The organism is Shewanella sp. KCT, from assembly GCF_007636505.1.
Classification (GTDB): domain Bacteria; phylum Pseudomonadota; class Gammaproteobacteria; order Enterobacterales; family Shewanellaceae; genus Shewanella; species Shewanella halotolerans.
The window spans coordinates 393,270-450,940 of record NZ_LVDJ01000002.1; the positions used below are offsets into that span (position 1 = coordinate 393,270).

Here is a 57,671-nt window from a genome sequence, read left to right on the forward strand (position 1 = left end):
TGCGCCACGCGCCCTGGCACCTTAGAGGAGATGTTGTACTCTCTGGCCTCGATCTGCCCCTGCAGTCGCTCGGCCTTGGGCGTATGGGCCAGCATCAGGCCGTAGGCCAGGATGGCCACCAAGGCGATTAGGGCGACAATGGCTAGGATTCTGTTAGTGCGCATCAGCTCTCTCCTGGGCGGTGCGTGAACGACCGATAAATTCATCTAACTGGCCACTGATGGCCATCAATCTGGCGTAGGCCTGTACGTAGCGGTACTGGGCCGCCAACTGCTGGGTCTGCACGCCGCTCAGCTTAAGCTCGGCATCTACCTTCTCGATAGAGGTCGACAGCCCCTGGCTGAAGGCGAGATCCCTTAGGCGTTTGTTTTCTTTGGCAAGCGACAGCGACAGGTCGAGAGACTCAGTCTCCTCTCTGGCCTGCTGCAGCTGGCGATAGCTCTGATCCAGCAGCAGGCTGAGATCCTGCTGGGTCTGCGCCTTGGTGTAGCGTGCCTGCAACAGGGCGCTGCGGGCGGCCTCGACCTTGCCACTACGACCGTCGCGGCTAATAAGCGGGATCTTCACCCCGACGCCGACCATCCAGTCCGGCTCCATCTTGGCCAGCAGGCTATCGTCTTCATATAGTGTGTAGTTGCCGTAGAGAAAGACTGTGGGGTAATAACTGCCCTTCTCCACATCGATAAGGCCGTTGGCCTGGGTCTCCTTGGCCTCCAGCAGCTTGAGCGCCGGATGGCTAGTCAGGGTCAGCTGACTGAGTTGGCCGAGGGAGGGCGGATTATCGAGGAGAAACAGCTTAGAGGCGGTATCGACATCACTCTGATGCAACATGCGTGACAGGGCGATCTGGCTCATCTCCAGCTGACGCTTGGCGCTGGCATAATCCACCCGGGCATTTTCCAGGGCTACCTGGGCATTGAGTCGCTCCACCTTGGCGATCTGTCCCTGCTGCTCAAGCTTGACCGCATGCTCGGCGTGCTCAGTGAGAGCCTCCACCAGCTGACCTCGAGTCGCCATCAGGGCATGGCTCACCGCCACGCCATAGTATCTGTCCACCAGCTGGACGAAGAGATCCCGGGTAGACAGCTGATGCTGCTGCTCCTTCTCGGCCACCTGGGCCTCATGGATCCCCTGGGCGGCGCTGATCCGGCCGCCGGTATAGATGGGCCACATCGCCTGCAGGCTGGAGCGGAAGACATCCTGCTCGGTAAAAGGGGTGACAAACAGCGACCCCGGAATGGCGCCCAAGGCACCGCCGAGTGCCGGCGGCAAGGTAGCGGGGTCGAGACTGGCTAAGGGGTTGAGATCCCTCAGATCCAGCTCAAGGGGTTTCTCTAAACGTGTGTAGCTGCCGTTGATCGACAGCGAAGGCAGGTTGAGGTCCTCGCCGGCGGCCTGCTCGGCCTGGGCACGGTTAACCTCCTGCTGGCTGGCCTGCAACTTGTCGCTGACCTGTAACAGCTGCTGCCAGGCATCGCCGAAGGCGAGTTCCTTAGCCTGGGCGGCATTCCCCGACAGGGCTAACAGCGACAGCCAAACAATATGTGAATATCTCATCGACACCTCTAGAGCTATAACTCTATTTCCTTGGCAAATGTTAACACCCTATGGGGGCGTTGAGAAGCTAGCCTTGTTGGCAAGCCGCTTCACAAGCTGTCGACAGCCTTCCTTAATTACTCTCTTGCAACCACTCCTGCAGGGCGGTACTTGCCTTTGACAGCTCTGCCAGAGGCGAGGTCGGCGACTAAATTACGCCGTGCCGCCTACCGTCAAGCGGTCGAGTTTCAGGCTAGGCTGGCCCACGCCCACGGGCACACTTTGACCATCTTTACCACAGACACCGACCCCCTTATCGAGCGCCAGATCATTACCAACCATAGAGATCTGCCCCATGGCCTCGGGACCATTACCTATCAGGGTCGCCCCCTTGATCGCCTGGGTGATCTCGCCCTTCTCGATGAGATAGGCTTCAGACGCCGAGAACACAAACTTGCCCGAGGTGATATCGACCTGACCGCCACCGAAGTTGGGCGCATAGATCCCCTTGTCCACCGACTTGATGATATCGGCAGGCGAGCTGTCGCCGGCTTCCATATAGGTATTTGTCATGCGCGGCATCGGCAGATGGGCATAAGACTCGCGGCGACCATTACCGGTTGAGGCCTGGCCCATAAGGCGGCCGTTGAGCTTGTCTTGCATATAACCCTTGAGGATGCCGTCCTCAATAAGCACAGTCTTCTGAGTAGGAACCCCTTCATCGTCTATGCTGAGCGAGCCGCGGCGATCAACCAAGGTGCCATCGTCCACCACAGTCACCAGGCTAGAGGCCACCTGCTGGCCCACCAGGCCGCTAAAGGCGCTGCTGCCCTTACGGTTAAAGTCGCCTTCCAGGCCATGGCCCACGGCCTCATGTAGCAGTACCCCGGGCCAACCCGCGCCCAGTACCACAGGCATCTCACCGGCGGGGGCATCTATGGCGGTCAGGTTGACCGAGGCCTGACGCACGGCTTCGCGGGCAAAGGCGAAACAGCTAGGCAGACCATCGTCGCCCGACTCGAAAAACACTTGATAATCATGGCGTCCACCGCCACCGCTGGCGCCACGCTCGCGCTTGCCGTCCTGCTCCAGCACCACGCTACAGTTGAAACGTACCAAGGGGCGAATATCCGCCGCCAGGGTGCCGTCGCTGGCCGCAACTAAGATCTCTTCGTGCACGCCCGACAGGCTGATCACCACCTGTATGATGCGCGGATCTAGGCTGCGCACATAGGCGTCGGCCTGCTTGAGCAGCGCTATCTTCTTCACCTCTTCCATGGCGGCGATAGGGTCGGCACTCTGATACAGAGGTGTCACCTTCTGCTGATTCCAGGCCTGAACGTGGCCGCTATTGCCCGCCGCAGAGATGCCACGTGCCGCCTCGACCGCCGCGCTCAGCGCCGCTGGGGTGATCTCGTCGGCATAGGCGAAGCCCGTCTTCTCGCCGCTGATGGCACGCACGCCCACACCACGCTCGATATGGAAGCTGCCTTCCTTGACTATGCCATCTTCTAACACCCAAGACTCGTGGCGACTGCCCTGAAAATAGAGATCGGAAAAGTCCACCTGATGCTGATGAATGCTATTGATATAGCCTTGCAACTGATCCAGCGACAATCCGTCTTGCAAGAGGCTCTGTTCTACTTGGGTTAAAAATGGCATTAATTTTCTCTCTATGGCGCATGGAAGGCGCGATTTTATTATCTCTTTAATTTGGGTGACTCGAAACGATTGTGCTCGACCACTGGGATGTTGCGGCGTATCCCCTCTATGGCCTTAAGGTCTAACTCTGCCGACAACCAGCCACAACCTTCGGGCTTGATCGCCTGCACCTCTCCCCAGGGATCGATGACACAGGAGTGTCCCCAGGTCTCGCGCTTGCTCTGATTGTGCTCGCCCCATTGAGCGGCCGCCAACACAAAGCACTGGGTCTCTATCGCCCTGGCCTGCAGCAGGGGCAGCCAGTGCGCCCGCCCGGTCACCCGGGTAAAGGCCGCCGGCAAGACGATGATCTCCGCCCCCTGCAGACGCATGGCGCGAAATAGATCGGCAAACCTGATGTCATAGCATATCGCCATCCCGACCTTACCGAAAGGCGTATCGACAACGGTTACTGCCTCACCGGGGCAAAAGGTGTCACTCTCCCGGTAAGACTTAGTGCCGTCGTCCACATCCACGTCGAACAGATGCAGCTTGTCGTAATGGCCTAGGGTCTCGCCGCTATCGTTAAACAGGTAGCTGCGGCTAAACACCCGCCCCTCATCGGCCAGGATAGGAATGGTGCCCGCCACCAGATAGATACCATATTGCTTCGCCAGTGCGGCCAGGGTCTGCTTGAGTTCGCTGTCGGCATCATCCCCGGCGTAAGCCAGCTGTTGACGCTCATGGCCACCAAACAGCAGGCAGCACTCGGGCAGCACCACCAGATGGGGGCGCTCGCCACCGACTAGGGCATCAAGCTGCTCGCGAATAAAGCTGAGGTTCTCCTCGACGTCGCGACCACTCTGACATTGTAATAGGCTGACCTGCATCGCTTGACTCCTTGTTCACTGGCTTTTCCTGTGACTCTTGCTGTTGCGGCGTCTCAATTTTTTGTTCCACTGGCGCCTGCTGCCCGGTGGGCGTCTCCTTAAACTCGGGCATGGCGACGACCGCCGGCTTAGGGATCTCCACGCCAGATGGCATCACCTGCTCACCCGCCCCCTCTGCTGGCAGAGTGTCTGCCCCAGGCTGCACTGGATTCTGTTCTTGCTGCTCTTGTTTTAACTGCGCTGGCTGTTTGCTTTCTGGCAGCACGCTCTCTGGCTTAGCCTCTGTACTAGGCTCTTGACCTGGTTGACGCGGCAGGACAGACTCGGGGATCTCTATCTCCTTGCTCTTACGCTCCAGCTCCTCCAGCTTAGGCTCAGACATGGTGCCCGTCAGCCTGAAGCGGATCTCGGAGATCACCTCGATCACCGGCTCCAATACTTTGGTCAGGGCGAAGGCACCCAGGCCAAGTGTCCAACCGCCGGTGCTGAGCAGCACCACGGTCGGCACGCTTGAGGCCAGTTGCGGCACGAAGCGTATGTCGTAGTTGAGGCTCTCTGTGGTGAGGTCGGTATAGCCCCGCACCCTCATGTTGCCCGCCACTGCATCCATCTCGGAGTCCGTGGTCTTGACCACGCCGTTATCCAGCTTAAGGGTGCCGGTAAAGGCGTTAAAGTAGAGCCCCTTGCCGAAGACATCGGAGAAATCCAGCGACAGCTTACGCAGCAAGGAATCTAGACTGAACAAAGAGAAGATGCGCGCGCCCTTGTCACTCACCTCAGACAGGTGGCCCTTGCCCAGCTTGTAACTGATCTGACCGTTGAGGGTCTCCAGCGAGAAGGCATAGGGCGCTCCCTGCCATGACAGCTCGGCCTGCAGCTCCAGCGGCGCCTCCTTGAGACCTGGGTCTATGCCCAGACGCTCTGAGACCTCATCGAACTGCTTGGCCTTGAGATCCACCTGAAACTCGGTCAGGTTCTGCCCTTCACTGTTGGACCAGGCGCCCTTACCCTTGAGGGTGATCCCCGGGGTCGTGATGGCAATGGTCTGGATCTGATAGTCGCCATTCTTGGGCGTCGCCTGCAACACCAGGTGGCCCAGCGGCTTGCCATAGACGCTGAACTGATCCACATCCACCGCCAGCGGTGGCAATATGCTGAGCACCTCATCGCTGGCAACCTCAGAGGCTTCGCCCTCCTTGCTCTCAGGCGCAAAGTTAAATCGGCTCGCCACCAGCTTTAAGCCCTGGGTCGACCAGTCTGGGTAGAAGTCCACCCGGCCACTAAATTCGTTGGCGTTGCCCTCGAAGCGCCAGCCATGTTCTGTGGGACGCGCCTCCAGATTCAGCTCGGTCAGCGGCTGCCCATAGAGGTTCAGCTGACGTACCTGACCGTCGACCGCAATCAGCGGCGGGAAGAAGCTGCTCTTCTTAGGCTCGGTATCAGCCTGCACCAGCGGAGTCTCCGGCGCCTGCTCCGCTAAGGCTTCCCGCATGGCCATGTCCAGTGAGGATTCCAGTGCGGCATCGCCCATGAATCCCTTGATGATGGGCAGCCAGGGGGCAAATTCGGTGGCAGGCATATCCAGCTGCAGATGGCCGGCCTGACGCTTGAGTTGGTCGCCCGGCTTAAACAAGCGTCCCAGCAGCAGGTCGAAGTGCGCCAGATGGTCGCCCGACTCCTCGTCGAATCCCCCCCAGAACTCCATCTGATCCCCAAGCTTGGCCCCTAACGAGGCCTGCTTGTTATCACCGATCAGCTCGAAGGAGAGGGCTCGCGGGCTGTCGGCCGTCTTGGCAAACTTACCCGGCAGGCTAAGCTCGACGCCCTGCATGTCACTCTTCACCTGGGCCTGAATACGATAACCCAGTTCATCGAAGATCAGCGTCATGGCCCCCTGCCAATCCAGCTCGCCGCTATAGTAATCCTTGAGGGGGTTATCCAACATCGCCGGCAGCGAGGCCAGCGCCCACTGCCCCTGCATATCCAGATTCAGGCCATAATGCTTGTTGGTTTTGCCTGTGTCGAAGGTGAAACTCACGGGTTGCTCGAACAGACGCGCCTGTATCTTCTCACCAGTGACCACCTCGTTGGCAAAGTAGACCTCGCCGGTCACCCCATCTAGCTGCACCCCGGGTTCGCTGATATAGACAGGGGTATTGTCGAACTTAACCTGTCCCAGTATCGCCTCTTTACCACCATGATAGAGGGGGATGCTGAGATCCAGCTTGCCCGATACCTCACCCTGCACCTGCACCACCTCTAGCGTGGCCCCGACCGTATCGGCCAGGGGTGAGCGTTGCAGCACCTGTTTGGCGGCCTCGCCCTGGGTGCGCAGATCCGCCTTTACCGTCAACAACGTCTGATGGCTCATGCGCGGGATGGCAACATGGGCGCCGTCTGCCGGCACCTGCATCAACATCCCCTTGTTCACCCAGATATCCATGGCCGCGTTTTCAAACAGGGCATTTAGGCTCAGGTCTGTCACCTCCGGCCAATCGGGCTGGAACCTGTAGCGGGCCTGATTCAATGAAAAACCGGCCTGAAACACACCGCTGTTGTCGTCATAGGGGAAATGCTTCAGCGGGCCGTTCCACACCACCTTGGCGTCCTGGCTATGCCCCGCCTTGATGGCGCCACTGAGGTAATCGACCAGAGATTCGGACATGGCATGCTTAGGGAAATAGTACTTGGCCCTGGCGGCGTTCTTCACCTGCACATCGGCCAGCAGGTTGAGGCTGGCCTCACCGGCAAAGCCCAGTTTCATGGCCGCATCGAGATCCAGGTCGGCATTATAGAAATGCAGCTTAGGGGCGATCAGCGCCGCCTCGCCCAAGGCATATTTTACCGTGAAGGCGTCACCCGCGAGGGACAATGCTTCCTCGAAACCGCCGTTAAAATCCAAGTGATACTGCTGCTCGGGCGCAGACAGATAGAGGTCGCTCCCCTGCATGCCGAGCATAAGGTCAATCGGCTCAGCCCCAGGGATGGCGCCGCTGCCTTGCCAGGCAATCTGCTTGAGCTGCGCCGACAGGGCAAAGCCCTGCTGCTCGCCGTAACCCAGCTTGAGCTGCTCTATGCTGCCCTTGGGATCCATCGACTGCCACAGGTAGAGACCATCGAGATCCATGCCGGGCACTAGGGGCAACAGAGGCAACAAGACCTCGGCATCGAGTTGATTGATACTGGCCATCAACATATCGTCACGTTTGCGCGCGCCGATATGCAGCGCCGGCCAGGCCTGACCATTGGTGACGAAGGCCAGGTCTGAGCTGGTCAGTTGCCAGCCCGAGACCTGCGGCTGCCAGTTGAGCTGCCCCCTTTTAATTTCAAATTTTTGCTGCTCACCCTTGAGCTGCCACTGTAGCCAGCTCGGCTCGAAGGCGACCGTCGCCGCGGTAAAGGCGCGGTTAGAGAACTCGGCCCAGGCCTGCAGGTTCACCACCCCCTCGAGCGGCAGCTTCTTGCCCGAGGCATAAGGATTTTCCTGGCGCGATGCCCACTCACCAAGATCCAGCGAGTTGGCCGCCAGATAGAGCTGACCGGTCAAGGACTCTGGGCTATGGCCATCGCCACGAATATCGACGGAGAGGGAAAGACGCTCGACCTCTGAGGCCTGCTCGTCGAGGAACAGCGCGCCCTCGGCTCTGTGGCGACCGGCCAGGTTGCGCCAGCGCAGATCCCTGATATGGATAGGTCGGTATTTGTGAGAGCTGCTGATCAGCTGCATGGTCACATCTGTGATGGCAAAGCGGTCGAACTGCTCCAGCATCAGGGCATAGAGCCAATCGGTATTTTGCTCTGCCACTGGCGCATCGCTGCTCTGCTGACCGTTACCGGCTTGACTGATACGGTCGAGATCCAGGGCAATCTTGACCCCCTCGAAGATCACATTCTCTATCTGGGGCGACGCCGAGACCAGGCTGTCCCAGAAATCCAACTTGAGGTGGACATTGTCTATGATGAAGGTGACCGGCAGGTTTTCCTGCACCGGCAAGACCAGATTCTTGATGGTCACCGCAGGGCCGAACGCCTGCCACTCGGCGGTAAGCTCGCTGACCTCGACCTTGACCTGATACTGCTCATAGATATAACTCACCAGCTCCTGACGGACCTGATCCAGCTTAGGTAGCAGGCCTCTGAACAGGCTGACGCTCAAGGCGAAAAGCACCACTATGATGGCGATCATCTGCCAGCATAGGCGGCCGAAGGTGCGGGGACAGAATGGGCGTGACACTACATTATCACCACATCGAATTTGTTTTGCGCATACATGGGCTCGTTTTGCAGGCGAACATGCTTGCCGATATAGGCGCCGAGTTCAGCCACCAGATGGCTCTCCTCGCCGGTGAGGCTGTTGTAGACAGTCGGGGCGCAGTAGACCAGGAACTCGTCGGCATCATAGCCGCGATTAAGGCGGATGATCTCGCGGAAGATCTCGTAAGAAACCGTCTCGACCGTCTTCAGACTACCCGTGCCGAAACAGGCCGGACACTCGCCGCACAGCACATGCTCCAGGCTCTCGCGGGTGCGCTTACGGGTCATCTCCACCAGGCCGAGCCCCGAGAAGCCGCTGACATTGGTCTTCACCCTATCGTTGGCCAGTGCCGCCTCCAGGGTGCTGAGCACACGCTTCTTATGATCTTCGTTCAGCATGTCGATGAAATCGATAATGATGATCCCACCCAGATTACGCAGGCGCAGTTGGCGAGCGATGGCGTGAGTTGCCTCCAGGTTGGTGTTGAATATGGTCTCTTCCAGGTTGCGATGGCCGACGAAGGCGCCTGTGTTGATATCCACCGTAGTCATGGCCTCGGTCTGATCTATGATCAGGTAACCGCCAGACTTGAGCTCTACCTTGCGCCCCAAGGCACGCTGCACCTCGTTCTCCACGTCATAGAGATCGAAGATGGGCACCCGGCCGGAATAGTGTTCTATCTTGTCGGCGATCTCGGGCATAAACTCCTGGGTAAACTGCAGCAGCTCCTCGTAGGTCTGGCCGGAATCCACCTGGATTTGATCCAGCTCGGTGCCGACGAAGTCGCGCACGATACGCACAGGCAGGGCGAGATCTTGATAGAGCAGCGAGACGCCAGGACGCTTGCGACGCTCGCACACCTTGGCCCAGACCCGGCGCAGAAAAGCCGCATCCTGGATCAGCTCCTGTTCACCGGCATTCTCGGCGGCGGTGCGGATGATGAAGCCGCCATCTTCATCCACAAAGGGCTCGGTCAGTCCCTTGAGACGGGCACGTACCTCTTCAGACTCGATGCGCTGAGATACACCCACATGGCTGGAGCCTGGCATGAATACCAGATAGCGTGAGGGTAAGGTGATATCTGTGGTGAGGCGCGCGCCCTTGGTGCCCAGGGGATCTTTTACCACCTGCACCATGATGTCCTGACCCTGGCGCACCAGCTCGGCAATGTCACGTACCACGAAGTTGCCCTTCTCGACGTCGGCGACACACTCGGTATGGGGCACGATATCAGAGGCATGGAGGAAGGCGGCCTTGTCCAAGCCGATATCCACGAAGGCGGCCTGCATGCCAGGCAATACCCGGCTGACCTTGCCCTTGTAGATGTTGCCCACCAGGCCACGCTTCATGCGGCGCTCGATATGCACCTCTTGCAAGATGCCATATTCCACCAGCGCCACCCGCGCCTCGGTAGGCGTCACATTGATCAATAGCTCAGAACCTATCTTCTTCTGTACTCTGTTTTTGACTATGTGACTCATGTTTACTCACTCAAATATGATTAATGCATTAACGGCCTAAGGACCGTTAATTTTAGAACAACTTAGACCTAAATGGCTCAATCTATTGGGTAAAACGCTAAGCGGATAACAGCTTAATCTCGGCCAGCAGGGCCCGGGTTTCCACCAAGGGTAGTCCTACCACCGCCGAATAGCTGCCGTCGATGGCCTCGACGAAGCAGCCGCCTAAGCCCTGAATGCCATAGGCGCCGGCCTTGTCCATAGGTTCGCCGGTGGCGATATAGGCTAAGATATCTTGTTCAGTTAGGCCGCAAAATTGCACTTTAGTTTCAACTAATCGAGATAGGGTCCGCTCACCGTCGGTAACAGCTACCGCCGTCATCACACTATGGCACTTGCCCGACAGCGCGCTAAGCATCTGCCTGGCGTCCTGTTCATCCTTAGGCTTACCTAAGATTTCACCGTCCAATACCACTATAGTATCTGAGCCCAGCACCACGGCGCCCGCCTGTCCCCAGAGCGCTAGACCAGCGTGCGCCTTCTCGATCGCCAGACGCACCGCGAACGCCTCGGCACTTTCCCCTGCCCTATGGCTCTCGTCAATGTCGGCGGATAGCGCCTCGAAAGCAAAGCCGGGGTCGCCAAGACCCACTTGAGCCAACAGCTCGCGACGACGAGGAGAGGAAGAGGCTAATACCAGTTGCATCATTATCTCACTTTATAAATACGGCGAATGCGTCTCAGCATCCAAAATACCCAAGGCCAGATGATCAGACTCGACAGGGCCGGCAGGAACAGGCTGACATCAAAGCTGGCCACGTTCACCACAAACTGTACCCAGAACACCAGCAGATGGTGCAGGCACACCAGGCTGGCCACCATCAGGGCCTGTTGCCACATGGGGAAGTTACGCAGGCGCTGGAAATGCAGTACCACCACATAGATCACCAGCGACATGGAGAGCGCCCGAATGCCTAGGTGGGCCCCCAGCAGGATATCCAGCAAGACGCCCAGCACCCAGGCCGAAAGGATATTGTAGCGGTGCGGCAGCGCCATCGCCCAGTAGATCATCACCAGCAGCAGCCAGTCGGGGCGCCAGCCCTCGACCAAGCCGGGCAGCGGCATGATCTGAAATAACATGGCCAGCAGGAAGCTTAACCAGACCACCCAACGACCGTGGGGAATATGCATGCTCATGGCGTCTCCTCCGCTTGCGGTTGGGCATCGGCGCCTGCTTCGACCGGCTCGGCCTGCTCACTCTGATTGCCATCTGGCCAGATCAACAGCAGGTAACGGATACGGTCCAGTGCCGCCAAAGGCTGGGCCGTGACAGTGGCATAGCTCTGGCCATCGTCGCGCTCGACCGTCATGATGCGCGCCACCGGGTAGCCTTCGGGAAAGCGTTTACCCAGACCCGAGGAGACCAGGAGATCGCCAACCCTAAGGTCTGTACTCTTGGCCACGTGCCGCAGCTCGAGCTCGTCGAGCTCACCAATCCCCTGGGCCACCAGGCGCACATCGTTACGGGTCACCCGCACCGGGATAGCGTGGGTCACGTCTGAAATCAGCAGCACCCGGCTGGTCAGCTCGCTGATCTCCACCACCTGACCGACGACGCCATGGGCATCCACCACGGGCTGACCCACGAAGACGCCGCTACGGGCACCATGGTTGAGCACCACATAGTGACGAAAGGGATCGCTGGCCACTTCCATCACCTCGGCCACCATCTTCTTGGAGTCCATGTGTACCGGAGAGCCCAGCAGGGCGCGCAGACGATCGTTTTCCTGTCTCAGGTGCTCGAAGCGCTGCAGACGCTCGCTCATCAGGAGTTGTTGCCGCAGCAGCTGCTTGTTCTGCTTGGCCAGCATGTTACGGGTGGCGATACTCTCGGCGGACCAATCCAGGATGGCACCGGGGATATTAGCCACGTATTGCAGTGGGCTGAGCACAGAGGAGATAGATTGGCGCACCGGTTCCAGCCTATCGTTGGCCACCAGTAAGATCACCGACAAAACAATTGCCAATGTGAGCCTGAATTGATTCGAAATACCGCGGGCAAAAATAGGTTTCATAAAACACTTAAGGCAGCGAACCCGGTACCCACTTTTTACCCATTCACCTTGTGGTGTCTGGGCGGCGAGCCATCATTTACTATGCCTCGCCAGGGGTGTAACCAGAGTCTTGCTGCCTATTTTCTTGAGCCGAATTAGTTTTCGTCAGAGAAGAGATCGCCGCCATGCATGTCGATCATCTCTAATGCCTTACCACCACCACGGGCCACGCAGGTCAGCGGATCGTCGGCCACCATCACAGGGATGCCGGTCTCTTGCATCAACAGACGGTCGAGGTCACGCAGCAGCGCGCCACCGCCTGTCAGTACCATGCCGCGCTCAGAGATATCCGAAGCCAGTTCTGGCGGAGACTGCTCCAGCGCAACCATCACGGCACTAACGATGCCAGAGAGCGGCTCTTGCAGCGCCTCTAAGATCTCGTTGCTATTCAGGGTAAAGCTACGTGGTACCCCTTCGGCCAAGTTGCGACCGCGCACTTCGATCTCCAGCACTTCGTCACCCGGATAGGCGGTACCTATGGTGTGCTTGATGCGCTCGGCCGTGGCCTCACCGATCAGGCTCCCATAGTTGCGACGCACATAGTTGATGATGGCATCGTCAAACTTGTCACCACCGATACGCACAGAAGAGGAATAAACAACGCCGTTGAGCGAGATGATGGCCACCTCGGTAGTACCACCACCGATATCCACCACCATAGAACCTGTTGCTTCCGACACAGGCAGGCCAGCACCGATAGCGGCCGCCATTGGCTCTTCAATCAGATAGACTTCGCGAGCACCTGCGCCCATGGCCGATTCACGAATCGCACGACGCTCAACCTGAGTGGCTCCCACAGGCACACACACCAAGACGCGTGGGCTTGGACGGAATACGCTGTTATTGTGCACCTGTTTGATGAAGTGCTGCAGCATCTTCTCGGTAACGTAGAAGTCGGCGATCACACCGTCTTTCATTGGACGAATGGCTTGAATGTTGCCCGGCGTACGACCCAGCATCTGCTTAGCTTCTGTTCCCACGGCGGCAACCGATTTTTGGCCGCCGCTGCCGCGTTCGCCCCGAATTGCAACAACCGAAGGCTCATTTAACACTATGCCCTCTTCGCGAACGTAAATTAAGGTGTTAGCCGTACCCAAATCGATCGAAAGATCGTTAGAAAAAATGCCACGCAGCTTCTTGAACATGTAACCAGCCTGTCTCAGTGGAGTCGGAAAAATAAAAATCAGGTAACTTTATCAATGCCCCCCGCATTCCACAAGGATATTATGCTGATCCTTAGATAAATATCTGTTCATCATTGAGGCTTGTGTCAGCCTAAGTGAACACTCGCTCAGCAATTGGTAGATAGGCTATTTCACTTCCCGCCAATAGATGATCTTATCGTGTCCGCGATAGGTGCCAAAATAGACATTGGCCCTGGGATCAAACAAGGTATCGGCAGCGTTCCCCGGATAGTTCCAATATCCCTTGAGCCAAGGTTCAACATGCAGCTTGAGGGGCACCTCGCCCGCCTGATTGGGGATGGCAAAATAGAGATTGCCCACGCCATTCACCAGAGCGCCACTGCGCAGCGACAATCCACTATCGCTATAGGCCTGCAGATCGGGGAAGCCCGAAGGTAGGATGCGATACAGGCCAGAGGTTGCCGTCTCGCCGGCATCGAGTGAGGTCTGGGTATTAAAAATCGAGCAATTATCATCGCCATTTAATGTCCAGGTAGGCACGCCAGCAGTCACGCTTGAAACATATTCGCTACGTAGCGGCAGCCGCAGGCTCTCCGACTGAGGGCCATAGCCATTTTCCAGCACCAGACGACCATAGCGCAGCTCGAAGGCCTTACCGTCGCCGATATCGCTAAAGGTAAATCCGCGGCAAGCAGCCGCGGCGCTGTCGCGATAACAGATACCATCTTCATCGCTGACGTCCAGCACCGACAAAACCAGATCAAAATCGGCATCGAAGGGTTCCTGTGGCGTCTGGGTGCGTCGGTAACTCGGCTGGGCGTCTATCAACTCAGCGACATTGGGTGAACCGCGATAATTGACCTGGCCTGAGAGTGCCGGCGCCTGACTGTCGCCAATCACAGCTAGCCCTGTGCTGTCTTGATAGCTGCGCTCAGGCCACTGATTGCGCTCTGCCTCATCCCTGTGTTTGTAACGCCACCAATCACCGATCTGGTAATTGCTGGTAACCTTATCTTGGGCATTTAACCCCGCCACCTGAATGTTTGGCTCGGCGCCCGTTTTAAAGCCGAAGGGCTGATCCAGATAGGTAAATGCGCCGCAGCTCTGGGCCGCCTCAGGGTCGTTGCCTGTGATCTCTAGATAGGCCGGTGTGAAACGGCCAAACACCTCACTGCTGGACTGGCTGGCGGGAATGGTCACGCCCTCAAAGCTGACATCCGCGCCAAGCGCCACCTTCATAGTGCCAACCTCGCTCCAGCTTTGATCATTGATGATCTGAGCGCTGACGCCAGATGATAGTGAGAACGCCAGGCTATCACGTCCTAACACGCCGTTTACCCCGGTATCGGGCTGCACCACCTGTGACACCACAGACAGGCCGCCATGCTCGAAATTCTGCAGCGCACTATTGTCGCTGAAATCCTTATCGTCATCGCTCTGCCAACAGGCCGCAGTCACCTGCATGCTAAAGGGTTCACCCGCCGCGGCCAGTACCTTACAGTCAACGTCATAGGGATCACTGGCATCACAGCGCCCATTGGCACTGACATTGGCAAAATGAAAACCGGCGGGTGCCGAGGTAAAACTATCGCTATGGGTGAGCATCAGAGTCTCTGAGCCTCCGGCAGGACGCGAAACAGTGTGGCTATGTTCGGCGCTAAGCGTCACCACGCCCGCCTCTGGGTAGTTGGCCGACAGACTGGCAACTCCTTCACCGTTAAAATGCACCTGCATTGTCTGAGTGCCGCCACCATCGATCGCTATCGAGTCACTCGGCGATAACAGGCTATTCAGGGTAAGCTGGGCCGGATTGTTTACCGTTGCCGGGCGCAGATAATCGAAGCCGAAGCTAATCGTCTTGGTCTGGTTGGCAAACAGGGGCTTACACTGCTGAGTCTGAGTATCCTTGGTCACAGCAAACAGATTAAAGCTGTTACCCGTCTTACAGGCGGTGCTGTCGGGCACATCGAAATAGAATCCCGTATCGGCAAAGTCGAGCAGGCACTGGGCATTAGCCACCAGAGCACCGTCGATATAACAGCGATAGGGCGCGGATGGTGCCGTAGTGCCAAGTCCCAGGAGGACGCTGCCGCCGTCTGGATGCCACACCTGGGTTTGAGCCGAGCCGGTAAAGCCGACATCAGCATATTTTACGCCGTTCTTGGTTAACTCGACGCTCGAGGAGACACTCGCCTGGGTCGAACAGTCGGCGTTGACACAGGCACGCAGCAGTATGTCTTTGGCGGCGCAGCTCAGCGCATCCGAGGTAAATTCGAGTCGGTAGTGATCGACACTCACACCGCCCTTGTCACACATGCCGCCGAAGTCGGCGTTATCTACCGCATCGAGATCGACATCAACGCCACCGTTTTGATGTATCCCTAGGTTCCCCCCTGAGGCCAAGGCACCATCAATGAAAGTGTGAGGTGCAATGGTGACACTTCCCGCCACATACACTATGGCATTGATCGAAATATGCCCAGATAGAACTAACTCACCTCTGACATAAATAATCAGATTTTCGGCTTTACCTGAGCTATTTATAGCTGAGTTATTAATAGATAAGTTATTGAAATAAAGCCGCGTAGAGGCATTATTGGTAAAAACATAGCTCCCCTGTTTAAAATCCCCCTCGCCGAAATTGTAATCACCCGCGCTAAAGGAATCACTTGATGAGCAACTCCTTTTCCACCCTTGTGTTGTACAAATCAGGTTACCCCTATATGCCCCAATATCGTCGGGCGGCACCAGGCCGGGATTATGATCACCCGTCGGTTTGTCGGTAAAAATCTCATCACACTGAGGCACGGCAAAAACACCGGTGGAGAAAATGAGGTAAAACAAGCCAGCGAGCAAGGTTAGCAGGAGTCTATTCACGGGCCTCGACCTCCACCTTACGATTGACGCGCAGACAGGCATTGCCATCGCAGTTGCCCACGGCGCAGGTCGCCTCACTGCCGATAAGATATTGGGTCACGCTGTCGCTCCCTGTCGCCACTGTGATCTGATTGCAGCTTAACACCACATTACAGCCATGAAAGCCCACCACATCCGGCGGTGTCCAACTAGCAGAGACGCTAGAACAACCCAACACAGCACCACTTAGGGGAAACAGCTGCGCCAGGGCAGCATCGGCGCCGCTGTTCGCCGCGGCGAAGGCGCGGGTCGCCAAGACCTCCAGGTTTACCCCCTCGTCGGCATCGCTAACGATATTGACGAGCGCCGCCGCCATCAGAAACATCACAGTAATGATGAAAATGCCTATCACTAGGGCGCTGCCTCGCTGCCTGGCTCGATTAGGGAACATTGATCACCTGCACCTGATGTTGATATTGAAAGGTCTGGCCATTCACCTCGAAACGGGGCGACAACTGCACCACGGCATTGTTAACCAGTGTACCCGGTGTGTAGTGAATCGGCGCCTCGCTACCTAAGTTATTGACCACATACCGGCCCATCAAGGCCCCCGTCCCCATCTGCGCCGGTGTCGGCTGGGTTGTCTGAACCCCGTAGCCGTCGTAACGCCTGATATCGCCGCTACTTAAGAAGCAGTAACTCACGGCGCCATTGACCATGAAGTAGCGCTTCTGAGGCGAGGCCTCATCGAAGCGCAGCACATTGTTAAACTCAATCTGATTGCCGCTCAGCCTGTTAACATCGAAGATACGACCCTGTTTGGTCGATGGACTGTCTTGGTAGAGCTGACCGGGCGATAGCGGATAGACCACTATCTTGTGGGCCAGGTTTACTCCCTGCGCTGGCAACATGATGCTACCAGTATCGGCCTCGGCACTTGGCGCAATAGGCAGGTTGATATAGCTGGCGCTGGCAGTGATAGGCATAAACTCTATGCACTGGGCATCGCTTGACTTGTCCACCCGAATGCTATTTGGCAGGGCATTACGTAGCTCCCGCGTCATACGCTCAATCACGAAACGACTCTGACTCAGCACCTGATCCACAGAGCTGGATTCGACGAAGATGCGGGTGCTCAAGATCACGAAGCTGCTCACCCCGACCACCAGGATGCCAAGTATGATGATGACGGTCACCATCTCGACCAAGGTGAAGCCCTTGTTAGTTTGCAGCCCCATCAGTAGTTACTCCGCAGCGCATGATAAGTGATCACCTCGCCACTGGGTGTGGTCACATTGATCGCCACCAGCTTGCTGTTCTTGTCGCTGCCGGGATAACTCACGCTGACCGATAGTTGGTAGTTAATATATTCCTGAGCATAGGTGCGATCCGAGTTGAGCATCTTGCTGGCCTGGGTCAGGCCATGATAGTCATCCACATCCCGATAGGCGTTGCGATCGAGTCCGCCCGCGCCAAAGTTGACCTCGTCAGTACAGGGCAGCCCTGCTGGCAATCCAAGGTCTGGCCTGGCCGCCGCGCCACAGGCGGGCACGCCGCCATTGGGATTGCTGTTCTGATCGTAACGCTTGCCCCAGATCTCGTTGAGCAGGGAATGCGCCAGCTCGGCAGAGCGCACCCTGTGAAGGGTTTCGGCGGCGCGATCCGCCTGGGGAAACAGCATGCTGGTGAGCATAACTAGGGCGATGCCAAGCACTATCATGCCCACGACCAACTCGATTAGAGTAAAGCCTGAGGCGCGCCTTGGTAAGATAGCTCTGCTAGCGTCCATGAATATACCCCTGGCTCTCTATGCTGAGGTCTAAGGTTTCATCGGCGGTGACCTTGATGGTGCAGCCCGCCGCGCAGCTGCCCGTCACTCTGCCGTCACGGTCGAAGGTCAGGGTGAAGCTGTTTAAGCTGCCTAAACTCAGGCTGGTCTGGCGGTGCAGCGACTGGGCATTGCCGCTGACCGCTAGGCTGCTGCAATCGGCGCCGTAAATGTCGGCACGATAACTTGTCGCCGTCACACTCACCTTGTAGCAGCGATCCAGGTTATTCAGCGCCATCAGCTGAACGCGCCTGAGCTCGCTAATCAGTTCATCTCTCAGGGTATAGGCGCTGTAGCTTGAGGCGGTAAAGAAGCGCGGCAAGACCACCACAGATAAAATGGCAATCAAGATGATGGTAGTGACCAGCTCTACAAGGGTAAAACCTTGTTGTTTATTCATCGACACCCCAGCTGCAACACGCTGATAGCGTTAAACTTTCTAATAACCTACAGAGTATGGCAAATATTGCCATCGATTTCAGTAATTAGTCTCTCGCCACAGACAAAAAAGGCCTGCATTGCAGGCCTTTAGAAACGTTCTCTTTAACAATCGCTAGCAGCAGGTATGGCGCCATATGCAGGCGGTGTCGAAGCATCCTTAGCCTGTGTATAAGTAAACTTACAAGTAGTAGGTGCATCCTTCTGAGAAATCTCGATTGCTAAAGGATCTGACCCAGTAACAGATGTAAACGTCCAATCCGAGGCTGTGATCTCTAGTGCAGCAGCAATCTCAGCTTGAGTCGCCTGAATATAACCGTAATTTAGGGTCACGCCTTCAACTACCGTTCCTGTAGTTGGTGGTGTTGCATTTGAGTCAGCCGCAGTTGCAGCAGTCTTTTCAATACCCGCTAAGACTGCCTTGGAGTAATAAAGTGAGTTCGCCCCCTGCAACGCCCCTTTTACACCTTGCAATGCAGAAACACGCGCATCGCTCTGCAGGTTAATAAACTTAGGCGCCGCGGTCACCGCCAGAATTCCTAAAATAATAATAACAACCACTAATTCAATTAGTGTAAAACCATTTTGTTTATTCATTGATAACTTCCTATTTAACAACCAGTAATAATAGCCGAGACTACGGCCGGTGTATTTGCATCTTTTGCCGTCGTATAATCGATACGACATGCATCTGTCGACTTCTTACCCTTTGGCACTATGATAAATTGAGTATTTGTCGAGGAAAACACACCCCAATCTTGAGTGGCGACAGTATCGGCAGCGCTCAAAGCTTCAAACTCTGTATCCAACGCATTTTCCAGATTCGCCTTAACGATAAGCGGCTCATCTTCACTATCTAAATAGCCATAATCGGTAATGACTTCCACACCGGGGGCGATAATAATACTGGTATCAGCTTCCTTCTCTTTTCCGGCAATCACAGCCTTCGAATAAATCAGGGCGTTGGCTCCCTGTATCGCGGCTTTCATCCCCGCAATAGTCGATTGACGAGCATCACTCTGCAGGTTGATAAACTTAGGTGCGGCGGTCACCGCCAGAATCCCTAAAATGATAATTACCACCACTAATTCGATTAGCGTGAATCCTTTCTGCTTATTCATCTGTTTCCTAACTATTAGCAATTTGAAGTTGTCGGCATGGCGGCAAATGTGGGGCCGACACTCGAGCTTGTCGCTTGGGTATATTCCAACTTACAGGCGGCTGGAGCCCCTTTTTGCCATATAGTCACCTTTGAAGCTTCTGGTTTGATAATCCATTCATCGGTTGCCGTTGTGGATGTTGGCTTACCGTCCTCACCTGCTGCAAAAGTAACGTCTAATCCATTCTCAAAATCTGCTTCAGTCGCTTTCATGTAACCGTAAACGACATTTATATCTGTTCCTGTACCGATATCCAAAGTAGCCGCGCCATCAGTGCCACCTTTCTCTTTTCCGGCAATCGCGGCTTTGGAATAGACCAAAGAGTTGGCACCTTGGATAGATGCTTTCATGCCTTCCAATGCAGAAAGGCGCGCATCGCTCTGTAAGTTAATAAATTTAGGCGCTGCGGTCACGGCCAGAATCCCTAAGATGATGATCACAACCACTAACTCGATCAGTGTAAAGCCGTTTTGCTTCTTCATGTCGTACCCTTGTTATTTTCGCTTCTGCTAACGTTTAACATTCAACTTTTATAAAATTCTGTCGGCCTCGCCGGGGCAAGGCGCAAGATTAATTGGTAAAACTCAACACCTGACCGGTACCTGGGTTATAGAGGATACCTTTGGCGTTGGCGGTGGCCAGATCAGGTGTAGGTGTCGGCACGCCCGTGGTTGGGTTTAATGCCAGCGAGGTCACCTGGTGGTAGACACAGAGATCTAAGTTGGTCACCTGAGTGCCATCGATCGCTACCCCATTACCACCGGCGCCATCCAGTACCCGCGCGGTAAAGCGCTGATTACGGGCATCCTGATTAAAGAGCACGTTACGCGGTGCGCCCTGAAGAATATTCTGGAATACCTCCTGACAGGCGGCATCTGTCATACCGGTCGCGCTCACGATACCACTGCCCGAAGTCAAGCCCGTTGGGAAGCCGAAACGGGTATCCAGGGAGATCTGCGTACCATCCAGCACCACATTGGCATTATTACGGCCATCTACTTCCCATTGGGAGCGCACGAAGCTTACCGCCGTGGCCAAACCACCGGCTACGCCATCTACGCTAGCATCTTCTGCATCGTCGGTCACATTCAAAAAACGGGGAATGGCAGTGGCCGCCAGAATTCCCAGGATCACAATCACGATCACCAGCTCGATCAGAGAGAAACCACTCTGTTTGGTTGGCATGTTTTGGGCTCGCATTTTCATAAAAAACTCCCTTAGATAATCCTGATAATTCTAGCAGTTACAGCAAATTATAAAACCTTAGAAGTCGCTAAATTCAGCGATCTGTCAAAAAAATAACGCGTCCACTAGTGAGTTGATAACTCAATCGATCACCGTTATTAGCAATATAACTACAAACCTCTCCAGCCTGGTCCGCTTGTGTAACAATTTTGGCTAAATCATCCCGGCCACCCAACAGCTGCCACCAGAGGGTCTTGCAGTTCTCCTCGGTGATTTGCGCCAATGTTGGCCAACCCTGCTCGCTCATCTTAATCAGAGGTTGCTCGCCGTCCCTGAGTTCCATGGCCGTGGACCAGTCGAGATGCATCTCGGCGGGGCGCCCCTGCACCAACCATTGAGAGCGCACCATGGCCAGTACATTCAGCAGGCGGCTGTGCTCCAGCTTCAGCCCCTGAGAAGAGACCTGATCCACCTTGGCAAAATAACCGTAACCCAGTACGCCCAAGATGAGCAAGAGCACCACTATGGCGATCATCTTGCCGTAGGCCTGCATCAGCTCGCTGTCGACCCGTGTCTGGTTTTCCATCAGCTCAGCTCCCGGCTCATGGCTGCCATGGGTTATCCCCCCTTGACCACATTGAGCATATCCCACATCGGCAGGTAGATGCCCAGCGCCAGGATGAGGACGATCACCGCGACGATGCCGATCAAAATAGGCTCCAGCTTGGCGGTCAGGTTCTTGAGGTCGTAATCGACCTCCCCCTCGTAAAAGTCGGCGGCGTCGTTGAGCAGTTGATCTATCTGGCCCGTCTCTTCCCCAACGGCCACCATCTGCAGCACCAGCGGGGTAAAGAGCTGACTCTGGTTCGACACCCGCAGCATGGACTCGCCCGATTCGATGCCCCGGCGCATGGCCACTATGCGGTCATGCATATAGGCATTATCCACGGCATCGGCTACCAGGCTCAGGGCCTGTGTCATGGGCACGCCTGCGCTCAGCATCATGGAGAAACTGCGGCAATACCGCGACAGGGTCGAGCGCTCTATGATGCTGCCCACCGCAGGGATCTTAAGCTTCCATCTGTCCCACTGCTGCTCGCCCTTCTCTGTATTGTGCCAATAGCGGATCCCCACGAAGCCGCCCACCAAGGCGATGAGCAGCAGGTACCAGTAGTTGACGAAGAAGTTAGAGGTGCCGATCAACAGCTTGGTGGCCCAGGGCAGATCGGCGCCAAAACGGGCAAACAGATCGGCAAACTTAGGGATCACCATGATATTGAGCACCACCATGGCCAGGGCCACCGCCATCAAGACGAAGATGGGATAACGCATCGCCGCCTTGATGCGCCTGCGGGTCTCCTGCTCGCGTTCGATATAGCCAGAGAGCTGAATAAAAGCATCCTCCAGCTTACCCGTGTTCTCACCCACATGGATCATGGAGACAAACAGGGCGTCAAACACATCCGGGTGATGGTTCATCGCCGATGAAAGCGGACGACCGGATATCAGCTGCTCTGAAATATCGTTCAGGGCATCCTTCATCCGTTTGGAGTGCGAACTCTCCGATAGGCCGGCGATGGCCCGCAGAATAGGGATGCCCGAGCGGGTGAGCGAATACATCTGCCGGGTAAAAATCTGCAGCTCATCCAGGCCAACCTTGCTCTTGAACAGGCTGCCCAGGTGAAACTCGCGCGCAACTTTGGCCTCCACCAGCTCAAGGGGGATCACGGCGCGAGACAGCAGCTGATCGGCGGCGGCACTTTGTGTGGTCGCATCGAGTCGCCCGCTGACCGAATTGCCCTGTGCATCACGCCCCTTGTACTGATAGACAGGCATAGTTAGCCCTCAATCTCATGTTGATGGATCATCTCCTGCGAGATGGGTACCTGGGTATCGCTGGCATCTTCGATAAGCTTGGCCACCTCTTCCATAGTGGTCATGCCCTCAGCAAGGTAGTTGAGCGCCGACTCGGCCAGCGGAGTAAAGTTCGGGCTCTGGTAGGCCGCCTGGGCAAACGCCTGGGGGTTACCACTACGCATCGCATCGATCATCTTCTCATCCAGCTCCAGGATCTCGAATACACCGATACGGCCACGATAGCCGCTACCGTTGCAGCTCTGGCAGCCGGTGCCGATACGAAACTTGGCCTGGCTGAAGTCGCGACCGCTGATGCTGCTAAGCCAGGCATGATCGGCGGCGCTAGGATCATAGGGCTGGGCACACTTGTGACAGACCCGGCGCACCAGACGCTGAGCAATGATCACCCTAAGCGCACTGGCCACCAGATAGCTGGCGGCGCCCATGTCCAGCAGACGCAGGGCAGAGGTGACCGCATCATTGGTATGCAGGGTCGACAGCACGAAGTGACCTGTGAGCGCGCCCCTGAGGCCAATTTCGACGGTTTCCTGGTCACGCATCTCACCCACCATGATGATGTCGGGGTCCTGACGCAAGGTGGTACGCAGTACGTTGGAAAAATCTAAGCCTATCTTATGGTTAACTTGCACCTGATTAATACGCGGCAGCTGATACTCCACCGGATCTTCCACCGTGATGATCTTGCGATCGGCGGTGTTAAGCTCACTCAGCACGCCATAAAGCGTCGTGGTTTTACCGCTACCGGTAGGCCCGGTCACCAACAGCATGCCGTGGGGACGTTTGATCTGTCTGCGCACCCGCGCCAGCATCTCGGCCGGCATGCCGGTCTCATCTAAGGTCAGCAGGCCCGCGGACTGGTCCAGCAGACGCATCACCACAGACTCGCCGTGATAGATGGGCATGGTCGACATACGCACGTCTATCTTGTGCCCCTTGATCTCCATGTGGAAACGGCCATCCTGGGGCAGACGCTTCTCTGAGATATCCAGCCCCGCCATCAACTTAAGGCGCAGCACCAGTGCCGAGGCGATGTTCACCTCCTGCAGGGTATTCTCTTGCAGCTGGCCGTCGATACGCTGGCGGATCCTCAGCACCTTGTCACCGGGCTCGATATGAATATCTGAGGCGCGCATCTGCACCGCATCTTCGAAGATCGACTGCAACAGCTTAACCACAGTGGTTTCGTTATCGCTGTCGGCATCGGTCAGGCTGGCGAGATCGAACTGATCGTCGGCGGCATATTCCTCCTCCAGCTTACCGGCGATCTGGGCAATCTCCCCGGTGCGGCGATACAGGTTGTCGAAGGCCTCCAGCAACTGGGTCTCTGTGACCACGGCAATCTTAATTGCCTTGGGCGCCAGCAAGACCTCGATATTGTCCATCGCCTGTAGATCGGCTGGGTCGCTCATGGCCACCAGCACATGGTCGCCATTATCTTCCACCGCCAGGGCGCGATAGCGACGGGCCTGAACCTCGGGCAGAAGATTCACTACTTGAGGCGGAATAGCCCGGCGGCTGATATCCAAAAAGGGAATATTGAGCTGCTGCGACAGAAACTTAAGCAGCTGCTCTTCTGTGATGCAGGAGAGATCGATCAGGGTGCGACCCAGCTTCTTGCCGGTATTTTTCTGCTCGGCCAGGGCCTGGCCCAGCTGTGCCTCGCTGATGATCGCTTCCTGTACCAATAAGTCGCCGAGGCGCATCTTTAACTTGGGTTTCACTCGATATCTCCTAACTGGGCCAGCCGCTGCTGAATAAAATTGCTGGCCTGCTGCGACAAGCCGGATAAGCCTAGGGCCTGACCGTAAGCCTGCTTGGCGCTGGTATATTTTTGCTGGGAATCTAAGGCGTAGGCCAGCCCCATCCACCACTTGGCCTGCGTGGGTTCGACCCTGGCCAGGCGGCGATAACTCTCTTCGGCCAAGGCAAATTGCGATGCCTGCTGGGCAAGATGACTCTGCAGCACCCACTTCTGCTTGGCGAGCAGGTGATCGTCTGGGATAGTGCCAAGCGCCCCCAAGGCCCCCTGGCTATCACCCTGCGCCTCCAACACTTTGGCCAGCATGAGGGCGTAATCAAGTTCCTGGGGATAGCGGGCGAGCCCCTGTTCCAGCACTGTCTTAGCCTCACCCAACTGCCCCTGACCATAATAGAGGGCCGCCAGATGTTGACGCGCGCCGTGCTGGGCGGGATCGAGCCTTATCGCCTCGCTAAAGTCATCCAGCGCCTGGGACTGTTGCCCCCCCTCCTGGGCCGACTTGCCCTGGCTGAAACGTTTCTCGGCCAGCGCCTCGGGCGATAGTTTCACCTCGGTCACCGCCATGGAGCCTGTCGTTTTTGCTCGGGTGGCGTCTGATACCTGCTCGACCCGAACCCTCTGAGGCTTAGCGGCAGGCTTGCTCTCAACAGCTGGCTTGCTCTTGCCCTTAGGCTCAGCAACGGAGTCTTTTTGGGGTGTAGCCACGAGCTCAGCACTAGCGTCGGCACTAGGCTCGACCTTAGCTGTGACCTGAGTATCTGCAATCTGTGAAGCCTCAGCCCTTGGTTTCTCGGCAGGCGCTTTACTCGCTGCCAACTCAGATTCGTTCTGGGTAGTTGGCTCTTCGCTCGCCACAGGCTGTTTGAGTTCGCCGCTGGCGATCTCCTGGGCCAGATTCTGATTATCCTGTTGCAGTGCCAGGTTGGTGCGCTCAAGAGCCGCGTAGCGATCCCACGCCAGATAGCCCATGGCCAACAGCAGTAGGGAGAGCAGCGCGAGTAACAACCAGGGCAGACGCGACTGAGGCGCCTGACGATATTGCAGTGGCGGCACAGGCAGCTCATCCAGCCCATGGGACTGCTGGCGCTTATCCAGATCTTTGAGCATGGTGTTGATGACGCTCATGCCAGCCCCCGGGTAAGCCAAAACCATAGCGCGCCGGCGCACAGTGACACGGCGCCAGCCGTGCCCAGCCACCACTTGGGCAACAGCCCCTTGTCGGCATCCTGAGTGTCGATAATCGCCCCCTTCACGTGGCGTAGGCTCACCCTGTCAGCGCCTTCGCCATAGGCGAGCAGCAGCGCCTTATGGGACAAAATATTGATGAGTCTCGGAATTCCTCTTGCTGCACGGGCGAGGCGCTTACTCTCGCGGGCGCCAAATAGCCCCTCGCCGCGATACCCCGCCACCTCGAGTCTGTGGGCCTGGTAGGCTCGGGTCTCGTCGGCGGTCATGGGCCGCAGTTGATAGCTGAAGGTGATTCGTTGTCTGAGCTGACGAAACTGCGCCTGTTGCAGTCGGGTATCCAGCTCAGGCTGGCCAAACAAGACTACCTGCAGCAGCTTGCGACTCTCTGTCTCCAGGTTGGTGAATAGCCTCAATGCCTCCAGGCTCTCGTCCGGCAGGGCTTGAGCCTCGTCCAGCACCAAAACGATGGAGTGTCCATGGGCGCTCAGCGCAATAAGCTGCTGCTGAATAAGGCTGGTGAGGCGCTGCTGATCCAGATCGGCGCTGTATTTTAGCCCCAGCTCTAAAGCCAGTGCCCAACGCAGCTCGCTGGGACTCAGATAGGGATTGGGCAGATAGGCGCAATGAAAACGCTCGGGAATATCGTTGAGCAGTTTACGACAGATCAAGGTTTTACCCGTCCCGACCTCGCCGGTGACCTTGATAAAACCTTCCCCCGTCTGCAGGGCAGTTTGCAGCACTTGCAGAGCCTCGACATGGGGCGCCAAGCCGAAGAAGAAGCCGGTATTTGGCGTCAGCGAAAACGGAGGCTGCGCCAAATGAAAGTGCTGCAGATACAAGCGCCTACTCCTGTTTCTCTTCTGGGTACCAGCGATCCAGCAGTGCCTTGGAGCGTTGCAGCTCGGTCTGCCAGGTCTCGGCGCCCACCACGGTCGGCTTGAGCAGGATCACCAGCTCAGTCTTACGTAGCGAGTTAGAACGGTTGTATAGGGTCTTGAGTATTGATAAATGAACATAAAAACCGAGAACAAACGAAATTGGCTAAAATTTGGCGAGTAACTTTTCAGTGGAAAGCCCGTGTATCAAGGTTTATAGCCGACGATGGCTCGGTGAGAAATGGTCAGTCATCATCGGGAAACTGAAAAATCGAGGTTTGAGAAATGAGGCGCGGCCATCAAGGTTTGCGCCTCTTACTTTGATAAATGATGATGTCTTGCAACTAGCTTTTAAATCATCTTTAAACACTATTCACCTACATCGCGTGAGATGTGAACTACCTGGCCAATGATTTCAAACTGACTTTGTTCTGTCATTGGGATCTCTATTGGTGGATAGAAATTATTCTCACTGAGTAACAACCACGAGCTAGGTTTAACCTGGATACGCTTAACCCATACCTGGTCGCCATTGCGGATCACGTAGATGTTGCCATCCTTAGGCTGCTTGCGACCAGTGTGTACCACGAGCGTGCTTTTATTAGGGATAGTCGGCTCCATACTATCGCCATTAGCCAGTACCACTGCTAGCTCCTGCTCGTCAAACCCACGCCATTTTAACCATCTACGGCGAAATGCCAGGTACTTTTCAGGACGTTCATTATCTACAAAACTGCCATTACCCGCAGATACCGCCACTTGGTACACAGGAATTAGTGCGTACTCACTGGTAAAGGCGCTCTGGCTCGTTTGGAATAGGGCCATATTTAGCTCTGACACTGCTTGCGGGTCATCATCAGGGGACATTGGGCCTTCGCCTGTAGCTAGCCATTGAAGGTTAACACCGCCCGCCTTAGATATAGCAATTAGATTACCTCTGCTTGGATCTGATTTACCTTCCATGTATTTCCGTAAAATATTGTCAGACAATCCAATCTTGCGAGAAAAAGATCGCGCACTATTGTTTCCGACAACTTTTTTCACTCGTTCCCCAAACCGTCTAAGTTCATCATTCATACATGGACGCCCTGTCTTAGTTATATTCCCGTAGTTATTCATTTTGCAACTTATTGAAAATAAAGGTTTTGTGCAGGCGCGAGATATATTTCTCAAAAAATAAAACTCGGACGCGAACTATCACGCTTGGCCTGCGATTTATTCGTTTTAGCAACAACAGGAGTGCTAACTATTATTCTTAATTAACACTATTAATCGAGGGAGCCAAAAAAATGCGCAAGAACCACTCACGCATGAAAAACGACTGGCACCCTTTGGAATTTCTTATCCAGAGGGTGCCACATGGTTCTTCCTGATATGCGAGTTCCTATAGTGTTGGATGAAAAGGGCCTAAGTTCCTTTTCTATACCATATCCTCTTGGTATTAACTTACCTATTGATTTATTAGGTTTTAACTTAAAATCTGAGCATCGCCATAACAAGTAGAAAAGGAACCATCTTATATGGTTGGTCGGTGCACCTTATTATATGTTGCTTTTAGCTTGTAGGTTAAAACCAAAGAATGAGAGAAGCAACTAACCCAGGGTAACTGCATGAGTACTCATTAATTGACCATGTTCACGATCTCGCCCTGGCAACTAACCTTCAAGCTAAAAAATACACAGAGCACACTCAAACATGGTGTTGTTGACTAAAAGTATTTTTTAGTGACGATGAACCCAGGCTACAGGCTAGAGCCGCTAACTTAGTTGCTCTCTCGCTGCTTTGACCGAAATAATGGGGAAACTTGAAAGTTATATTGATAAACTTGAAACTGACTTTCAAGTTTGTTTTCTGTTCATGGCTCAATTAAAAAACATTAAATATCAACGATATACTTTATTTTTTTTTGGTAAGCATTGAAGCAGCATAACTTGAAAGCCTTTTACTCAGCTTATGCTTAGGAGTTGACCCCTTGGCTATTTAAGCAGTACTATAGACGCCTCTCAAAACACAAAGCGGTATCCGCACCCGTCAATATTGCGGTTTTTTTATGCCTGTAATTTGGCATAAATGCGTCTGAATTATGACGGGACGACAGCCAAAAATATAACACCTTCGGGAAATATTGGCGGCGGCGACTTTGTGGCCGAGAGTGAGTCCCGTCACCCTCATTAAATAGTGACACCTCTCAAAACACAAAGGTAACACTATGAGCAACGTTGAAAAGTTAAAAAGCCATGCCCCCTACCCTCAAATTTGCCCTGTTAGCTGCGCTGTTGCAGAAGTAGCAGTCAAGGCGTTTGAAAACAATAACCTTGCTGATTTAAAATGCATCAGTAGTGATTTATCTAGATTGCATAGTTCGTTAGCCGAGCATATTTCTTCTCTAAGCCCAGGAGAGGCCAGCGTGTTAGTGTTTTCGCTAAATCTTGCCAAGGATGCAGCTGTAGCGAAAGCCTTAGCCATGTTAGAGCAAGTGAATCAATTAGAATTGCGTTCATAATGACATCCAAAACAAGCATGGTGTAGGGTGTGGGCTAAAAATCAGCAAAAGCTTTATCCTTTTCTCTCCGATTAACAAAGAGGCGCATTTTGCGCCTTTTTTGTTTTTTGACGGCATAACTCCTTAATCGTGATTTAAGCGACTATTCACCGCAAAATGCAGCAGAGCGTTAAGCATCCTATAAAATCGCTTCTAGGCGAATTTAAACAGGGTTTAAACGGGTGGTTGCTTGTTACTTCGATTGAATTCCTTGCTGTGCTCCCGCCTTAAACCCTGAAACCTTTCATATCCCTATTTTCGTGAAACGTTTTAGGCTGACACTTAATGAAAACAGTGAATAGGACTAGCAATGCATTGTGATGACATATCTGAATCTGATTTAGCTCATTTACGTCAAAGGTATCCTGAAACATTGGCCTTTCTCGTGGATCTGTTTGATGCTCGGTTGAAAAAAGAAGGGATTGATGCTGCTGGTTTAGCGGATAAGCTCATTCTTGAGCTGGCTTTTTATGGCGGCGGTCGTGATTTTTATGTGCCAAATGGTGCCCGGTTGAAAGCAGCGTTGAAAGCTATCCATATATACCGTGAGTTTAATGGTCGTAATACTAACGAGCTGGCCTTTAAATATTGTTTTACCAGCCGACGAATTGACCAGATTATTCAAGAGCAAAGAGCTATTCACTCAAAAGCCAATTTAAAAAGTTAACTACCTTGGTTAAGGCACAGGTATACCCATGAATCAACCGCATAATCAATTATTTTCAACAACTGCGCTATCAGAGCAAACGTCAGATACTCCTAGCCGGATTAAGTTGTTGCCCATTGAGCGCCGTTTTACGGCCACAGATGGTCGCCAATTTTTGTTAGAGTCGCCAGAAGAGGTCGTTGCTAATTCCATTCGACAGAGCGTGGAAATGAGTATCGACTATGAACACTCATTAATGAGTGACTCAACAGAACCCAAACCAGCGGCTGGATGGATAACTAATCTAAGAGCCGAGTCAGACGGGATTTATGGCGATGTAAAATGGACACCTAAAGCACAAGAAATGGTGAAAAACAAAGAGTATCGCTACTTATCGCCCGTTTTGTCATTTGAAAAACATGAAGGGGAAGTATTAGCCATTAGACGCATCGTGAACGTGGCTTTAACCAATAACCCCGCACTGGAGATGATGGCATTTTGTCATGATCAATCTCTGAAAAACTCACTAGAAACCGTTGGTATTAAAGAGATTGCATCGCTGCTTAATGTTGATGCCAACAGTTCGCAAGAGTTAATAACTGCGTTAAAAGCCCATCAAAAAACAGAGGCGTTAGCGGCGTGTAAGGCTGATGTTGAAAAAGTCATAATTGAATTTGTTTTCCCTGCATCTTGCCGTTCAGAGTTGCTAGTGCTGAGAGAATCCCTCGGAAAGGAGCATTTTTCTAGTTTAAGTCAAAAGTTGTCAGATGGTGGTTTTGGTTGGGCGCATCTTAAGGGCAAAACACAAACTGAACGGCTGGCGGCCAATGGGCGGCTACCGAACAGCCAATACCACTATGGATTAACTGAGCGCGAGATACAGGCTTGCAGCCTAACAGGCGTTAAACCAGAAGATTTTATAAAGACTAAGGAGTTGAATAATGACTACTAATTTACGCGAAGCGTCAACAGCATTTGCTGCGCGATTCAGCAAAGGGCTAACGGATAGCGATGATCAGCTTTATACTCAATTGGCAACGGTTATTCCTTCCAGTGCGGCCTCAACAGGTTACGGCTTTTTAGGGCAAATTCCTAAAATTCGTGAATGGGTTGGTGATCGTATTATTCATAAGCTCGCCGATTTTGAATATGAGATTAAAAACAAGCTGTTTGAATCAACGGTAAGTGTATCTCGCACTGAGTTTGAAGATAACGATTATGGAAAATACGGGATTCTATTTGAGGATTTCGGGCGCGAAGCGAACGCTTTCCCTAATGATTATGTCTTTGAATTGTTGGCAAATGGAGCCTCAAGACCTTGCTTTGACGGTCAAAGCTTTTTTGACACCGATCATCCTATAGGAATGAGTGGGGGTGAAGTGGTCTCGGCAAGTAATTACTATACGCCAGTAGACCCCCAGACTAAACAAACCCCTTGGTTTTTACTGGATACCTCCAGAGTGATTAAACCGCTTATTTGGCAAGAACGCGTTGCACCTCAAATCCAGAAACCTAATGCAGATGAAGATTCTAAAGTCTTCCTACAGGATGAATATCTGTATGGTATTCGGGCGCGTGGAAATGCGGGATATGGGTTCTGGCAGCTTGCGGCCATGTCCGACTTAGAATTAAACGCGGATAACTTTAATACCGTTTACGAGGGCATGACAAGCCTGAAAGGTGATAACGGTAGTCCGTTACGCATTCAGCCTAAAGTATTGGTTGTGCCGCCATCTTTGCGCCAGAAAGCCCACGAGATCATCAAGCGCCAATATTTAGAATCAGGCGAAAGTAATATCAACTATGAAATCGTTGATGTGATGATAGCCCCTTATTTGTAAGCGTTTAGGGTGTGGTCGGCCTTTTTGATTCCTTCTGTCGATCACGCCCGCTTTTATGCGGTATTAATAATACTTCAAAGACGGTTTTTAAAGCAGTATAGACTGGCTAAACGAAGCTTCACTTTCACAATTTTAGGCTTCTTTTTTTTGATAAATAACTAATCTTCTGCTTTTCAAAACCATCCTATTTCATTTTCAAAACCAAGCGGCGCGATACAACGGTTGGTAAAGGCTTCGCCCAGAAACGGAATATCCCCCAGCAGCGGCACCTTAGAGACCAGCTCGATATTCTCGCTCTTCATCAGGCCGCCGATCACCACCACATCGCCAGTATTGGCCTTGATGACAGTGTCCGACTCGCGGATCTCGCTCTGGGCCAGCGGCAGCTCGAGTGTGCTGTCTGATACCTTGATCGACTTGTTCTGTTCCTTGATGTCGATAACCGACGGATGGATGTGCAGCAGCACACTACCCTCCTCGTCGATCTGCGGGGTCACGTCAAGCGCGATGCCCGAGAAAAACGGCGTCAGCTCCACTTCCGGCGTGGTGACAGGCGTGGTGCCCGCTACCGTGGTCGAAGACACATCTGTCACGAAATACTCGTCGCGGCCCACCTTGATCACCGCCTTCTGGTTGTTCGAAGCGGTCACCCTTGGGCTGGACAGCACATCCACATCACCCTGGGTATCGAGCAGGTTAATCATGGTGCTGAAGTCTTTGCCCTTAATCTGCAAAGAGGTGATGCCACCAATGGCCGAGGTGATCACATCTCCCAGGCCATCGGGCGCCTGCGAGGTACCAAACTCGACGCTGTTGTTGCCGCTTTGACCCAGCACGCTTTCCCAGTGGATCCCCTGCTGATAACCGTCAGACAGGGTCACCTCGAGCACCTTGGCCTCGAGGATCACCTGACGCTGCAGATGGCTCTCGGCGGTCTTGAGGAAGGTCTTCACCTGACGCAGCTCGCTGGGAAAAGCCCTGATGGTCACCAGGCCCGCCTGCGGGCTGACGACCACCTGACGGCCGTCACCCGTGGTGCCTATAATAGACTCCAGCGTCTCTTTCAGCTCACCCCAGAAGTCTGTCTTGGTCTTGGAGCGGATAAAGGTGCCGTTGGTGGTCTCGTTACTATTGTTGCTTTTGCCGTCGCCACCATTGTTGTTCGAGTTATTGTTGTTGTAATTATTGCTGTTGTTGCCGTTGTTATTGCGGTTGTTATTGTTGTCCGAGATCCGCCCTGAGTTCACCGAGGTCAGCGACAGGCCCTGGCGCTCCATGTAGAGATAGTTGAGCGGGAAGGTCTCGGTGCGCATGCCCGCAGGGAAGACACGCAGGATACGTCCTTCTCGGCTCACCTCGTAGCCATAGATATCTTCGACCACCTGCAGCGCCTCGCTCAGGGTCACCCCCTTGAGGGACAGAGAGACTGTACCTGTCACGTTAGGGTGCACGGCCACGCTCAGGGGGGTGCCCTGCACCAGGCTCGGGAAGAAGACCTTGGCATCGACATCCTTGGCCGACACATCGAAACGTCGCTCGCTCGGCTGGCTTGGGGTCAAGGAACCTAGCAGGCTCGATGACTGCAGCTCACGCTGCACAGAATCTGGCATCACGGCCGCCGGTGGTGGCGTTTGTGGCTTATTCTGCGCCGCGGCAATCGAGCTATCGATCGCCGATTTCGACTCGACAGGCTGGGGACGATCCGTTGTCTGACAGGCGGCTAACATCAGCACGAGCAGAGGTGTTATGGTTTTCATCGCAGTCATTTATTGTCCCTTTGTCGCAGTTACTTCTGGGTAGAGCTTGAGCTGGCGGCCATCGGCAAGCCAGACACCCTGCTTAGTGATGCGAGTGATCCTCACACCTTGTACCCTGTCACCCGTGGTGAATGTCTTGTTATTGATAATGGCCGTCGCCGATTGGTCTGTGATTATCAGGCTGTTGAGCACCAACTTACTTCCGCCTTGATGCTGCGCCGAGCCTATTGCCCCCGCACCTGGACGGGTCGGATCCCTCAGGGTCTGGGCCGAGGCCTGAGTCAGCCCAAGGTACAGCAGCGCCAGCAGGCAAACACTAATCTTGATTCGCAACACTGATAAAGTCCTTGTTAATACTGAGTGTGTAGACCTCTAACATCACCTCGGCCTTAGGATAATCGCCCACCACATAATCCAGTTGGCGCCAATAGAGCTTATTGGGCATGGCCTCGACCGCCTCGATAAACTTGAGGGTGGCAAAGTAATTTCCCTCGAACGCCAGCTTGATGCCGTGGCTATAGAGATTGAGTTTGTTCTCATCCCCTAATGCCAGCAGTGGCTTAGGCGCCAGAGACTCGAAACTTTGCAGGCGTATCCCCTTTACCCGACCCAGCAACTCACCGAGCATGGTCGGCATCTTGTCGGCGGGCACCATGTCGACCATCTGAAACGACAGTTGCTGGTCGAGATCCTTGGCTTGCTGTTGTAGCCCCGCCAGACGCTGACGATATTCCTGATCAGGGTCGGTCGCCAGAGTCTGCTGATACAGGTCAATCTGTTGCTCTGAGATACGGTTCTCTGCGGTTAAGGCCTTGATATTACTCTGCACACGGCTGCTCTGGGTCAGCAAAGACTCGAGCGGCAGATAGAGCAACATGCCGATCACCACCACGACCGCCACGGCGATCATCACCCGCTCGCGCTGACTCAGTTGATCGAAGGCTTCGCCCCAGCGGGCTATCTGCTGTTTCATTTCGCCTGCTCCTCATCGCGCTTGCTGCGCAGCACAAATCCCAGCGGCTGCTTGTCGCCCCGGTTCATGGTGAGCGTGCTAAAGGCCTGCCCCTTGAGGGGCTCAACCCCTTGCAGGCGTGCCAGCCAGAGGGGGACTGCGTTGGGCGCGGCGCTAAAGCCTTCGAAGACAAACTGATCTTCCTGCACCTGGATGCGGCTCAGCCAGAGTTGATCGTCGGTCACCCGTGCAAGGCCGGTCAGCAGGGGAGAATAACCCTTGCTGGTGAGGGTCTCCACATGGGAAAGTTCGCCGAGCAGCAGACGCTTGAGTTCCACCTGCTGCGATAGGAGATCCACCTGATGCACCAATGCCTGAGAAGCGCTACGCTTGGCGATGGCCTGCTCGAGCTGCGCCTTCTGTTGGTCGAAGGCGGCCTTGTCGCTGAGTAGCTGATGCTTGTCGGCCTCCAGGCTTCCCAGATTAAGATAGGCCAGTAGGTTCGCGGCCAGCAGCAAGACAAAGAGGCCGAAGCCAAGCTGTAGCAGACGCGTAAAGGAGAGGCGCAGCCTTGGCGGTAACAGGCTGGCAGTAAAGAGATTAACCCGCAGTTTTGGATTCATCTAGGCAGGCTCCTCCGTTTGACGTTCAAGCTCGGCCAATGCCCATTGGGCCAACTTATCCTGCACCTGATCACAGGCGATCACCTCGACGGCCTGATCGAAGTTCCGACCCAATAGCTGAGCCAGCATCTGACGCTCGCCGTCCATCAGCAGGGTGATAGAGGCTACCGGCGCCTGGCGCAGCTGGCTCTCGAAATAGTCCATGGAGCGCTGCAGCTCCAGGCTAAGGTTATCGGCAACGTTAAGCTGCAGATCTTCGCTGGAGACTCTATCTATCTGACTAAATCCGCGGATACGGCGCTGCATGTAGAGCTGCCCCTGTTTCACCACGGTCAGCAACAGCTCGCTCCCCGGCTTATGACAAAGCACCATGTGCGCCAGCTTATCTTCGGCGCCATAGTTACTGATGGCCATCTCTTCGATGCTGATCCCGGCAATAGTCACCTGGTGCTTATCCGCCGCCTTGACCAGCGCCTGCAGCATGGCCTTGTTGACCGCAACCACAGTCACCTTGTTGTTGGTGGACTCTGGCGACTCAAAGTAATCCAGATGCAGGGACTCGACGGGCTCCGACACCATATCCTTGATTGACCAGATAAGCGCCTGATGCATCTCCTCGGGCTGCACCATAGGCTTGTCGACCACCAACAGCTGGTAGAAGTCCTCGCTGAGCACGAGTTGCAGATGAGGCGCAGGGATCTTGTCGGTCAGCGCCTCAAATACGCCAGACCAGTCATCGCCCGCCAGGGGCAGTGAAAATGAGGTGTCGCTGTCGCGCTGGAAGAAGGTCACAGCGGCGGCGTTGAGGTATACGCCTAAATCGACTCTATCGTGCTTGGTTTGCCAGAAGGCAAATTTACTCAAAAGACTATTTTCCATTTAAGGCATATCCACCAATTTGATACTCACGCGCCATGAGTGTCCCAAATCGCTCTACCTCAAATGCCGGATGGATATTGCCTCGAGGAAAGCGTCAAAATAATAGCGTTATTGTAGCGACTAATCGCCTAATTTTATAGAAAAAATCTAACATCAATCAGATACACTCAGATAAACATAGAACAGTAACCCTGCCCTAACAAGCCCTTATCAGGCCCAACAGGGAGATAACAAAATCACGCGGCCTCGAGGGGGTCGCTAAAGAAACTGCCCTGTCCTGCACTCACCCCTAAAATCTTCAACGTCTGCCACTCCTCCAACGACTCGACACCTTCGGCAAAAACCTGCACCTCGGTACGATAGAGTCCGCCGATAAGGCTTCTGACAAACAATTGATTCTCTTGGCGTAAATGTATCTGTCGCACAATAGATCTGTGCAGCTTAATCAGATCCACGCGGCAGGATTGAAGATACTGGGTGCTCACCACCTGCTGCCCTACCCGGTCGACACACAGGCTGGCACCCATCTTGGCGATCATATCCAGCGGCGCCTTCAGTTTCGCCAGGTTATTCACCAGGATATCTTCGTTGATCTCGAAGATCAGCCGCGGCGTCAGGTGACGATACTCCAGCAGGGTCGTCTGTAGCCAACGGATAAAGGCGCGGCTGGTAAGCGTATCCAGAGAGAGATTAATACTGTATTTCCGCTTGTTCTTGGGTGACTTGGGTAACAGATCGAACAACACGGCCTCGATCACCTGACGCTCGATCTGGGGGATCAGGCCGCACTTGATCGCCATGGGCAAGAACAGGGTGGCGCGCACCAGATTGTCGCTGCTATCGCGCAGACGACAGGAGACCTCGCTGTGGTGCTCCTTGCCATCGCTGTCGAGTATCGCCTGGGTGAAGGGCACCACGCGCTTGTTGACCAGGGCATACTCGAGGAAGCTGCGCCAGCGCACCGAGCCTCTGGCAAACTCCTCGTCCACCGCGCCCTTGTCATACATAAACCAGCCGCTGTTGCCCTGAAACTGGGCCGCCCGCAGCGCCATCTCGGCCTCTTCGATCAGCTGCTCCTTGCTCTCGCCCACCTTGAAGTAGGCGACGCCGATATGAAAGAAGTCGTCGCGATTATTCACCCCTTCCAGAGGCTGACTCAGGCAGACCTTGAGCAGCCGCGCGGCCAGCTTCTCGGCATCGGCCAGGGAGATCTGCGGCACCACGATGGCAAACTGATTGTAGGAGCGACGGGAGAAGATGCTGTTGGCCTGACTGTCCAATAGATGACTGATGCCGCCTATGGTCTGGGTGAGCAGCTCCTGAATGCTGAACTCATCTGCTTCCTGCTGTAAGAGATCCAGATCTTCCATCTCCAGCAGTAGCAGCACCCCGGGCGCCATCATGCCATCCTTGTTGCTCAGGGCGTCCAGGCGGTTCTTGAGGAACAGGCGATTACCTATGCCCGACTCGGGGTCGAGGAAGGTGTTGGAGCGAATAAACTGATCGAACCTGGCACGCTGCTTCTGGGCATCATCCAGCTCAAGCAACATCTGGGTCAAGGCGCGGTTGATAAGCCTTGGACGGCCATGGCCCGTCTCGGCCAGCGCCTTGTCATAATCTCCCGAGAGGATCAGATGACTGCGCTTGGCCAGATCTTCTATGCCCTGCAGCTGCAGCGCCAGCCAGAGGTAGCCGCGGCGCACCAGCAGGCCTACCGCTATGCATCCCACCAGGAACACCAGACCGCCGTGCCAGCTGATGTTGTGCAGCAGGAAGGGCTGAGGCAGGCTGATATGAAAATGCAGGTCTAAGGTCTCGTTAAGTACCCTGTCGTAGTTGACCACACTCTGATCATGATTACCCCGGTCGAAGCGGTACAGCGTCTCATCACCCCGGATCAGGGTAAATTTTTGTGCATCGTAGGCGGCCAGGATCTGCGGCAGCCAGATATCCAGGTGCTGAAGCTCGTGCCTCACCTGATGCTGCAGCAGCATCTCTTCCAGCTCTGTCATCTGTTGCTGTTGAAACTTATAGGTGAGCTGAATGAAACTGACCAGGGCGGTAAGCAGAAAGATGAAGGCAACCGCAGCGAGGGAAAGCAGCCAAAAGCCGGTTAACTTCTTGGTGAGGAGTTGTGTCAATTTCATTTCCGCTTCCTGCAGGATTATTATTATTTTTTACGTCTGAGACCGCTTTATCATCTAGGATCCCGAAAGGCTTTATCACCTTGGCTGAGCAACACCACTTACCATACAAATAAAGCGGTAATGGCACAATAAAAAAGGGCCCTGAGGCCCTTTTCTTATCATCACCATCGCCGATTAGGCCATGTAGTGCTCAGGCAGTGTTGGCAAGGCCGCAACCCCCGAGTCGATAGCCGCCTGGGCAACGGCCTTGGCCACGTTTGACAGCAGGCGTGGATCCATCGGCTTAGGGATCACGTAATCTGGGCCAAACTTCAGCTCAGTAACATCTGGGTAGGCAGCCAATACCTCGGCAGGCACAGGCTCTTTCGCCAGGGCGGCGATGGCGTGTACCGCGGCAATCTTCATCTCGTCGTTGATCTTGGCGGCTCGTACATCCAGGGCACCACGGAAGATGAAGGGGAAGCAGAGCACGTTGTTTACCTGGTTAGGGTAATCGCTGCGGCCGGTACCCATGATCAGATCTTTGCGCACATCGTGGGCCAGCTCAGGCTTGATCTCTGGATCTGGGTTTGAACAGGCGAAGATCACCGGCTTCTCAGCCATCAGGGCAACGTCTTCAGCACTCAGCACATCTGGGCCAGACAGACCCAGGAAGGCGTCGGCGCCCTTGATCACATCCTGCAGGGTGCGCTTGTCTGTGTTGTTGGCAAACAGCGCCTTGTATTCGTTGATATCTTCACGACGGGTGTGGATAACGCCCTTACGGTCCAACATGTAGACATTCTCACGCTGCACGCCACACTTCACCAGCATGGTCATACAGGCGATAGCCGCCGCACCTGCACCCATACAGACAAAGACCGCCTCTTCCAGCTTCTTACCCTGGATCTCGAGGGCGTTGATCATGCCGGCTGCAGTCACGATGGCCGTGCCGTGCTGATCGTCGTGGAATACAGGAACGTTACAACGCTCAATCAGCGCCTTCTCGATCTCGAAACACTCGGGTGCCTTGATATCTTCCAGGTTGATGCCACCGAAGGTATCGGCAATCGCCTCGACCGTGTTGATAAACTCTTCTGCGGTGCGGTGCTTCACCTCGATGTCTGTGGCATCGATATTGGCGAAATGTTTGAACAGCAGCGCCTTACCTTCCATCACAGGCTTAGAAGCCAGTGGGCCCAGGTTGCCCAGACCTAAGATGGCGGTACCGTTAGAGATCACGGCAACCGTGTTGCCCTTGGCGGTGTAACGGTAGGCGTCGTCAGGATTGGCAGCGATTTCACGCACCGGCTCGGCCACACCCGGACTATAGGCCAGCGCCAGATCCATGCTGGTCTCTGCGGGCTTGGTCAGGCTAACGGCGGTTTTGCCTGGTACGGGGAACTCATGGTAGTCAAGGGCTTGCTGACGGAAATCGGCCATTTTAGTAATCCTGCAAAAAATGCGACAAGTGTATTCAGGGTAAGGTCTTGTTTGCCCCGCCTCGCTCCCCCAGATTTGGCGAAAATCGACGCAGGTCATTAGAGCGCTAAGATACTCGAAATTAGGCGATTTTTAAACAAGATATTAGAAAATTTCAGTTTATTATGAAGCCAAACGGTCTAAGGCTTATTTTGCAAACTTATCTGCGAAGGATGATGGGCAATCATCTGCCATTTTTTGTAGGAATAATACAACTCACCACGCACAATTACCGGACTTTCAAGCAGGTTTAGGGTTAAAATGTTGCTAAATTTACCAGATTCTTCTCTAGGTATACCCACATAAAAGATTTCATCGATAATCAGCCACAATTGCTGACCTTTTCTTTCAAAACCCGTCACCACTCCTCTGACCTCTCGCCAGCGATTGCGATCGTCACGATTTAACTCATCTGGCAACTTGGCCTGATAGCTTTTATGGCTCCATAATCCGCGTCGCTCCTGGCGGGCCTGACGCTCGATATTGGCCAAACACTGCCAGAAGTAATCGTTCTGATAGACCCTCGCCTTGGCGTAGCCCTGGCTCAGCATTATCTCCTGCAGGTGTTCCCCCTCCTCTGTATAGGCATAGGCTAAGGTTTTCCCTTGGGGATCCAGACGTTTACGATCGAAGGCCAGTTTGAGTTTCTGCCCAGGCACCAGGCGCTCGGCGAGGAAATTGCGCGCGCGATTGGCGAAGGGCTCAGACAGCTCTGGGTAGTGTCTGTCTATCTCGGGCGAATCGATGCCGATAAGCCTCAGCTGACGGCCATCTTCCAGCATCAAGGTATCACCATCGATCACCGAGGCGAAGTTGACAGTCTCATCATAATGGGTCGGCGCACACAGGCTGCCAGCGGCCGTCGCCAGAAAGGAGCAGAGAGAAAGAGAGAGGGCCAGAATCTTGTCCATAATGAATCGCTTCCCTAAATTAAACGCTCAGTCATCAGTAATATCATAACCTTACAAGCATGTTAGGCTGATCGCCAACTCTATTCAAGAAAGCCCACTTGCAGGCCCACTTGCAGGCACAGTGACGGGATAAGTGGCAGGCTGAGCCCATAGGCACAGGCCAGCAATAACAGACAACAAAAAAGGCGCCATATAGGCGCCTTTTTCAGAGTTCTTTGCAGAAGTATTACTTCTTGCCAAGCATACCGAAACGCTTGTTGAACTTGTCGATACGTCCACCGGTATCCATAACTTTCTGAGTACCAGTGTAGAATGGGTGACATGCACCACATACGTCCAAGTGCAGTGGCTTACCTGCAGTTGAGTTTACTTTGATAACGTTACCACAAGTACAAGTTGCAGTGATTTCAGCATATTCAGGATGAATGCCTGGTTTCATTGGGATTACCTCAAGTTTAAGGCCATGTCGCACTTCCAACCCGAAGTCGGACACCACATGCAGTTAATAGAATATTTAGGCGCGAGATAGTACAGGATACCACCAATAGATACAAGCATAGCCTGCAACTATTCTCCTGCATTATCTGATTTTCCTTCTAGCAGCAATCGGCCGCCGTGCTTATTCTGCGACCAGCGCCTCGAAGGCCGCTCGTGCCGCATCGGCGATCTGGTATCTCTGCTTGAGGGCCGCCGACGGACACTTAAGGGTCACATCTGCCCGCAGGCCATTGATCTTGCCGCCATTAAAGGCATTGGGGTTCGCCTCGAAGATGGCCAGCATGGCGCCGTAGGTGCTCAGCTGCCACTGCTTGGCGTAGGTGCTGCCGAGACGCCACAGGGTCTGAGGCGGGGCATAATCCAGCTGACACCCCTGCTGCACCCGATCGCCTACATCGACAGCCGGCAAACTTGCTAGTGACTGCTGAGCCGCGGCAAGGGGTTGCGACGGCTGCTTGTTGGTCTTGGGTGTTTTAACCGGCGTATTTGATTTGACAGGCTTTGGTTTAACCGGCTTGCTCTGCTGGTAAGCCGTGGCGGCATCAAACAGGGGCATCCGCTTCACCTCCTGCCAGTTGTTGACCAGATACTCCTTGACCACCAGCTGCGCCTCGCCATCTTCCACCTCTTCGACGCCACTGAGCAGCAACATATAGGAGTTCATCGGCTTGACCATCAATCGCTCGCTGCCGGAGCGCTGCTCGACGATAAACTGCACCTTATCCAGGTTGACCGATTGGGCGACGATATTGACCCTGAGCGTCGGGCGTTGCCCCAGATCTGACAGCCTTTGATTGATACTGACGTGGGTAAGCTTAGCCCAGGCGGGCAGACTCATAAGCCCGGCTTGCCCCAGCAGCACTAGACACAGCATAACCAGATATTGCACTCTCTTCATCGCAACCTTCTTATCCCTGTTTGGGTGGATCGATTCGACTGTCAGACGCTCACCTCAGGGTCACGCGCATCCGCCATCCGGCCGGTTGACAACCCCGAGTCTCACTTAGCTATTAAGCAACAAGCTCATTGATGTTTCAACAATTTTGTCACAAGTCTTAGATCTGAATAGCCTAAGCTTTCCACCGACTTGTGACAGATTCTGGTAGCCCTCGTCAGGCTGTCTGGTTACACTTGTTCTACTATTATTGCTGCCAGCCGAATCTATGTCCCTGTTTGTCGAAGTCGCCCTCCCCGTCCCCATGCGCCAAGCCTTTAGCTATCGCGTCAAAGAGACCGATCTCGACAAGGCTCAGGTAGGCGTCAGGGTCAGGGTACCCTTCGGTCGCCAGCAGCTGATCGGCCTAGTGACAGGCCTCAGCCAAAGCTGCGATCTGGCGCCGAACCAGATCAAATCGGTTATCGCCTTTCTCGACCACGAAGCAATATTGCCTCCCTCCCTCTATAAGCTGACCCAATGGGCCGCCCGCTACTATTTTTGCAGCCTGGGGCAGATGTTGTCTCAGGCACTACCCGTTGCCCTGCGTAAGGGTGCCGAGGTGGAGGCCCAGCAGCTGCAGATCTGGCGCGTGACCGCTGCCGGACAGGAAGCGGATATCGATCTGCTCAAGCGTGCACCCGCCCAGCGCAAGCTGCTGCTTGCCCTGTTAGAGACAGAGCTCAGCCAGGATGAACTCAATGCCTTGGAGCTGAGCAAGACGGCGCTGAAGGCTCTTGTTGAACGGGGCTGGATAGAGTGTATCGAGCGGCGGATCGCCTCGGATCTCAGCTGGCGCGATGGGCTCGAACTCGATGAGACGCCCCATCAGCTCAATCCCGAACAGGCCATCGCCGTCGCCACCCTCAACCAACAACAGGGCTACCACTGCACCTTACTCGAGGGGATCACGGGCTCGGGCAAGACAGAGGTCTATCTAGCACTGCTGGAGACTGTGCTTAAACAGGGCAAACAGGCACTGATCTTGGTGCCCGAGATCGGCCTGACCCCCCAGACCATCAGCCGCTTCAAGCGTCGCTTCAAGGTGCAGGTGGCGGTGATCCACTCTGGGCTCACCGACAATCAACGCCTGAGCGCCTGGCGTCTGGCTAGAAGCGGCGAGGCCGCCATCATAATCGGCACCCGCTCGGCGCTGTTCACCCCCATGCGCTATCCCGGCATCATCATCCTGGATGAGGAGCACGACGCCAGCTTCAAACAGCAAGAGGGGATTGGCTATCATGCACGGGACTTAGCCGTCATGCGCGGCCATCTCGAATCGGTTCCCGTGCTACTTGGCAGTGCCACCCCCTCCCTGGAGACGCTACAGAATGCCCTGTCTGGACGCTACCAACACCTGAGTCTGGGCAGCCGCGCCGGCGCCGCCGAGAAGGTGCGCCAGGGGATCATCGACATCCGCAATCAGCCGCTAAAGAATGGCCTCTCCCACGGCCTGCTCAACGAGATGCGTATCCATCTGGATGCGGGCAATCAGGTGCTGCTGTTTCTTAACCGCCGCGGCTTCGCCCCGGCGCTGCTGTGTCACGAATGCGGCCACCTGCACGAGTGCGATCGCTGTGACGCCTTCTTCACTGTGCATCAGTCCCTGGGCGAGATCCGCTGTCACCACTGCGGCAATCAGTACGCCATCCCCAAGCAGTGCCATCAGTGCGGCAGCACCATGCTGATGGGCCAAGGGGTGGGCACAGAGCAGCTGGCCGACGCCCTGACCAAGGAGTTTCCCAATTACCCTGTGGTGCGGATCGACCGCGACACCACCAGCCGTAAAGGGGCGCTGGAAACCCACCTCAACGCCATTCATAAGGGGGAATATAAGATCTTGGTCGGCACCCAGATGCTCGCCAAGGGCCACCATTTCCCCGACGTCACCCTGGTCGGCCTGTTAGATGTGGATGGCGCCCTGTTCAGCGCAGATTTTCGCGCCCCCGAGCGTTTCGGCCAACTCTATACTCAGGTATCGGGCCGCGCCGGACGAGCGCGCAAGCCGGGCACTGTGCTGCTACAGACCCACCAATGTGACAACCCCATACTGAGGGAGCTGATGCACAAGGGCTATGGCGAGTTCGCCCGCGGTCAGCTGGAGGAGCGTAAACAGGCCCTGTTGCCGCCTGCCTGGCACATGTTGCTGTTGCGCGCCGAGGCCCACAAGGCCGAAGATGCCGACGCCTTCCTCGCCCAGGTTGCCCAGTTACTGCCGCAAGACGAGCAGTGTGAGATCATAGGCCCCATGCCCGCGCCCATGGACAGAAAGGCAGGTAAGTTCCGCCGTCAGCTGATGTTCCAGACCAAGACCCGCGGGCTGTTGCAGCAGGCCTTCGAGCAGGCACTGCCGCAGATCGAAGCCCTGCCCCTGGCCAAGCGATGCCGCTGGAGCCTAGATCGCGACCCGCAGGATCTCTTGTGATCAAAAAATGCAAAAATAGCTCATAAAAATCCGACCAGAGGATAGCAATTGGCCACCACAAGCGGCTAAAATACGCGGTTATCCCTGAATCTTTTTATTTAGCAACTGTCGATTAAACGCCAATGAAATCACATATTCAATCTTTGCTCGAACAAGCCATTCAAACCCTAAAACAGCAGGCGATCATTCCTGCCGATTTTGAGGCTCGTATTCAGGTTGACCGAACCAAAGACAAAACCCACGGTGATTTTGCCACCAACCTAGCCATGATGCTGACCAAGGTGGCTCGCAAGAATCCTCGAGAGGTCGCACAGCTGATAATCGATAGCCTGCCACAAGACAGCCAGGTGGCTAAAGTTGAGATCGCCGGCCCAGGTTTCATCAACTTCTTTATCGATGAGAACGCCTTGACCAACCAGCTGATGGCCGCCCTGAGCGACGATCACCTTGGCGTGGTCCTGCCAACACCGCAGACAGTGGTGGTCGACTACTCGTCGCCAAACCTGGCCAAAGAGATGCACGTAGGTCACCTACGTTCAACCATTATCGGTGACGCCGTGGTACGCGCGCTGGAGTTCCAGGGTCACAAGGTGATCCGCCAGAATCACGTCGGCGACTGGGGCACCCAGTTCGGCATGCTGCTGGCCTACATGGAAGAGCTACGCGCCCAGCAAGGCGAGCAAGCCCAGGTTGAACTGGCAGATCTCGAGAGCTTCTACCGCGCCGCTAAGGTACGTTTCGACGAGTCGGAAGAGTTTGCCACCCGTGCTCGCCAGCTCGTGGTTGAACTGCAATCGGGCGACGAGTACTGCAACAAGCTATGGCGTGAATTTAACGATATCTCCCTGAGCCACTGTCACGAAGTTTATGAGCGTCTGGGCGTGAGCCTGACCCGCGCCGACGTGCGCGGCGAGAGCGCCTACAACGATGACCTCGAGCAGGTGGTACTGGATCTGGATGCCCAGGGGCTGCTGTCTGAAAGTAACGGCGCCAAGGTGGTCTTCCAGGATGAGTTCCAAACCAAAGAGGGTGAACCACTGCCGGTGATCATCCAGAAGGCCGACGGCGGCTTCCTGTATGCCACCAGCGATCTGGCGGCGATGCGCTACCGCTCAAACGTACTCAAGGCCGACCGCGCCCTGTACTTCGTCGACCTGCGTCAGGCGCTGCACTTCCAGCAGGTATTCAGCCTGGCCCGCACCGCTAACTTCGTTCGTCCAGAGATGAGCCTGGAACACATGGGCTTTGGCACCATGAACGGCGAAGATGGTCGCCCATTCAAGACCCGCTCTGGTGGCGTGGTCAAGCTGGTTGACCTGCTGAGCGAGGCCGAGACCCGTGCGCTGGAACTGGTACGCAGCAAGAATCCTGATATGGATGAAGAGGAGCTGGCCAAAATCGCCAAGGTGGTGGGTATCGCCTCGGTGAAATATGCCGATCTGTCGAAGAATCGCGCCAGCGACTACATCTTCAGCTTCGAGCAGATGCTGAGCTTCGAGGGCAACACGGCGCCTTACCTGCTTTACGCCTACACACGTGTTGCAGGCATCTTCAAGCGTGCGACCGATATCGACCTCACAGGCGCCAGCATCAAGCTGGAGCACGACAAAGAGAAAGAGTTGGGCAACAAGCTGGCCCAGTTTGCCGAGGTGCTAGGTCGCATGGTGGCCAAGGGTCAGCCTCACGCCCTGTGTGGCTACCTGTTTGAACTGGCGGGCGCCTTCTCAAGCTTCTACGAGGCTTGCCCAGTGCTGGCGGCCGACAGCGAAGATGAGAAGAAGAGCCGTCTATTGCTGGCACAACTGACCGCTAAGACGCTGAAGCAGGGTCTGGATCTACTGGGTATCGAAACCTTAGAACGCATGTAGTATAGGGCGCCAGGATGAGCAATCGCGATTACGCCAACAGAAGACCTGCCTCGAAAGGACGTAAGAAGAGCACCGGTGGCCGACGTCAGCCGGCACCAAAGCCGAGACGTTTCCCCTTCGTGCTCTCTCTGGTGACCCTGGGACTAGTAGGCGGTTTCGGCTACTTCCTCTGGAGCATCAACGACAGCGCCGACAAGGTAGAGACTCAGCCCGAGGTGCAAGCGGTTAAGCCTAAGGTGGTCAAGAAGGACCCCAATGCGCTGCCGCCAAAGCCCAAGGAGGAGTGGACCTACCAGGAGGAGCTGGAGAATAAGCAGGTCGAGGTGGATATCCCAGAAAACACCGCGCCGACCCGTCCCTATCAGATGCAATGTGGCTCCTTCAGGAAAGAGGCTCAGGCCAATGAGATGAAGGCGGTGATCGCCTTCCAGGGCCTGGAGGCGCAGGTGCGTAAGGTCAGCGGCAGCAACGGCACCTGGTACAAGGTGGTGCTCGGCCCCTACGAGCGTAAACGCCTTGCCGAGAAACATCGCCACATACTACAACGCGGCGGCCTCAACGGCTGTCAGATCTGGTTCTGGGAAGGTGGTTAACCCTCACTGTTCATTCTACAAGTCACTCCAGAAACGCCAGCCTATCGCTGGCGTTTTTATTTTCAGCCCTAAACCACCAACTTCAGTAGGTGGTTATCATCATTTAGGCCTAGCCTGTAATTCGCATTGATGGATAGATGCAGTTACCCATAGAACGGGGCAGTGTAATCACTTTCCCAATGCTATAAGCAGGCTAAATAGAGCCAAAATAGGTTGGGTAAAAAAATAGACGCTTTTGGCCCCCTTTGAGGGGGCTAATACAAAGCCACCTTCTTCAGAAGGTGGATTTTTACATCAACCCTTCTCAATAGCACATCATGCATTAGCACCTAAATTTAAGAGTCCCATCGAATTCTTGTCGCCACATTCACCTCTCAATCCGCTAGTGCTTGCCTACTTAACACAATAAAACTAAACAGTTTCTCCCATACTTGGCAGTAAACGCGACCTTTTCCCGCGTGAATGGGTAAACCTATGGTTGATCTCCCTTGAAAAACAAAATGCCATCCCCATATCTAAGCTATTGTCCACCGATGAGTTTCCTACTCGTCGGCTTGAGAAGAGGAAATACCGTGACCACAATCGTTTCAGTACGTCGCAACAATCAGGTTGTCATTGCCGGAGACGGCCAGGTATCACTGGGAAATACAGTGATGAAAGGAAACGCCAGAAAGGTTCGACGCCTGTATCACAACAAGGTCCTCGCGGGCTTTGCCGGCGGCACCGCCGATGCCTTCACCCTATTCGAACGCTTCGAATCTAAGTTAGAGATGCATCAGGGCCATCTGATGCGCGCCGCGGTCGAGATGGCCAAAGATTGGCGCTCAGACAGGGTGCTGCGCAAGCTTGAGGCCCTCTTAGCGGTAGCCGATACCGAGTGCAGCCTGATCATCACAGGTAACGGCGATGTAGTGCAGCCAGAAAACGACCTGATCGCCATAGGCTCAGGCGGCAACTTTGCCCAAGCCGCGGCCACGGCACTGCTGGAAAATACCGATCTCAGCGCCAAGGAGATCGCCGAAAAGTCTTTGACCATTGCCGGTGACATCTGTGTATTCACCAACCAATTCAAGACGATAGAAGAACTGAATTACTAACACTGAGCCCGCTCACTGTTACCAAACGTATGCACCCAAGCATTAAGGGATACTTATGTCTGAGATGACTCCACGCGAGATTGTTCACGAGCTGGACAGCCACATCATAGGCCAGCAAAACGCCAAGCGTTCGGTCGCTATCGCCCTGCGTAACCGCTGGCGTCGTATGCAGCTAGATGCCGCGCTGCGCCAAGAAGTCACCCCAAAAAACATTCTGATGATAGGCCCCACGGGTGTAGGTAAGACAGAGATCGCCCGCCGTCTGGCCAAGCTGGCCAAGGCGCCTTTCATCAAGGTCGAAGCCACTAAGTTTACCGAAGTCGGTTACGTGGGTAAGGAGGTCGAGCAGATCATCCGTGACCTCACCGACGCCGCCGTCAAGCTGACCCGCGAAGAACAGATGGCCAAGTGTAAGTTCAGAGCCGAAGAAGCGGCCGAAGAGCGTATTCTTGATGCCTTGCTACCTAAACCCAAAGAAGACTGGGACACTGAGAAGAAAGATGACACAGGCACCCGTCAGGTATTCCGCAAGAAGCTACGCGAAGGCCAGCTGGACGACAAAGAGATCGAGATCGATATCGCCGCACCTCAGGTAGGCATAGAGATCATGTCGCCACCCGGCATGGAAGAGATGACCAGCCAGCTGCAGAGCATGTTCCAAAACATGGGCCCTGGCGCCAGCAAGCGTCGCAAGATGACCATCAAGGAAGCCTATAAGCTATTGATCGAAGAGGAAGCCGCCAAGCTGGTGAACCCTGACGATCTTAAAGAGCAGGCTATCGAACTGGTCGAGCAACACGGCATCGTCTTCTTAGATGAGATCGACAAGATCTGTAAGCGTGGCGACACCTCGGGGCCAGACGTCTCTCGCGAAGGGGTTCAACGCGACCTACTGCCTCTGGTGGAAGGCTGCACGGTCAACACCAAGCACGGCATGGTCAAGACAGACCATATCCTGTTTATCGCCTCAGGCGCTTTCCAGATGTCTAAGCCATCGGATCTCATCCCCGAGCTGCAGGGCCGTCTGCCGATCCGCGTCGAGCTGGAAGCCCTGTCTGCCAACGACTTTAAGCGCATCCTCACCGAGCCCCATGCCTCGCTCACCGAGCAGTATGTGGCATTGATGGCCACCGAAGGCGTTAAGGTCGAGTTTAGCGAGTCGGGTATCGAGCGCATCGCTCAAGCTGCCTGGCAGGTGAACGAGCGCACCGAAAACATCGGCGCCCGCCGCCTGCATACCGTGATGGAGCGCCTGATGGAAGACCTCTCCTTCGAGGCCTCGGACAAATCGGGGAGCACCACAGTGATCGATGCCGACTATGTCAACGCTCACCTGGAGAACTTGGTACAGGACGAAGATCTCAGCCGCTTCATCCTGTAAACTTAAAGGGCCCGTCAATTCCCCTGCGGGCCCTCTTTTTTTAACCAGGGATACCCTCCCACGAATAGGCGAAGCATATGACCCCCCAAAGCGATACGCCCAAGGTCACAGGGCTCAAACTCAAACGCAAGTCGCGCCAGCTGGAGATAAGTTTCGACAACGGTCAGCAATATACCTTGAGCTGCGAACTCCTAAGGGTCTACTCCCCCTCGGCCGAGGTTCATGGTCACGGCAATCCCGTGCTGGTCACCCACAAGAAGAACGTCAATATCAACGCCATCACCCCTGTAGGCAACTATGCGGTCAAGCTGGTGTTCGACGACGGCCACGACACAGGCCTCTACTCCTGGAAGGTGCTCTATGATCTGGCCACCAATCAGGTAGATCTGTGGGAGAACTATCTGGCCAGGCTGCGCGCCGCCAAGGCCAGCCGCGAGCCGCTGATCGACATGGCCGTGAAGTATCACACCTAACGCCTAAATCACGCGCCCCTTTTGTCTAAGCTCAAAGCCGATGTCACCATACTACAGGCCGGACTCTTCAGCCGCTGGGATGAAGAGAGCCCGGATCTGCCCAAGTTTCTCAAGGCCACGGTCCATGTGCCGGCAGAGATCGACATAGAATTTGGCTTCATCGCCCGTATCCGTAAGGCAAAGAATCAAAGGTTGAGCTACTGCATCTATCACCCCCATATTCCTGACCAGCAGGGCAATGTTCGCCCGCCCTTCGAGGGGGAGCTGTTTGTCGAGTCCAACGACTGGAAGTTCTATCTGGGTGACACCATCTGGGCGCCCGAACATGACAAGGTGGGCAGGTGGCGCATGACACTATCTCTGGGTGACAAGGTGGTTGCCGAGAAGACCTTTCATGTGCATCTTAACGATGAGGAGAGTCAGATGGCGAACTTCTGGAAACGCAGGGGCTTTTAAGCACAATTGCTCGGCCAATCGCCATTGAGCAATATGAGTCAGGCAAAGCAAGCCCTCTCGTCGCACAATGGCCGCTCACTTGAAAAGGGATGCATATGAACCGAGCAGCGCACCAGGCCTACAGTCAACGAATCCAGACGGTTTGTGACTATATAGCTAAACATCTGGACCAGCCCCTGACGCTGGAACAACTGAGCCAGAAGGCGCACTTCTCCAAGTATCATTTTCATCGCCAGTTTCAGGTGTATACCGGCATAACCTTAGGTAAATACATCAGCCTGCTCAGGCTGAAGCGGGCCTCATACCGATTGGTGTTTCATCCCGAACTCAAGATCACCGACATCGCCCTCGATGCCGGGTTTGAGAACGGCGAATCCTTCTCGCGGGCCTTTAAGCAGGTATTTGCCCAGACCCCGACCCAGTTCAGGTTAACCCCTAAGTGGGAGCAATGGAGTCAACAATATGCCAAGGTGAACTATACAAGGAGAGAAGCTGTGCAGATCAAACTCACGCAAAGAGACGATATCAAGGTCGCCGTGCTGGAACATCAAGGCAGCCCGGCCGCACTGAACGACTCGATTCAACAATTTATCAACTGGCGCAAGCAGAGCGGCGAATCCCCTGTGGCCAGCAGCCTGACCCTGGGCGTGCCCTTTAACGACCCTAACACGGTAGCGCCCGAGGCGTTTCGTTTCGACATCTGTGGCTCGGTAACGGCCGAGGTCATGGCCAACGACTTTGGGGTGATCACCAAGACGATCCCCGGCGGTCGCTGCGCCGTGATCCGCCACCAGGGGCCGCACGACCAGATGGACGATAAGATCTATCAGTTCTACCGCGACTGGCTGCCCCAGAGCGGCGAGGAGCTGAGGGACTTTCCTCTCTACTTCGAGTACCACAACTTCTTCCCCGAAGTGGCGGAGCATGAGCTGGTAACCGACATCTATTTTTCACTGAAATAGCTGTCTGTGAAAGAGAGCCAAGTAAGATGCCAAGCAATAAAAAGGCGACCCAGATGGGTCGCCTTTTGCTTTCTTCTTAAAGCGCGACTGCTAGCCCTACATTGCCAGCAGCGGTGCCTGATCGGCCACCTGAAAGTCCAGCGCCATGGTAAGGCTCAAAATAGCTATGGTCAGTATCGAGAAACCAAACACCTGGCGCGACCAACGCAGCAGGTTCACATCGCTGCGATAGCCTTTCAGCGCCATCAGTAGCCACCAGAAGCTGGTCACGCAACTCACCGCCATAAAGCCCACCCCGGTATAACCCGCCAGGGGTAGCAGGGTCGATACCAAGGCGAACAGGGCAATGTAGAAGACGATATGCAGCTTGGCCTTTTCTACGCCTTGGGCCACAGGCAGCACAGGAATATTGGCCGCCTCATAGTCCTTAAAGCGAAAGATGGCGATGGCATAGGAGTGCGGCATCTGCCACAGGCTGAACATGGCCAGCAGGATCAGCGCAGCGCCATCTATTCTGCCGGTCACGGCGCAATAACCCACTACGGGCGGCACGGCGCCCGAGAGGCTACCTACCAGAGTGCCATAGATAGAATTACGCTTCATGTAGAGGCTATAGAGCCCCACGTAGACCAGATAGCCGAAGGCGGCAAACAGCAAGGCCGCCAGGTTGGTAAACCAGGCCAGCAGGCCAAAGCCGAGTGCGCCAAGGACTATGCCTAAGCCAAGCACCTGCTTTAGTGGGATAGCGCCGGTCACCGTCGCCCTAAGGCAGGTGCGCTGCATCTTGGCGTCGATATCCCGGTCGATATAGTTATTGATGGCGCAGCCTGAGGCCACCACCAGAGAGAGCCCCAGCAGCGTCGCCAGCATCAAGACGGCATCGACCTCCCCCCTGGCGGCCAAGAGAAACCCGCCCACCACGGCGATGAGGTTTCCCATGATAATCCCGGGTTTGGTCACCTGAAGATAAGCCCCCAAGGGCGCGGCCACCTGAGTTGAGGTCGAATGCCTAATCATGCAACCTCTCCTACATCATGAGGTCGTTGGCGGCGTAGATGATCCACACCGACAGGCCAACCACCATGACAATCACTAGGGCGGTAAACATAAACGACAGGGTATTCACCTTGCCTTCCTTGGAGAAATCCAGATGCAAGAAATACTTAAGATGCACCAGAATCTGTACCACGGCCAGCACCAGCACTATGGCCAGGGTGGTCGAGGTCTCCAGACTGTGGGTCATCACCGCCCAGAAGGGAATGCCGGTCAACACCACAGAGAGCAGGAAGCCGGTAAGATAGGACTTGATGCTGGCGGCCAGATCGTCCTGACCATGGGTAGTGGCTTGGCTCATAATAAGACCCCCATCAAATAAACCACGGTGAACACGCAGATCCAGACGATGTCCAGGAAATGCCAAAACAGGCTGAGGCAGTTCAGGCGAGTCAGGGTGCGTCCGCCCGTGCCGCGCTTAACCACCTCAAGCATCATGATCGCCATCCACACTAGGCCAGTACTCACGTGCAGACCATGCATGCCCACCAGGGCGAAGAAGGCGGAGAGGAAGGCACTACGCTGCGGGCCATTGCCCTCGAGGATCAGGTGATGAAACTCATTCACCTCCATGCCGATGAACACACAGCCTAAAGCGAAGGTCACCGCCAACCAGGCCAGGGTCGCCCCCTTGTGATGACGCTTGGCAAAGATCAGCGCCAGGCCATAGGTGATACTGCTGAGCAGCAGCGCCGCGGTTTCAATCAGAACGAAGTCCAGCTCGAAGATATCCTTGCCCGACACGCCGCCGTCTGTGTTCATGTAGAGCACTGCATAGGTGGCGAAGGCCGAGGCAAACAGGATGCAGTCGGTCATCAGGTAGATCCAGAAGCCCAGCAAGGTGTTCTCGCCGGTATCATGGTGCTCCTCATGTAGGGTCTCGACCTGGGTAACACTCAGGTCAGCTGGGATAGCAATACTCATATCTGCCCCTTAGATAAGTTGTTCAGGTGCGCGGTTTCGATACGCTTAACCTCATCACCCTGCACGTAGTAGTCGGTGTCCGTGTCGTAGGCACGCATCAGGAAGACGATGAAGGCGCCCAGGAAACCTGCGATGGCCAGCCAGAGGATGTGCCAGATGGCGGCAAAGCCGGCGGCGGTGATCCCAAGGGCCATCCAGACTCCATGGCCGGTATTCTTCGGCATGTGGATCGGCTGGTAGCTCTCCTGCATCTGATAGGCCTGGCCCTGCTCCTTGGCATGGGTGAAGGCGTCGATATCGACGACCTGAGGCAGACGGGCAAAGTTATAGAACTGAGGTGGCGAAGCGGTCGACCACTCAAGGGTGTGACCATTCCAAGGGTCGCCGGTGGTGTCACGGTTCTGCTCACGATCGCGGATGCTCACGTACAGCTGAACGAACTGCAGCACAATGCCGACGAAGATGATGCAGGCACCGACCGCCGCCAGATAGATCCAGAAGTTCCAGTCCGGGTTATCTGTCTGATTGAGACGACGTGTCATGCCGAGGAAGCCCAGCACATACAGCGGCATGAAGGCGACATAGAAGCCCACCTGCCAGCACCAAAATGCCGCCTTACCCAGACGTTCGTTGAGGTGGAAACCGGTCGCCTTAGGGAACCAGAAGGCAAAGCCTGCCAGGTAGCCAAACACGGCGCCGCCTATGATGGTGTTATGGAAATGCGCAATCAAAAACAGGCTGTTGTGTAGCACATAGTCGGCGCCGGGCACCGCCAGCAACACACCGGTCATGCCGCCTATGGTGAAGGTCACCATGAAGCCCAGGGTCCAGAGTACGGGCACCGTCAGCTTCAGGCGTCCACGGTAGATGGTAAACAGCCAGTTAAACAGCTTCACCCCGGTCGGCACGGCAATCACCATGGTCATCACCCCGAAGAAGGCGTTGACGTTAGCACTCGAGCCCATGGTAAAGAAGTGATGCAACCAGACGATGAAGCCCAGAATCGAGATGGCGCCGCTGGCCCATACCATAGACTTGTAACCAAACAGACGCTTGGCGGTGAAGGTTGAGATCACCTCGGAGAAGATACCGAAGGCTGGCAGGATCAGGATATACACCTCTGGGTGTCCCCAGGCCCAGAACAGGTTGATATACATCATGGCATTACCACCGCCTTCGTTGGTGAAGAAGTGGAAATCCATGTATCTGTCCAGGGTCAGCATGGCCAGCACGGCCGTCAGAATCGGGAATGAGGCAACGATCAGTATGTTGGCCCAGGTACAGGTCCAGGTGAAGATCGGCATCTGCATCAACTTCATGCCCGGCGCGCGCATCTTAAGCACGGTCACCAGGAAGTTGACCCCGGTGAGGGTGGTCCCTATGCCGGAGATCTGCAGCGCCCAGATATAGTAATCGACCCCAACTCCGGGACTGTAGGCCAGTTCAGACAGCGGCGGATAGGCCACCCAACCTGTCTTGGCAAACTCACCCGCCCCCAGAGAGATGTTGATCAGCACGGCGCCGGAGGCGGTCAACCAGAAGCTGAGGTTATTCAGAAACGGAAAGGCAACGTCGCGCGCGCCTATCTGCAGCGGTAACACCAGGTTCATCAGGCCGATCATGAAGGGCATCGCCATGAAGATGATCATGATGACGCCATGGGCGGTGAAGATCTGGTCATAGTGCTCGGGCGGCAGGTAGCCGGCGGCGCCATTGGTAGCCATGGCCTGTTGAGTACGCATCATGATGGCATCGGAGAAGCCACGGATCAGCATGACGAAGGCCAGCAGGATATACATGATCCCCAGGCGTTTATGGTCGACCGAGGTCAGCCAGTCGCGCCATAAAGGAACCCATTTCTTATGCTTGGTGATCAGGGCCGCGATAATAAGGCCTATTACGGCGACCGCAGCCAGGGTCACCATGATGATGGGTTCGTGGAAGGGAACCGCATCCAGTGTTAATTTTCCAAGAAAAGACGACATTAGTGTTCGCCTCCCGTCGTGTTAGATGACTCAGATGCATGCACCTCGTGTGACTGCCCGTGTGTGGCGGCAGGCATCTGGTGGTGATGCATGTACTGCATAACGATCTGCTCAAACAGGCCGTCACTGACCGAGGCGTAGTAGCTCACGGGATTATTACTGCTCTCTTTCGCCAGTTCGCGATAACTCTCTGGGCCGAGCGCCGCGCCTTCGCGCTTCACCTTGGCAACCCAGGCGTTGAAATCGCCGCGGGTTGGTGTGGCGATGGCGTTGAACTTCATGCCGGTAAAGCCCGCACCACTGTAGTTGGCCGAGATCCCCTTGTAGGTACCAGGCTCGTTGGCGATCAGATGCAGCTTAGTGGTCATGCCCGCCATGGAGTAGATCTGACTACCCAGTTGGGGAATGAAGAAGGAGTTCATGGCCGTATCGGAACTTATCTTAAAGTTCACCGGCACATTGGCAGGAAACGCCAGCTCGTTGACCGAGGCGATCCCCTGCTCAGGATAGATAAACAACCACTTCCAGTTGAGTGACACCACCTCGACGGTGATCGGCTCGGCCTCATGCTCCAGCGGTTGATAAGGGTCCAGCTTATGGGTCGAATGCCAGGTGATCACACCCAGAATGCCGACAATGACGATAGGCACGCACCAGACCACCAATTCGATCGTCTTAGAGTGCGCCCACTTAGGTGCATAGATTTCATGATCGCGACCGTCGCGATACTTCCAGGCGAAGTACAAGGTCATGACGATCACAGGGATCACCACGATCAACATCAATAAGGTGGCAATCACGATCAACTGCTTCTCATCGATCCCCACCTGTCCCTTTGGATCGAGTACGCCACCTTCACAGCCTGCCAACATCAGCGCCGCCATGGCACAGCTTGCTTTGGCAAAGTTTCGAATTAACACAAGGAATATTCCTCTAACCCTAGTTTATGAGATTGCCAAATGGGCTTGGCAAGGGTATCCGGGCCAGCAAGGGGCAAGCATAGAGCGCAAAATAGGGCTCAAGCTGCGAAAATTAAGCGGCTAAGGATACTTAAAGTATTTTATAAACAGAGTGTTAGGCTTGGAGGGGCGCGACAGCCGTGAGCGTCATGTTCAACGCTCTTAAGATCGCATGTCAGCAGTGGGTAGCCTGGCCCTTGGGAAGCCAGGAGGCAAAACAGCTGATAAGCGATGAAACAGAGACAGAGATATGGATAGATGAATAGCGGGCTGATGAACACAGGCCCCATCATGGAGAGATCGAAGGACTCCCATAGCAGCCAGTCTGACAACAGCTGCATCAGCTCACGACTATCTAAGTAGCTGGAGATCACCACCGAGAGGCAATAGCAGAGCAACAGCAGGCTTAACAGATAGGCCAACTGTTTCTGATGACTAATTGCCAGCCGGGCGAGGTCACGCTGTGCGTCGGCCAGAAAATGACTAGGAGTAGGTTTCAATAGATCAGTCCAAAATTGGAATGCGATCGACAGCAATTGAAAAAATGCGAATCATTTACACTGTATTTTTATGCCGCGGGAGCATAGCAAAAAGCGCTCGGTAAAAGAAAGCGGGAATCCAGCCTGATGTTCAAAATTTATTCAAATTAGCGATAAAAACGTCACATTTAACAATTTTTAAACCCCAAAAACACCAAAACTGATCACAAAAGCTGGCATTTTTGTGAGCCACAAGCCCATTATCACCTACTTATCTACTCGCAAGTTCCCAGTAAAACCGGCCCCCTCTTCCCCGATTAACGACCACTTGCCTATTCACGTTGGCGAATAATTATGCAAGGTATATGCAACTGAGGTTGGGTTAGACGGAATTAAAGCAAGGAAAGGAGAACTAGAATTAACCCCTAGGCACAGATGACGATGGGCTAGCAAAATGGAATAGACAGGAATCCAGACCTAAATATTAGGAACCCTAGGTTCAAAGTGCTTATGTTTGCTTAGTCGCTTAGGTAGAACTTAGCTAGCGCTAGAACAAAAAAGGGCTAGAACGAAAAAGGGCTTCCATTTCTGAAAGCCCTTCCTCTTAATGTGATAGAGATATAGCTAGATCTAAACATTAGGAACCCTGGGTTCAAATAATCCCTATGGCCAGAATTTAGATAATGGCCAGCCAAAACGAAAAAGGGCTTCCATTTCTGGAAGCCCTTCCTCTTAATGTGATAGAGAGATAGCTAGATCTAAACATTAGGAACCCTGGGTTCAAATAATCCCTATGACCAGACTTTAGATAATGGCCCGCCAAAACGAAAAAGGGCTTCCATTTCTGGAAGCCCTTTTTCTTAAGGTGGCGGAGAGATAGTCGGACTTAAACGTTAGGAACCCGGCTATTTCTCATTTCCTATATGCTAGATAGCACAAAGCCCGCTATAAAGCGGGCTTTGTTAATGTGGCGGAGAGATAGGGATTTGAACCCTAGACGGGCTATAAACCCGTGCCGGTTTTCAAGACCGGTGCATTCGACCACTCTGCCATCTCTCCGAACGCCGAGAATAGTAAGGAAATGGACTTTAAATGTAAAGCCTAAATTTCACTAACTGAGCAACAAATAATCCATTAAGGCATTTTTCGATGACAAATGCGTTAAAAACAACCTTTTCGGACCTATTTTAGGGATCAAACGCCTGCTCAGAGTGTAGTATAGGCACAAAGCCAACCCCAGGTAGCAAGATGAAACGTAACGGATTTACCCTGATTGAACTTGTCATCACTGTCATCATACTCGGCATTCTGGCCACCATTGCCCTGCCACGTTTCATCAATATCCAGTCCGATGCCCGCATCGCCGCCCTACAGGGACTCAAGAGCGAGATGAGCGGCACCCTACCCCTGGTGTTTACCAAGGCGAGTCTGGAAAACCTGCAGACGCAAGCCAGCACAAACATAAGCCTCAACGGCGATCAGGTGGAACTCGCCTATGGTTACCCGGCCGCCGACTCGGCCCACGCCTGGGATCTCCTGCTCGAGGCCAGTTTTGCCGATGCCGTGTTCAACGCCGATGACCCGGCCGACTGGTACTTTCACAATAACAAAGCCGAG

At 54.6% G+C, this 57,671-nt stretch carries 53 protein-coding genes, 1 tRNA gene and 1 pseudogene (2 of these 55 cut by a window edge); 13 read left to right on the forward strand and 42 right to left on the reverse strand.

Features of this window, described 5'->3' with window-relative positions:
* The 25 genes from AYI87_RS04545 to AYI87_RS04665 form a co-directional block, all read right to left on the reverse strand.
* On the reverse strand, positions 1 to 164 hold the 5' portion of the coding sequence (locus tag AYI87_RS04545; RefSeq protein WP_144199990.1) for an HlyD family secretion protein. It extends 808 nt beyond the left edge of the window; 164 of the gene's 972 nt are visible here — the first part of the coding sequence; it begins with the start codon at positions 162 to 164; the stop codon falls past the left edge of the window.
* The gene (locus AYI87_RS04550) at positions 154 to 1,557 is read right to left on the reverse strand and encodes a TolC family protein (RefSeq protein WP_144199992.1); all 1,404 of its coding nucleotides are present in this window, start codon (positions 1,555 to 1,557) and stop codon (positions 154 to 156) included. Before AYI87_RS04550 ends, AYI87_RS04545 begins: the two co-directional genes overlap by 11 nt.
* Before the next feature lie 192 nt (positions 1,558 to 1,749).
* Positions 1,750 to 3,198 (reverse strand): metalloprotease TldD, encoded by a 1,449-nt coding sequence (tldD, locus tag AYI87_RS04555; protein WP_144199994.1) that lies wholly within the window; start codon positions 3,196 to 3,198, stop codon positions 1,750 to 1,752.
* 38 nt (positions 3,199 to 3,236) lie between these two features.
* Complete coding sequence (locus AYI87_RS04560; RefSeq protein ID WP_144199996.1) at positions 3,237 to 4,067, reverse strand: carbon-nitrogen hydrolase family protein; 831 nt, start codon at positions 4,065 to 4,067, stop codon at positions 3,237 to 3,239.
* Entirely contained in the window at positions 3,991 to 8,301 is a 4,311-nt protein-coding gene (locus AYI87_RS04565; protein ID WP_144199998.1) for a YhdP family protein, read from the reverse strand. Before AYI87_RS04565 ends, AYI87_RS04560 begins: the two co-directional genes overlap by 77 nt.
* Positions 8,301 to 9,803, reverse strand: a complete 1,503-nt coding sequence (gene rng / locus AYI87_RS04570) for a ribonuclease G (protein ID WP_011864213.1) — start codon at positions 9,801 to 9,803, stop codon at positions 8,301 to 8,303. The genes AYI87_RS04565 and rng overlap by 1 nt, the downstream gene beginning before the upstream one ends.
* Before the next feature lie 97 nt (positions 9,804 to 9,900).
* Entirely contained in the window at positions 9,901 to 10,488 is a 588-nt protein-coding gene (locus AYI87_RS04575) for a Maf family protein (protein WP_313955029.1), read from the reverse strand.
* 2 nt (positions 10,489 to 10,490) lie between these two features.
* Positions 10,491 to 10,979, reverse strand: a complete 489-nt coding sequence (gene mreD / locus AYI87_RS04580; RefSeq protein WP_011864211.1) for a rod shape-determining protein MreD — start codon at positions 10,977 to 10,979, stop codon at positions 10,491 to 10,493.
* On the reverse strand, positions 10,976 to 11,857 hold the full coding sequence (gene mreC / locus AYI87_RS04585) for a rod shape-determining protein MreC (RefSeq protein WP_144200002.1): 882 nt from the start codon (positions 11,855 to 11,857) through the stop codon (positions 10,976 to 10,978). Before mreC ends, mreD begins: the two co-directional genes overlap by 4 nt.
* A 134-nt stretch (positions 11,858 to 11,991) precedes the next feature.
* Positions 11,992 to 13,041, reverse strand: a complete 1,050-nt coding sequence (locus tag AYI87_RS04590; protein ID WP_011864209.1) for a rod shape-determining protein — start codon at positions 13,039 to 13,041, stop codon at positions 11,992 to 11,994.
* Positions 13,042 to 13,206: 165 nt separating this feature from the next.
* Positions 13,207 to 15,444, reverse strand: coding sequence for a DUF6701 domain-containing protein (locus AYI87_RS04595; RefSeq protein ID WP_260865070.1), 2,238 nt, complete (start codon positions 15,442 to 15,444; stop codon positions 13,207 to 13,209).
* Between the two features lie 466 nt (positions 15,445 to 15,910).
* Positions 15,911 to 16,348, reverse strand: a complete 438-nt coding sequence (locus tag AYI87_RS04600; RefSeq protein WP_144200006.1) for an MSHA biogenesis protein MshP — start codon at positions 16,346 to 16,348, stop codon at positions 15,911 to 15,913.
* Positions 16,338 to 17,135, reverse strand: a complete 798-nt coding sequence (locus AYI87_RS04605) for a PilW family protein (protein ID WP_144200008.1) — start codon at positions 17,133 to 17,135, stop codon at positions 16,338 to 16,340. Before AYI87_RS04605 ends, AYI87_RS04600 begins: the two co-directional genes overlap by 11 nt.
* The gene (locus tag AYI87_RS04610) at positions 17,135 to 17,686 is read right to left on the reverse strand and encodes a type II secretion system protein (RefSeq protein ID WP_144200010.1); all 552 of its coding nucleotides are present in this window, start codon (positions 17,684 to 17,686) and stop codon (positions 17,135 to 17,137) included. The genes AYI87_RS04605 and AYI87_RS04610 overlap by 1 nt, the downstream gene beginning before the upstream one ends.
* Positions 17,676 to 18,125: a type II secretion system protein gene (locus AYI87_RS04615; protein ID WP_144200012.1), complete on the reverse strand. Its 450-nt coding sequence runs from the start codon at positions 18,123 to 18,125 to the stop codon at positions 17,676 to 17,678. Before AYI87_RS04615 ends, AYI87_RS04610 begins: the two co-directional genes overlap by 11 nt.
* A gap of 143 nt (positions 18,126 to 18,268) precedes the next feature.
* A complete protein-coding gene (locus tag AYI87_RS04620; protein WP_144200014.1) occupies positions 18,269 to 18,760 on the reverse strand; it encodes a type II secretion system protein in 492 nt (163 codons plus the stop codon).
* A 14-nt stretch (positions 18,761 to 18,774) separates the two neighbouring features.
* A complete protein-coding gene (locus tag AYI87_RS04625; RefSeq protein ID WP_144200016.1) occupies positions 18,775 to 19,284 on the reverse strand; it encodes a prepilin-type N-terminal cleavage/methylation domain-containing protein in 510 nt (169 codons plus the stop codon).
* A 14-nt stretch (positions 19,285 to 19,298) separates the two neighbouring features.
* Positions 19,299 to 19,805: a type II secretion system protein gene (locus AYI87_RS04630; protein ID WP_144200018.1), complete on the reverse strand. Its 507-nt coding sequence runs from the start codon at positions 19,803 to 19,805 to the stop codon at positions 19,299 to 19,301.
* 88 nt (positions 19,806 to 19,893) lie between these two features.
* Positions 19,894 to 20,508 (reverse strand): type IV pilin protein, encoded by a 615-nt coding sequence (locus tag AYI87_RS04635; RefSeq protein WP_144200151.1) that lies wholly within the window; start codon positions 20,506 to 20,508, stop codon positions 19,894 to 19,896.
* Between the two features lie 94 nt (positions 20,509 to 20,602).
* A complete protein-coding gene (locus tag AYI87_RS04640; protein ID WP_144200020.1) occupies positions 20,603 to 21,094 on the reverse strand; it encodes a hypothetical protein in 492 nt (163 codons plus the stop codon).
* Between the two features lie 32 nt (positions 21,095 to 21,126).
* Complete coding sequence (locus AYI87_RS04645) at positions 21,127 to 22,344, reverse strand: type II secretion system F family protein (protein WP_144200022.1); 1,218 nt, start codon at positions 22,342 to 22,344, stop codon at positions 21,127 to 21,129.
* Positions 22,345 to 22,346: 2 nt separating this feature from the next.
* Positions 22,347 to 24,107: a GspE/PulE family protein gene (locus AYI87_RS04650; RefSeq protein ID WP_144200024.1), complete on the reverse strand. Its 1,761-nt coding sequence runs from the start codon at positions 24,105 to 24,107 to the stop codon at positions 22,347 to 22,349.
* Positions 24,104 to 25,270 carry a tetratricopeptide repeat protein gene (locus AYI87_RS04655; protein WP_186300550.1) on the reverse strand — a complete coding sequence of 389 codons (1,167 nt, stop codon included), beginning with the start codon at positions 25,268 to 25,270 and terminating at the stop codon, positions 24,104 to 24,106. Before AYI87_RS04655 ends, AYI87_RS04650 begins: the two co-directional genes overlap by 4 nt.
* Positions 25,267 to 26,172, reverse strand: coding sequence for an ExeA family protein (locus tag AYI87_RS04660; protein ID WP_144200028.1), 906 nt, complete (start codon positions 26,170 to 26,172; stop codon positions 25,267 to 25,269). Before AYI87_RS04660 ends, AYI87_RS04655 begins: the two co-directional genes overlap by 4 nt.
* A 405-nt stretch (positions 26,173 to 26,577) precedes the next feature.
* Positions 26,578 to 27,285 carry an XRE family transcriptional regulator gene (locus AYI87_RS04665; RefSeq protein WP_144200029.1) on the reverse strand — a complete coding sequence of 236 codons (708 nt, stop codon included), beginning with the start codon at positions 27,283 to 27,285 and terminating at the stop codon, positions 26,578 to 26,580.
* 1,132 nt (positions 27,286 to 28,417) lie between these two features.
* Between AYI87_RS04665 and AYI87_RS04670 the strand changes: the two genes are divergently transcribed.
* From AYI87_RS04670 to AYI87_RS04685, 4 genes are all read left to right on the forward strand, one after another.
* Positions 28,418 to 28,711, forward strand: coding sequence for a hypothetical protein (locus AYI87_RS04670; RefSeq protein WP_144200031.1), 294 nt, complete (start codon positions 28,418 to 28,420; stop codon positions 28,709 to 28,711).
* A 349-nt stretch (positions 28,712 to 29,060) separates the two neighbouring features.
* Positions 29,061 to 29,417, forward strand: coding sequence for a Mor transcription activator family protein (locus AYI87_RS04675; RefSeq protein WP_144200032.1), 357 nt, complete (start codon positions 29,061 to 29,063; stop codon positions 29,415 to 29,417).
* Between the two features lie 28 nt (positions 29,418 to 29,445).
* On the forward strand, positions 29,446 to 30,348 hold the full coding sequence (locus AYI87_RS04680; RefSeq protein WP_144200034.1) for a phage protease: 903 nt from the start codon (positions 29,446 to 29,448) through the stop codon (positions 30,346 to 30,348).
* Positions 30,338 to 31,237 (forward strand): Mu-like prophage major head subunit gpT family protein, encoded by a 900-nt coding sequence (locus AYI87_RS04685; protein WP_144200036.1) that lies wholly within the window; start codon positions 30,338 to 30,340, stop codon positions 31,235 to 31,237. Before AYI87_RS04680 ends, AYI87_RS04685 begins: the two co-directional genes overlap by 11 nt.
* Before the next feature lie 218 nt (positions 31,238 to 31,455).
* On the opposite strand, the pseudogene mshL reads toward AYI87_RS04685, so the two are convergent.
* The 10 genes and pseudogenes from mshL to AYI87_RS04735 all read right to left on the reverse strand — a co-directional run.
* Positions 31,456 to 33,003 (reverse strand): annotated as a pseudogene (gene mshL, locus AYI87_RS04690) (pilus (MSHA type) biogenesis protein MshL); the annotation flags it as partial.
* Positions 33,004 to 33,330 (reverse strand): MSHA biogenesis protein MshK, encoded by a 327-nt coding sequence (locus AYI87_RS04695; RefSeq protein WP_409928960.1) that lies wholly within the window; start codon positions 33,328 to 33,330, stop codon positions 33,004 to 33,006.
* Positions 33,311 to 33,967 (reverse strand): MSHA biogenesis protein MshJ, encoded by a 657-nt coding sequence (locus tag AYI87_RS04700; protein WP_144200038.1) that lies wholly within the window; start codon positions 33,965 to 33,967, stop codon positions 33,311 to 33,313. Before AYI87_RS04700 ends, AYI87_RS04695 begins: the two co-directional genes overlap by 20 nt.
* A complete protein-coding gene (locus tag AYI87_RS04705) occupies positions 33,964 to 34,569 on the reverse strand; it encodes a PilN domain-containing protein (protein ID WP_144200040.1) in 606 nt (201 codons plus the stop codon). Before AYI87_RS04705 ends, AYI87_RS04700 begins: the two co-directional genes overlap by 4 nt.
* Positions 34,570 to 35,448, reverse strand: a complete 879-nt coding sequence (locus AYI87_RS04710) for an MSHA biogenesis protein MshI (protein WP_144200042.1) — start codon at positions 35,446 to 35,448, stop codon at positions 34,570 to 34,572. It lies immediately after the preceding gene.
* 236 nt (positions 35,449 to 35,684) lie between these two features.
* The gene (gene csrD / locus AYI87_RS04715) at positions 35,685 to 37,595 is read right to left on the reverse strand and encodes an RNase E specificity factor CsrD (protein WP_144200044.1); all 1,911 of its coding nucleotides are present in this window, start codon (positions 37,593 to 37,595) and stop codon (positions 35,685 to 35,687) included.
* A 174-nt stretch (positions 37,596 to 37,769) separates the two neighbouring features.
* Positions 37,770 to 39,017, reverse strand: a complete 1,248-nt coding sequence (locus AYI87_RS04720; RefSeq protein WP_144200046.1) for a malic enzyme-like NAD(P)-binding protein — start codon at positions 39,015 to 39,017, stop codon at positions 37,770 to 37,772.
* A gap of 179 nt (positions 39,018 to 39,196) precedes the next feature.
* On the reverse strand, positions 39,197 to 39,967 hold the full coding sequence (locus AYI87_RS04725; RefSeq protein WP_144200048.1) for a thermonuclease family protein: 771 nt from the start codon (positions 39,965 to 39,967) through the stop codon (positions 39,197 to 39,199).
* 226 nt (positions 39,968 to 40,193) lie between these two features.
* The gene (gene rpmE, locus AYI87_RS04730; protein ID WP_011864187.1) at positions 40,194 to 40,406 is read right to left on the reverse strand and encodes a 50S ribosomal protein L31; all 213 of its coding nucleotides are present in this window, start codon (positions 40,404 to 40,406) and stop codon (positions 40,194 to 40,196) included.
* A 180-nt stretch (positions 40,407 to 40,586) separates the two neighbouring features.
* Positions 40,587 to 41,363 (reverse strand): FimV/HubP family polar landmark protein, encoded by a 777-nt coding sequence (locus AYI87_RS04735; RefSeq protein ID WP_144200050.1) that lies wholly within the window; start codon positions 41,361 to 41,363, stop codon positions 40,587 to 40,589.
* Between the two features lie 265 nt (positions 41,364 to 41,628).
* On the opposite strand from AYI87_RS04735, the gene priA reads away from it, so the two are divergent.
* The 8 genes from priA to AYI87_RS04775 all read left to right on the forward strand — a co-directional run bounded on the left by priA (position 41,629) and on the right by AYI87_RS04775 (position 50,654).
* Positions 41,629 to 43,824: a primosomal protein N' gene (gene priA / locus AYI87_RS04740; protein ID WP_144200052.1), complete on the forward strand. Its 2,196-nt coding sequence runs from the start codon at positions 41,629 to 41,631 to the stop codon at positions 43,822 to 43,824.
* A gap of 122 nt (positions 43,825 to 43,946) precedes the next feature.
* Positions 43,947 to 45,692 carry an arginine--tRNA ligase gene (argS, locus tag AYI87_RS04745; RefSeq protein ID WP_144200054.1) on the forward strand — a complete coding sequence of 582 codons (1,746 nt, stop codon included), beginning with the start codon at positions 43,947 to 43,949 and terminating at the stop codon, positions 45,690 to 45,692.
* Between the two features lie 14 nt (positions 45,693 to 45,706).
* Entirely contained in the window at positions 45,707 to 46,285 is a 579-nt protein-coding gene (locus tag AYI87_RS04750) for an SPOR domain-containing protein (RefSeq protein WP_144200056.1), read from the forward strand.
* Positions 46,286 to 46,857: 572 nt separating this feature from the next.
* Positions 46,858 to 47,382, forward strand: coding sequence for an ATP-dependent protease subunit HslV (gene hslV, locus AYI87_RS04755; protein ID WP_011864181.1), 525 nt, complete (start codon positions 46,858 to 46,860; stop codon positions 47,380 to 47,382).
* A gap of 55 nt (positions 47,383 to 47,437) precedes the next feature.
* Positions 47,438 to 48,763 (forward strand): HslU--HslV peptidase ATPase subunit, encoded by a 1,326-nt coding sequence (gene hslU, locus AYI87_RS04760; protein WP_011864180.1) that lies wholly within the window; start codon positions 47,438 to 47,440, stop codon positions 48,761 to 48,763.
* Positions 48,764 to 48,840: 77 nt separating this feature from the next.
* Positions 48,841 to 49,236, forward strand: coding sequence for a gamma-butyrobetaine hydroxylase-like domain-containing protein (locus AYI87_RS04765; RefSeq protein WP_144200058.1), 396 nt, complete (start codon positions 48,841 to 48,843; stop codon positions 49,234 to 49,236).
* 21 nt (positions 49,237 to 49,257) lie between these two features.
* On the forward strand, positions 49,258 to 49,692 hold the full coding sequence (locus tag AYI87_RS04770; protein WP_144200059.1) for a DUF3859 domain-containing protein: 435 nt from the start codon (positions 49,258 to 49,260) through the stop codon (positions 49,690 to 49,692).
* Positions 49,693 to 49,787: 95 nt separating this feature from the next.
* On the forward strand, positions 49,788 to 50,654 hold the full coding sequence (locus AYI87_RS04775) for a GyrI-like domain-containing protein (RefSeq protein WP_144200061.1): 867 nt from the start codon (positions 49,788 to 49,790) through the stop codon (positions 50,652 to 50,654).
* Between the two features lie 96 nt (positions 50,655 to 50,750).
* On the opposite strand, the gene cyoE is transcribed toward AYI87_RS04775, so the two are convergent.
* The 7 genes from cyoE to AYI87_RS04810 all read right to left on the reverse strand — a co-directional run bounded on the left by cyoE (position 50,751) and on the right by AYI87_RS04810 (position 57,113).
* Complete coding sequence (cyoE, locus tag AYI87_RS04780; RefSeq protein WP_144200063.1) at positions 50,751 to 51,671, reverse strand: heme o synthase; 921 nt, start codon at positions 51,669 to 51,671, stop codon at positions 50,751 to 50,753.
* A 10-nt stretch (positions 51,672 to 51,681) separates the two neighbouring features.
* Positions 51,682 to 52,008, reverse strand: a complete 327-nt coding sequence (cyoD, locus tag AYI87_RS04785) for a cytochrome o ubiquinol oxidase subunit IV (RefSeq protein WP_011864175.1) — start codon at positions 52,006 to 52,008, stop codon at positions 51,682 to 51,684.
* Positions 52,005 to 52,631, reverse strand: a complete 627-nt coding sequence (gene cyoC, locus AYI87_RS04790; RefSeq protein ID WP_144200064.1) for a cytochrome o ubiquinol oxidase subunit III — start codon at positions 52,629 to 52,631, stop codon at positions 52,005 to 52,007. Before cyoC ends, cyoD begins: the two co-directional genes overlap by 4 nt.
* Complete coding sequence (gene cyoB, locus AYI87_RS04795) at positions 52,628 to 54,616, reverse strand: cytochrome o ubiquinol oxidase subunit I (protein WP_144200066.1); 1,989 nt, start codon at positions 54,614 to 54,616, stop codon at positions 52,628 to 52,630. The genes cyoC and cyoB overlap by 4 nt, the downstream gene beginning before the upstream one ends.
* Complete coding sequence (cyoA, locus tag AYI87_RS04800) at positions 54,616 to 55,536, reverse strand: ubiquinol oxidase subunit II (protein ID WP_144200068.1); 921 nt, start codon at positions 55,534 to 55,536, stop codon at positions 54,616 to 54,618. The genes cyoB and cyoA overlap by 1 nt, the downstream gene beginning before the upstream one ends.
* A gap of 140 nt (positions 55,537 to 55,676) precedes the next feature.
* The gene (locus tag AYI87_RS04805) at positions 55,677 to 56,075 is read right to left on the reverse strand and encodes a hypothetical protein (protein WP_041406303.1); all 399 of its coding nucleotides are present in this window, start codon (positions 56,073 to 56,075) and stop codon (positions 55,677 to 55,679) included.
* Between the two features lie 947 nt (positions 56,076 to 57,022).
* Positions 57,023 to 57,113, reverse strand: a tRNA-Ser gene (locus tag AYI87_RS04810).
* Positions 57,114 to 57,302: 189 nt separating this feature from the next.
* Between AYI87_RS04810 and AYI87_RS21490 the strand changes: the two genes are divergently transcribed.
* Positions 57,303 to 57,671, forward strand: the 5' portion of a protein-coding gene (locus tag AYI87_RS21490; RefSeq protein WP_011864170.1) for a type IV pilin protein. The gene runs 123 nt beyond the window's last position; the window shows 369 of its 492 coding nt (coding positions 1-369); it begins with the start codon at positions 57,303 to 57,305; the stop codon falls past the right edge of the window.

Bases quoted from the DNA above. Each gene is read 5' to 3' on its own strand.
- AYI87_RS04550 (WP_144199992.1), bottom strand. From the start codon at position 1,557: ATGAGATATTCACATATTGTTTGGCTGTCGCTGTTAGCCCTGTCGGGG.
- tldD (WP_144199994.1), bottom strand. From the start codon at position 3,198: ATGCCATTTTTAACCCAAGTAGAACAGAGCCTCTTGCAAGACGGATTG.
- AYI87_RS04560 (WP_144199996.1), bottom strand. From the start codon at position 4,067: ATGCAGGTCAGCCTATTACAATGTCAGAGTGGTCGCGACGTCGAGGAG.
- rng (WP_011864213.1), bottom strand. From the start codon at position 9,803: ATGAGTCACATAGTCAAAAACAGAGTACAGAAGAAGATAGGTTCTGAG.
- AYI87_RS04575 (WP_313955029.1), bottom strand. From the start codon at position 10,488: ATGCAACTGGTATTAGCCTCTTCCTCTCCTCGTCGTCGCGAGCTGTTG.
- mreD (WP_011864211.1), bottom strand. From the start codon at position 10,979: ATGAGCATGCATATTCCCCACGGTCGTTGGGTGGTCTGGTTAAGCTTC.
- mreC (WP_144200002.1), bottom strand. From the start codon at position 11,857: ATGAAACCTATTTTTGCCCGCGGTATTTCGAATCAATTCAGGCTCACA.
- AYI87_RS04590 (WP_011864209.1), bottom strand. From the start codon at position 13,041: ATGTTCAAGAAGCTGCGTGGCATTTTTTCTAACGATCTTTCGATCGAT.
- AYI87_RS04600 (WP_144200006.1), bottom strand. From the start codon at position 16,348: ATGTTCCCTAATCGAGCCAGGCAGCGAGGCAGCGCCCTAGTGATAGGC.
- AYI87_RS04605 (WP_144200008.1), bottom strand. From the start codon at position 17,135: ATGGGGCTGCAAACTAACAAGGGCTTCACCTTGGTCGAGATGGTGACC.
- AYI87_RS04610 (WP_144200010.1), bottom strand. From the start codon at position 17,686: ATGGACGCTAGCAGAGCTATCTTACCAAGGCGCGCCTCAGGCTTTACT.
- AYI87_RS04615 (WP_144200012.1), bottom strand. From the start codon at position 18,125: ATGAATAAACAACAAGGTTTTACCCTTGTAGAGCTGGTCACTACCATC.
- AYI87_RS04620 (WP_144200014.1), bottom strand. From the start codon at position 18,760: ATGAATAAACAAAATGGTTTTACACTAATTGAATTAGTGGTTGTTATT.
- AYI87_RS04625 (WP_144200016.1), bottom strand. From the start codon at position 19,284: ATGAATAAGCAGAAAGGATTCACGCTAATCGAATTAGTGGTGGTAATT.
- AYI87_RS04630 (WP_144200018.1), bottom strand. From the start codon at position 19,805: ATGAAGAAGCAAAACGGCTTTACACTGATCGAGTTAGTGGTTGTGATC.
- AYI87_RS04635 (WP_144200151.1), bottom strand. From the start codon at position 20,508: ATGCCAACCAAACAGAGTGGTTTCTCTCTGATCGAGCTGGTGATCGTG.
- AYI87_RS04640 (WP_144200020.1), bottom strand. From the start codon at position 21,094: ATGGAAAACCAGACACGGGTCGACAGCGAGCTGATGCAGGCCTACGGC.
- AYI87_RS04645 (WP_144200022.1), bottom strand. From the start codon at position 22,344: ATGCCTGTCTATCAGTACAAGGGGCGTGATGCACAGGGCAATTCGGTC.
- AYI87_RS04655 (WP_186300550.1), bottom strand. From the start codon at position 25,270: ATGAGCGTCATCAACACCATGCTCAAAGATCTGGATAAGCGCCAGCAG.
- AYI87_RS04665 (WP_144200029.1), bottom strand. From the start codon at position 27,285: ATGAATGATGAACTTAGACGGTTTGGGGAACGAGTGAAAAAAGTTGTC.
- AYI87_RS04670 (WP_144200031.1), top strand. From the start codon at position 28,418: ATGAGCAACGTTGAAAAGTTAAAAAGCCATGCCCCCTACCCTCAAATT.
- AYI87_RS04675 (WP_144200032.1), top strand. From the start codon at position 29,061: ATGCATTGTGATGACATATCTGAATCTGATTTAGCTCATTTACGTCAA.
- AYI87_RS04680 (WP_144200034.1), top strand. From the start codon at position 29,446: ATGAATCAACCGCATAATCAATTATTTTCAACAACTGCGCTATCAGAG.
- AYI87_RS04685 (WP_144200036.1), top strand. From the start codon at position 30,338: ATGACTACTAATTTACGCGAAGCGTCAACAGCATTTGCTGCGCGATTC.
- AYI87_RS04700 (WP_144200038.1), bottom strand. From the start codon at position 33,967: ATGAAACAGCAGATAGCCCGCTGGGGCGAAGCCTTCGATCAACTGAGT.
- AYI87_RS04705 (WP_144200040.1), bottom strand. From the start codon at position 34,569: ATGAATCCAAAACTGCGGGTTAATCTCTTTACTGCCAGCCTGTTACCG.
- AYI87_RS04710 (WP_144200042.1), bottom strand. From the start codon at position 35,448: ATGGAAAATAGTCTTTTGAGTAAATTTGCCTTCTGGCAAACCAAGCAC.
- csrD (WP_144200044.1), bottom strand. From the start codon at position 37,595: ATGAAATTGACACAACTCCTCACCAAGAAGTTAACCGGCTTTTGGCTG.
- AYI87_RS04720 (WP_144200046.1), bottom strand. From the start codon at position 39,017: ATGGCCGATTTCCGTCAGCAAGCCCTTGACTACCATGAGTTCCCCGTA.
- AYI87_RS04725 (WP_144200048.1), bottom strand. From the start codon at position 39,967: ATGGACAAGATTCTGGCCCTCTCTCTTTCTCTCTGCTCCTTTCTGGCG.
- rpmE (WP_011864187.1), bottom strand. From the start codon at position 40,406: ATGAAACCAGGCATTCATCCTGAATATGCTGAAATCACTGCAACTTGT.
- AYI87_RS04735 (WP_144200050.1), bottom strand. From the start codon at position 41,363: ATGAAGAGAGTGCAATATCTGGTTATGCTGTGTCTAGTGCTGCTGGGG.
- priA (WP_144200052.1), top strand. From the start codon at position 41,629: ATGTCCCTGTTTGTCGAAGTCGCCCTCCCCGTCCCCATGCGCCAAGCC.
- argS (WP_144200054.1), top strand. From the start codon at position 43,947: ATGAAATCACATATTCAATCTTTGCTCGAACAAGCCATTCAAACCCTA.
- AYI87_RS04750 (WP_144200056.1), top strand. From the start codon at position 45,707: ATGAGCAATCGCGATTACGCCAACAGAAGACCTGCCTCGAAAGGACGT.
- hslU (WP_011864180.1), top strand. From the start codon at position 47,438: ATGTCTGAGATGACTCCACGCGAGATTGTTCACGAGCTGGACAGCCAC.
- AYI87_RS04765 (WP_144200058.1), top strand. From the start codon at position 48,841: ATGACCCCCCAAAGCGATACGCCCAAGGTCACAGGGCTCAAACTCAAA.
- AYI87_RS04775 (WP_144200061.1), top strand. From the start codon at position 49,788: ATGAACCGAGCAGCGCACCAGGCCTACAGTCAACGAATCCAGACGGTT.
- cyoE (WP_144200063.1), bottom strand. From the start codon at position 51,671: ATGATTAGGCATTCGACCTCAACTCAGGTGGCCGCGCCCTTGGGGGCT.
- cyoD (WP_011864175.1), bottom strand. From the start codon at position 52,008: ATGAGCCAAGCCACTACCCATGGTCAGGACGATCTGGCCGCCAGCATC.
- cyoC (WP_144200064.1), bottom strand. From the start codon at position 52,631: ATGAGTATTGCTATCCCAGCTGACCTGAGTGTTACCCAGGTCGAGACC.
- cyoB (WP_144200066.1), bottom strand. From the start codon at position 54,616: ATGTCGTCTTTTCTTGGAAAATTAACACTGGATGCGGTTCCCTTCCAC.